Origin of the sequence: Deinococcus aerius (genome assembly GCF_002897375.1) — a bacterium.
In the GTDB taxonomy this organism is placed as follows: domain Bacteria; phylum Deinococcota; class Deinococci; order Deinococcales; family Deinococcaceae; genus Deinococcus; species Deinococcus aerius.
In genome coordinates, this window is record NZ_BFAG01000001.1 from 336,898 (window position 1) to 392,954 (window position 56,057).

A 56,057-nucleotide genomic window follows, 5' to 3' on the forward strand; every position below is an offset into this window, starting at 1 on the left:
GTCCAGCAGCGTGAAGAGATGGCTCAAGGTGCACCTCGGTGGTCCTTTCCGGTCCCGCTTCACACGTCACCCCCGGGGGTGCGGGCCGAACACGCGGCGCTCAGGTCCACTCCCCAGGCCCGGGCGGGCGGAAACGTGTCTGCCTACCCTAGCCCCCCCGCCTCCCCGAACCGTCGCAACGCTTACGGGTCGGCCCTTCCCCGGGACAGTGATAAGCTCTCCCGCTGTGGACGTAGCGTTTCTCACCGACGCGCCGCGCGTGGCGGGCAGCGAGGTCTGGTTGCTGGAGGTGCTGCCGCTGCTGGCGGGGCACGGCGTCCGGCCCACCGTGTTCCTCCCGCAGCGGGACACCCTGGGTGAACTCGCCCGGCGCCTCGGGGAGGCGGGCGTGGCCGCGCAGGGGTACACTGCCCCCTCCGAGCTGCCGGAGCGCACCCGGGCCTTTGACCTGCGCGTGCTCCAGGCCTGGGACCCGGCCACCTACCGGGACGTGCTGCCGCACTTGACCGCGCCGCGCCTCGTCATCACGCACGATCAGCTCGACTACCACTACCCGCCCCCCCTGCGGGGGCTGTACCGCGAGATCTACCGCCGCACCAAGGCGCGCCCCATGGCGGCGGCGGAAGGCCTGGTCACCGTCTCGGCCTGGGGCGGGGCCTTCCTGCGGGAGCAGATGGGCCTGCGGGACGTGGGCGTGGTGACGAACGGGGTCGATCCGCTGCGCTTCCGCCCGGCGCGGGGGGCCGAGCGGGCGGAGCTGCGCGCGGGCTTCGGGTTCGGGCGCTTCACCGTCCTCGTGCCGGGCCGTTTCGCCCCCGAGAAGAACCAGCTCGCCGCCCTGCGCGCCGCCCGCCACGCGCCGGAGTTGGACTTCGTGTTCGTGGGGGACCAGGATTCCGGGCTGGGGGCGGCCACCCGCGCGCTGCGCCGCCTGTTGGGGCTGGGCAACGTCCGCTTCCTGGCGCGGCGCTGGGACATGCCCGAGCTGTACCGCGCCTCGGACGCCCTGCTGCAACCCACACTCGCGGAGAACCAGTCGCTGGTGACCCTGGAGGCGATGGCGTCCGGCCTGCCTGTCGTCTCGACCCCCATCCCCGCCCAGCGGGAGCTGATCGCCGACGGGGTGACGGGCCTGCTCGTCCCGCCGCAGGGCCCGCTGCTCGCCGCCGCCCTCCGGGCCCTGGCGACGCACCCAGAGCGGGCCCGCGGGATCGGCCTGGCCGCCCGCGAACACGTCCTGGGGCACCACACCCTGAATCACACCGCCGCTGCGGTGGCGGGGGTACTGCGCGGGGCGGTCGCCGGGGGTGCGTCCGCCGGGTTCGGACGGCCCGGCCAGTGGGGTAACAGAACCGCCGCCGGGACCTAAACTAGACCTGAGCCCGGACGGCCCGGTTCTCACCGGCACCCGGCAGAGTTGGAAGCGAAAGGGCGCCCCGCGAGCCCGAGCGTGGCCGTGAGCCGCCCGCCCCTGGAGACCTTTTGAAGAACTTCCTCGTGTCGCTCGACGTGGTGGGGCTGGTCCTCTTCGCGCTGTTCGCCATTCAGCAGACCGCCGCCGCCCTGATGCCCCGCCTGAGGCTGCCGACCGCCGACTCCGGCATGGACCTCATCTTCCTGATCCCGGCCCTCAACGAGGTGCAGGTCATTGAGGCGACCCTGCGCAACCTGCGCGAGACGGTGCCGGAGGCCCGCCTGGTCGTGATCGACGACGCGAGCGATGACGGGACGGACGCGGTCGTGAGGCGGCTGGCCCGGCAGGACCCGGCGATCCGGCTGCTGCGGCGCGAGTTCCCGGAGGCGCGGCAGAACAAGGGCCGGGCGATGAACTGGGCGGTGGCCCGCCTGCTCGCGGACGGTACGGTGCGCGGCGACCTGCGGCGAACGGTCTTTATCGGCCTGGACGCCGACGGGCGTATCGGCCGGGACTTCGTGCGGCAGGTGTACGGCGCCTTCCAGGACGAGCGGGTGGCGGCGGCGCAGGGCTGGATGCGCTACCGCCAGGAGGTGCCCGGGGTGCGCGGCTGGCGCGGCGGGCTGGCCCGGGCCTTGCTGCTGGGTCAGGACGTGGAGAACTTCATCCTGGGGCACACCCAGCGGTTCCGGCACCGGGCGGGCACCGCGTCGCTGACGGGCAACGGCCAGTGCATGCGCGCGAGCTACGTGGCGGCGCAGCTCGCCCGGGGGGTAGACCCCTGGCCCGACGTGCTGCTGGAGGACTTCGGGAGCGCGGTCGAGATCCGGCTCGACAGCCCCGAGCACCGCATCGCGTTCCTGGACGCCCACGTGCGGCAGCAGGGCATGATCGAGGTCCGGCCCCTGCTGCGGCAGCGCGCCCGCTGGAACCAGGGCACCCTGGAGTGCCTGCGCTACCTCCCGGCCCTGTGGCGCTCGCGGGCCCACCCGGTCACCCTGCTCGACTTCACCTACCTGATCTGCGGCCCGTACCTCGCGTCGTTCCTGCTCCTGAGCATCCTGACCCAGCCCCTGCGGAGGGTGCTCCACGGGGAGGGGCTCACGCTGCCGGGGTGGACCGGCCTCCTGCTGAGCGTGCTGCCGCTCGCCTTCCAGGTGAACTGGGCCCTGCGCTATTGCCGCGAGCGGCGCCTGCCGTGGTGGATGGTGCCCTGCACGGTCGCGCTGCTGCCGCTCTTCGGCTTCCTGACCTTCTGGGCGCTGCCGCTGGCGTTTTACAATCACCTCTCGGGCCGCAAGGGCTGGTACAAGAGCGTGCGCCACGACGAGGGACCGGGGCGCGATCCCGGAAACGGCCCGGAGAAGACCCCGACCCTGCGCGTCTCCGGGGACTGAGCGCCCCCGGGCGACCTAAGCCGGGCGCCCGGCCCGCAGGAAGTCCGTCACCCACCCCGGCAGCCCCCCCGGGTCGATCAGGAAGGCGTCGTGCCCGTGGACGCTCTCCAGCTCCCGGTAATGGCCGCGGGGCAGCAGCCCCACCCCGGCGCGGACCTCGGCGGGGGGATACAGCACGTCGCTGGAGATGCCGACCGCGAGCACCGGCACCCCGATACCCCGCAGCTCCGCGTCCGTGGGCTGGAAGCGGTCCATCGCCGCCGTCAGCGCGAGGTAGGTGCGCTCGCAGAAGCGGGCGGCCAGCTTCTCCCCCTGGTATTCCAGGTAGGTCGTGATGTCGGGCGTGCCGGGGCGGCACCGGCCCCACCCCGCCTGGGTGCGGGCGAAGCTCTCGGGGCTGCGGTAACTCAGCATGGCGATCTGCCGGGCGACCTTCAGCCCCTCGCCACCCGGTGCGGCGCGGATGGCATTCCGGGCGGCGGTGTTCAGCCCGATGGCCCAGGGGGAGTGGCGGGCGGGCGCCCCGATGATCACCGCCCGGTCCACGAGGTCGGGGCACTCCAGCAGCCAGGCGTAGGCCAGCATCCCGCCCATGCTCGCGCCGATCACCGAGACGCGGCGCACGCCCAGGTGCTCCAGCAGCGCCCGCCCCACCCGTGCCATGTCGCGCAGGGTCAGGGGCGCGTCCCCGCCGTTCACCTGTGGGAGGTCGGCGGGGCCGCTCGTGCCCGCACAGCCGCCCAGCACGTTCGCGCAGACGATGTACTCCCGGGTGGGGTCCAGGGGCCGACCCTCTCCCAGAAAATCCGGCCACCATTCATGCACCGCGCTCGTGCCCGTCAGGGCGTGCAGCACGAGGACCGCGTGTTCCGACGGCGTGCCGTAGGTGTGGTAAGTCACCCGCACGTCCGAGGCGGCCTGCCCGCAGTCGAGCAGCAGCGGCGCGTCCCGGAAGAGGAGAGCCGTCCGCGGCCCCGAACATCGCTCGGGAGGGGGGGGCGGCCCGGGCTCCCGGGGGAGGGTCACGGCGGTCATACCCCCTCCGCGTCCACCAGGGCCGTCGCCAGCGCCTGCGCGAAGTCCTCCTGGATGTCGCCGATATGCTCGATGCCCACCGACACCCGGATCAGGCCCGGCGTGACCCCGGCGGCCTCCTGCGTCACCTCGTCGAGCTGCGAATGGGTCGTGCTCGCGGGGTGGATGACGAGCGTGCGGGTGTCGCCCACGTTGGCGACGTGCTGGGCCAGTTGCACCGAGCGGATAAAGGCCTCGCCCGCCGCCCGGCCTCCCTTCAGCTCGAAGGTCAGGACCGCCCCGGCCCCGCGCGGCAGGTACGTCTGCGCCCGGTCGAAGTGGGGGTGGTTGCTCAGGCCCGGATAGGTCACCCGCGACACGTCGGGGTGCGCGCTGAGCCACGAGGCGAGGGCGAGGGCATTCTGCGCGTGCCGCTCGCCGCGCAGCGAGAGCGTCTCCAGTCCCTGCAGGAACTGCCACGCCTGCTGCGGCGCGAGCGTGGCGCCGATGTCGCGCAGCCCTTCCGTCCGCGCCCGGGTGATGAAGGCGACGTTGGGCAGCCCCAGCGCGTTCCCCGTCCCGAACGCCTCCCAGAAGCTCAGGCCGTGGTAGCTCGGGCTGGGGTCGGTGATCAGCGGATACCGCCCGTTCCCCCAGTCGAACGAGCCGCCGTCCACGATGATCCCGCCGATCCCGTTGCCGTGCCCGCCGATCCACTTGCTCGCCGAGTGCAGCACCACGTCCGCCCCGTGCCGCAGCGGCTGGCAGTAGTACCCCCCCGCCCCGAAGGTGTTGTCCACGAACACGGCGACACCCTTCGCGTGGGCGACGGCGGCGATCGCCTCGAAGTCGGGGATGTTCAGCGCCGGGTTGCCGATGGTCTCCAGGTACACGGCGCGGGTGCGGTCGTCGATGAGGGCGGCGAACTCCTCGGGGCGCTCCTCCTTGCTGGTGAAGCGCACCTCGATGCCCAGCCGCCGCAGGGTCACCCGGAACTGGTTCACCGTGCCGCCGTACAGGTTGGGCGTGCTCACGATGTTGTCCCCGGCCTGCGCCACGTTCGTGATCGCCACAAACTGCGCCGCGTGCCCGCTCGCCACCGCCAGGGCGCCCACGCCGCCCTCCAGCGCCGCCACGCGCTCCTCCAGCACGGCGTTCGTGGGGTTCATGATGCGGCTGTAGATGTTCCCGAAGGCCCGCAGCCCGAAGAGGTTCGCCGCGTGCTCGGGCGACTCGAACACGTAGGAGTTGGTCGCGTAGATGGGCACGGCCTGCGCGCCCGTCGCCGGGTCGGGGCGCTGCCCGGCGTGTACCTGAAGCGTGTCGAAATGCAGAGTCTTATCGGCCATGTCGCGGCCCTCCTCACAGAAAAAAGGCGTCTGACTGTGGGGGAGCCGCCGGGGAAAAGCGGGTGCCCCCTCTCGGGCGTCGAGAAGGGGCGGGGATTATCGTCCGCGTGACCTTCCCTGATCGGTCCCGCGCGCGGCCATCGTCGGCCGTCAGGCGGGCTGGCCTTGGCACCGTGACGTGATGAGGTCCGGTTGCCGCGCCGTCAACGAGCCAGGTCTCTCGGGCGCTCTGGATAGGGTCGCTCCACGCGGGAGCTAGGGAGAAGGGTAGCAGGGCGGGCGCGGGGGGGTCAACCGGGGGTCAGGGGGTGAGAGGTCGGGCGTGCTGCGCCTCATCAGGGGTTGGGGGACAAAGCCCAGGAGGAGGGCCAGGACACTCTGGCCGGCCTTGGGCATCAGCCCCGCTCGCCCCCACCCAGACTCCCCTGGGACATGCCTGAGGTGCAATACGGAAAGCACCGTGTGGGATGAGGAACTTTTCAAGCGTCCTGGCGGCAATTCTTCTCCTTGGACGATGGCCTGGCCGCTCAGGAGAAGGGCGTTTTCTGGAGTCTTCCAGCCTCCCGGAGGATTCCCGCAACTGGGGGCACGCCGCGCCTTTCCTTCAGTCCCGCGCTCCCGCGCACGCCGGGCATTGCCCGTACAGGGTGACCTCGTGCGCCTCCACGATGAAGCCGCCGGGGTAGACCGTGCCGTGCGGCAGGGCGACCGGGCAGGCGTGCAGGGTGAAGACCCGCCCGCAGCGGGTGCAGGAGAAGTGGTGGTGGTGGCCCCGCCCGGCGGGCTCGTAGCGCGTCTCGCCGTCCAGCGTGACGGGGTGGATGCGGCCCTGCTCGGTCAGCAACTTGAGGGTGCGGTACACCGTCGCCACCCCCAGTCCCGGCAGGTCGGCCTGCGCGCGGGCCAGCACGTCCCCCACGGCCAGGGGTCCCTCCGCGCCGTCGAGAACGCGGGCGATCACGTCGCGCTGGCGGGTGCTGCGGGTCGCCGTCATGGGGGCAGGCTAGCAGACGTGATACCGGCGTATCAGAAAAGGCCACACAAAACCCGGCCTTCCTGCCTGGGAAAGCCGGGGAGGGACTGGGGACTCAGCGGATGTTGGGGTTCATCTTCTCCTGCGGGTCGATGGGGCTGCCCTGCGCCCCCGCGACCACCGTGCTCGTCGGGGTGGGGACGCTGCTGCCCGTGCCCGGCGTGCTCAGGCCCCCCGGCACTCCCGTGCGCGCCGCGTCGTCGGCCTCGCCCCCCTGGTCGCGTTTCAGGAAGCTGGCCGTCCCGCCCGTGCTGGGGGAAGCCGCCGGGCTCCGGCTGGGGAGGCGGGAGGCACTGGCCGCGCTCGCCGCCCCACCGGACTTCTGGCCCCCCTTCGGCCCCGGCTCCTGCCCGGCGCGCTCCAGCAGGTTGTTCGCCATCTCCTCCAGCCGCGGCGCGATCACCCGGTCGTTGAGGACCTTGAAGGCCAGGGTCGTCGCCGTGGCGATCAGGGCGCTCCCCACTCCGCCCTTGCCCTGCTGCTTCTGCTGGGCCTTGATCAGCTCCTTCTGGTGCTTGATCGGGCTGTCCACGTCCACGTAGATCTTCTTCGTGCGCTTGAATTGCCGCCCGATCACGACGCCGAGCAGCGCCCCCACCGCCGAGGCCCCGCCCAGCATCTTGAGGGGCTCTTTCTGCATCTGGACCTGGAGGTTGGTGCGTTCGGCCAGGGCGTCCACGCTGGCCTTCAGGCGGGCGCGGGCCTCCTCGCGCTCGTCGCGGTATCCCGTCATCAGTACCCCTCCTTTTTCATGTCTTCCTGGAAGGTGGGCGCCGTGCTGACCTCGATGCCGGGAGCGTCCTTGAGCACCACGGGACGCTGAATGTTGGGGTCGGGCTTGTCGTGGCCGCCGTGCCCCCCGGCCCCCGCGTCGTGCGTCTCCGAGCCGTCGAGCTTCTTGTTCAGGCCGCTGCCGTACACCTGCGGCTCGCCGTCCTCGGTCGCCTCGTACACGGGGAGGCGCACCTCGCCCGCGTCGGTGCCCCGGAGGGCGGTGCCCTGCGACTCGCCGAACCGTTCGGTGAGCGGCGTCTTGATCCCCGCCCCCCGGTCGCTGGCATTCACGCCGGGATCGCCCGAGGTGAAGCCGGAGGAGTCGAGCCCCGGGCGCACCACCCCGCGCTGACGGTCCTGCTCCATCTGCGCGGCGGTGGCGTTCGCGGCGGTGCCGGTGTGTTGCAGGCCGTCGCTCCTCACATTGCGGCGCTGGTCCGGGGTATCAGTGGCGACCCCGCCGCCCTGTCCCATGCTGCCCTGCACGCCGCCCGGCTCGCTGCTGGGGTGCCGGGTTTCCCCACCCACCGACCCCGTGCTGGAGGTCAGCGTGCCGGACGAACGGGACCCGGACCCCAGAGGTCTCGTTTCCCCGGTGCTCAGGTTCACGACCGTCCGGGGCTGGGTGCCCGACTGGTGGGGGGTGAACTGGGTGGACACCGCCCCCGCAGCGTCCGAAGAGGCTCCCTGGCGCTTCGCCGCCTGCTCGGCCTGGTACTGGGCCTCGAGCTGCTCGTCCTCGGTCAGGGGGCGGTTGGGGCGCCGTTCCTCCTCGTCGCGCGGGACCTCGGTGCCCAGGCGGCGCAGGCCGACCAGGATCAGGGCGCCGGTCAGGCCGAAGGCCACCAGGGCGATGAGCAGGGCGGCCAGCCAGGGCCCCAGCCCCAGCCGAATCAGGCCGTAGAACACCGCCAGGATCAGGAAGATCAGGCCCAGCACCAGCGGGCCGACCGACGCGAGCAGCAGCACCACACCGATCCCCTTGGCCTTGGCGACGTTGCCCACCTGGCGCAGCAGCGCGCGGATCTCCGTCTTGACGAGCGTGAGCGCCGCGTCGAACACGTCGACGAGCGCCCCCCCCATGCTCTTGCGTTCTTCTTGCATACATCCTCCAGCAAATCCCGCCGAGGGGCGAGACAGTCCTGCCCAGCATAATGAACCCCGTGGGTAATCCGCGCCAGAGCCAAGAAAACCTGAACCCCGAGTTGCCCCTCACCCCGGCGCAGCGCAGCAACCTCTGGCCGCTGACCGCCCGGGGCTACCCGGCGTGGCGGGCACAGTCCCTGACGTGGCTCTCCGGGCAGCCTTTCCCGCTCGAACGGGAGGCGCGGCTGTTCCTCGGGCTGTGCCGTCCCCAGCCCGGGCAAGACTGGCTGGACGCGGGCACGAGCGCGGGCTTCTATGCGGGCCTGCTCGCGCGGACGGGCTGCCGGGTCCTCGCCGCCGACCTCAGCGCCCCCATGCTGGCCGAGGCGCGGCGGCGGGAGGATCACCCGAACATCGACTGGCTCCTCACGAACCTGGAGGCGAGCGGGCTGCCGGACGCGAGCTTCGACGGCGTCACGGTGGGCGCGACCCTCAACGAGACGCACGACCCGGCCCGCCTTCTGGCCGAACTCTCGCGCCTCACCCGTCCGGGCGGCGGGCTCTGGCTGATGTACCTGGGGCGGACGGGCGGGCCCCTCCAGCGCCTCCTCTCGCTTCCGGCCACGGGCGGCCTGACCTTTCCTGACCCCGCCTGGGTGGCACGGCAGCTCCCCGGCTGGACGCGGACGGACGGGCTGCGGGTGGGGGCTGTGGTGTTCGAGCGATACGTGAAAGGGGTGGCCTGAGCGCCCGGGCCAGCCCCCCGTCTGTAAGAAAGCGTGACTTTTCCCCCCCGCCGCCCCCGTACACTCGCATCAGAGGTCCCCGACTGTGCCCCAAGCCGCCTTCCCGTCCCCCGCGCCCCCACCCCCGCCGGAGGGGGCCGTGACCCACTGCCGGGAGGTGACGCGGCGGCACAGCCAGACCTTCTACCTGGGCTCGCGCTTCTTCCCTGCCCGGCAGCGTGCAGCGGTGTGGGCCGTCTACGCCGCCTGCCGCGCCGGTGACGACATCGTGGACGAGGGGGAGGGCACGGGTGCCGAGCGCGAACTCGCCGAGTGGTGGGAGCGGGTGCAGGCGGCCTTCGCGGGGGAACCGGGCCCCCACCCGATGGACACGGCGCTCGCCTGGGCCGCCGCCCACTGGCCGGTCCCCCTGTCCGCCTTCGAGGAACTGCACGAGGGGCTGAGGATGGACCTGCGCGGCCACGCCTACCGCACCCGGGACGACCTCGACCTGTACTGCCGCCGGGTGGCGGGCGTGGTGGGCTTCATGATCGCGCCCATCTGCGGCTACTCGGGCGGCGAGCGCACCCTGCACCACGCGCTGCGGCTGGGCCAGGCGATGCAGCTCACGAACATCCTGCGCGACGTGGGCGAGGACCTGGAACGTGGCCGGGTGTACCTCCCCCACGCGCTGCTCGGCGAGTACGGCGTCACGCGCGCCATGCTGGAGGGCGGCCGGGTCACGCCCGAGTACCGCGCCCTGATGCGTCACCTCTCCGACCTCGCCCGCGAGTGGTACGCGGAGGGCCGCCAGGGCATCCCCTGCCTGCACGGCAGCGCCCGCCTCGCCGTGCAGGCCGCCGCCCGCTCCTACGAGGGGATTCTCGACGACCTCGCCCGGGGCGACTTCGACAACTTCCGCCGCCGCGCCCACGTGAGCGGCACCCGCAAGCTGCTCATGCTCCCGCAGGCATGGTGGGAGTTGCGCGGGGCCGTGGCCCGGGCGTGAGGGGGGAAGGTGGCCCCTGAAGCCCCTCCCCCTTGACTTGCAAAGCTGCGCAGCAGAGGGGGGAGGCCGGGAGGGGGTGAGCGGGCCCGGTGTCCAAGAGCCAACCGGACTGTCCAGGCCCGCTTGCGGACGCTCAAGCTGGTCACGCGCCCCCTCACCCCGGCCCTCTCTCCTTCGGAGCTGTACCAGTCCCACGAGGGGAGAGGGAGAAAAAGTAAAGACGCTGTAGTCGCCCCCATCCGGCGCAAGGAACTCCTATGCCCCACACCAGACGCAAAACCGCCCTCATCATCGGCTCGGGCTTCGGTGGCCTGAGCCTCGGCATCCGGCTGCAAAGCCTGGGTTTCGACACGACCATTCTGGAAAAACTCGACGGACCGGGCGGGCGGGCCTACCAGAAGCGCACGCCGGACGGGTACGTGTTCGACATGGGGCCGACCGTCATCACGGTGCCGCACTTCATCGAGGAACTCTTCGCGCTGGAGCGGGATAGGGGGATGCTCGCCGAGCCCGACTATCCCGCCCACGTGCTGACGGGCGAGCGCGTCCGGGAAGGGGAGAGCGGCGGCCCCCGCACCCGCGACTATGTACGGCTCGTCCCCATCCTGCCCTTCTACCGCATCTATTTCGACGACGGCACGTATTTCGACTACGACGGCGACCCCGACTCGACGCGGCGGCAGATTCAAGCCCTCGCGCCCGCTGACCTCGCGGGGTACGAACGCTTCCACAGGGACGCGAAGGCCATCTTCGAGCGCGGTTTCCTCGAACTGGGCTACACGCATTTCGGGGACCCGGCGACCATGCTGCGCGTTGTGCCGGACCTGCTGAAACTTGACGCCGTCCGCACCCTCTTTTCCTTCACGAGCAAGTATTTCCAGTCGCCCAAGATGCGGCAGGTCTTCTCCTTCGAGACGCTGCTCGTGGGCGGCAACCCCCTCTCCGTGCCCGCGATCTACGCGATGATCCACTTCGTCGAGAAGACCTGGGGCATCCACTACGCGGTGGGCGGCACCGGGGCCCTGGTGCGCGCCTTCGTCCAGAAGTTCGAGGAACTCGGCGGGCGCATCGAGTACGGGGCGGAGGTCGAGGACATCCTCGTGACGGACGACCGGGGGCGGCCCGTGCGGGCGCCAGTGGGAAAGCGGGTCGCCCGGGGCGTGCGGCTGAAAGACGGGCGGGAGCGCCGCGCCGATATCGTCGTGAGCAACGGGGACTGGGCGAACACGTATCTCAGACTCGTGCCGCCGCAGGCCCGCCTCATCAATACCGACCTGCGCGTGAAGGCCGCCCGCCAGAGCATGAGCCTCCTCGTAATCTACTTCGGCTTCCGCGAGGGCGGCAGGCCGCTCGACCTGCGCCACCACAACATCATCCTGGGGCCGCGCTACGAGGAACTCCTGCGGGAAATCTTCGGGGAGAAGGTGCTGGGCGCGGACTTCAGCCAGTACCTCCACGTGCCCACCCTCACCGACCCGGCGCTCGCGCCCCCCGGCCACCACGCCGCCTACACGCTGGTGCCCGTCCCCCACAACGGCAGCGGCCTCGACTGGGAGGTGGAGGGTCCGAAGCTCGTGGACAAGGTGCTCGCCTTCCTGGAGGAGCGCGGCTATATCCCGGGGCTGCGGGGGCGCCTGACCCACCTCGAATACATCACGCCGGACTACTTCGAGGGCACGCTGGATTCCTACCTCGGCAACGCCTTCGGCCCCGAGCCCATCCTGGCCCAGAGCGCCTACTTCCGCCCCCACAACCGCTCGGAGGATGTGCGCAACCTCTACCTGGTCGGCGCGGGCGCCCAGCCCGGCGCGGGCACCCCCAGCGTGATGATGAGCGCCAAGATGACGGCCCGGCTGATCGCGCGGGACTTCGGGATTCACCCGGAGGTGCGGGACGGGGTGCCGGAGGGGAAAGCAGAACGGCCGGATCAGGCCAGTGAGGACAGGGAACCGGCGGGGGTCAACCCGTAGTCCCCGGGACTCAGCCCCCCACCCTCTCCCGCAGCCAACCCAGCAGGACGCCCAGCACCTCCTCGCGTCCCTCGTCGTTCAGGAGTTCGTGGTAGCCGCCCTCCACCAGATGCAATGTCTTGTCGGTGGCGGGAATGGCCTCCACGAAGCGCCGCGAGCCGTTCGGGTCGGTGATGCGGTCGGCGGTGCCGTGGATGACCAGCGTGGGCAGCGTCCAGCGCCCGTAGTGCGCCCACAGTTCCCGGCTCAGGCGCAGCATGGAGGCGGCGGTCAGAACGGCCACCTTGCCCTGATGGATGTTCGTGTCCGCCCGGTACGCGCTGACCTCGTCCGCCAGGCGCGAGAGCCCGTCCGTCCCCAGATCCGCGACGCGTGCCGTGGGCGCGACCCTCGCCAGCAGGGGAGCCAGAACCTTCATCCAGGCGGGCTGGTCCTCGCCGATCAGCAGGGCAGGGCTGGAGAGGATGACCCCGCTGAGCCCCCGGGGATCGCGCGCCACGCTCGCCGCCGTGACCAGCCCTCCCAGCGAGTGCCCGAAGGCGTAGACGGGGAGCGGCTGACCCCGCAGTGTCTGCCGAGCGAGCAGGTGATCCTCCACGAGCCGCGACACGTCCACCACCGCCCGCCGCCCCTCCGACTGGCCGTGACCGCGCAGGTCGCAGGCGTACACGTCGAAGCCCGCCTCCACGAGGTTCGGGATCAGGCGGCTGTAGCGGTCCACGTACCGGCCCGCGTACTCGCCCAGCCCGTGCGTGAGCAGGAGGGCGGCGCGGGGCTGCCCCGCTTTCCAAACGTAGCCCCGGACGGGCGCGCCCGTTTCCCAGACAGACGGCTCCCAGTTTGTCGCGGTCATGGCACCAGTCTAACTTTCGCTCGACGTTAAGTGAGGCTCAATGCGGTGGGGGGCCGCCGGGCGCAGACTTCCCTCTATGGCAGACATTGCACGCAAGGCCAGCGCCCACTGGACGGGCGACCTCCGCAGCGGTCAGGGCACCGTCAGCACCGGAAGCGGCGTTCTCCAGGACGCGCCGTATTCCTTCAAGACCCGCTTCGAGCAGGGCGCGGGCACCAACCCGGAGGAACTGCTCGCCGCCGCGCACGCGGGCTGCTTCACCATGCAGCTTTCCGCGCTCCTGGCGGGGCACGGCCACGACCCACAGGACCTGCGGACCGAGGCGACCTGCGAGATGGTGCGCGAGGGTGCGGGCTTCAAGATCAGCACCATGCGCCTCGTCATTCGCGGCAGGGTCAGCAACATCGACCAGGCCGAGTTCGAGCGGCACGTGGAACAGGCGGCCCAGATGTGCCCCCTCAGCCGCGTGATGCAGGGCAACGTGGAGATCGTCCACGAGGCGATGCTGGAGCAGCCGGTAGGATCGTAATCCCAGGCATCCTCAAGCCCCTGCTCCGACGGGGGCTTTGTCATTTGGCCCATGCCTGTACTTCCGCCCTCGCTTACCCTGGCGGGCATGGCCTTCCTGTACCTCCTCGTAGGTCCCCCGGGCAGTGGCAAGCGCACGGTAGGGCGGCACCTCTCCGCCCTGACCGGGGCGCCGCTGCTCGATAACCACATCACCAACGACCCCATCTTTCAGGCGTTCGGGTTGGACGGCGTCCGGCCGGTGCCGCCGGAGGCGTGGCCCTTCGCCTCACGGATGCGGGCCGTGCTGCGCGAGGCGGTGCGGGCATCCCCACCTGACCTGTCGCACATCTTCACGGTCTACCTGTCGAACCAGCCCGGCGAGGCCGATTCGCTGGAACGCTTTCGTGCCCTTGCGGAGGCGCGTGGGGCCACCTTCGTCCCAGTCTGGCTGACCTGCCCGCTGGACGAACTCGCCCGCCGCGTTACCTTGCCGGAGCGGAGCACGGGTCGGCTCAAATTGCGGGACCCCGAACAACTTCGTGCGTTGCTGCGGGATGCCGGAATCCTCCCAGCCCCGCCTGGCGCCCTCCGCATCGACACCACTGAACTCGCCCCGGCGGACGCCGCGCTGCTCATCGCGTCTCACGCCGGGGCGTTGTTCTGAAGGATCAGTCGAGCTTGAAGCGAACTGGACCCGTCTCCTCGGCCACCGTGCGCTCGTCGGGTGAAAGGCCGTGCCCGCCGAACATGCCCCCGGCTACGAGGCTGGCGCCCAGAACGTCGCCGTCTCGCGGGTCGCGCTCGGCGGGCCGGATGAAGAACGAGAGCACGATCAACGCGACCGGCAGCACGACGAAGATCAGGAAGGCGATCACGCCGGGACGGCCGGGGTGGCGTGCTCCTCGCCCAGGTGCTCGCGGGCCCAGGTGTCGATGGCGTTGATCACGCCCTGGAGTTCCCGCCCGGCGGGGGTGAGGCTGTAGACACTGCGGGCGAGCTTGCCCTGGGTGTCCTCGGTGCGCTTGGCGATGAGCGAGAGGCTCTCTAAGTGTTCCAGGCGTTGTGTCAGGGTGGCGCTGTTGCAGCCGCCCACGGCCCGGGCGAGTTCGTTGAAGCCCTTCTCGCCGTCCAGCAGCGCGCGGACGATGTGCAGCACCCATTTCTCCTGCAACACGCCGATGGCCCGGTACACCGGGCAAAAGGCAGGGGGTGCGGAAGTCATGGCCCCATCGTACACCTTCGGGGCCGGTAAAGTGGGGGGTAAATCACACCACTTGACATTTCAAAGTACAGGGGATAACCTTCCGGCATGACTGCGACTGCCACCACTACCCGTCCCCTGACGGTCACCGAAGCCATCGAGACCCGCCGCAGCATCCGCCAGTTTGTGCAGGAGCCCATGAACCAGGACGACCTGCGCGAAATTCTGCGTCTGGCGAGCCTCGCCCCCAGCGCGAACAACGTGCAGACTTGGCGCTTTGCCGTCGTGCAGAACAAGGAGCTTCAGGCCAAGCTCCAGGAGGCCGCCTTCGGGCAGGCCCAGGTGTCCAACGCCCCGGCCGTGATCGTGGTGTACAGCGACATGGAGGACACCCTGGCGAACGCCGAGGAGACCATCCACCCCGGCATGGGCGAGGAGCAGATCAAGACCCGCGCCGCCCGGCTCCGCCAGCAGTTCGAGGCCCAGGACTCCGTGCAGCGCGGCCAGTGGGCGCTGACCCAGGCCAACCTCGCTTTCGCCTTCCTGATGCTCGCCGCCCGCGGCCTGGGCTACGACACGGTGCCCATGCTGGGCTTCGACCCCCAGAAGGTCAAGGAACTCCTCGGGCTGCCCGAGCACGTCCAGTTCGCCGGGATGCTCCCCATCGGCAAGCGTGCCGAGGAAGGCTTCCCGCACCACCGCCACAGCATCGACCGCATCACGACGTTCTACTGATCCCGAGTGGGTCATGGCCGCCCCTTCCCCGGGGCGGTTTTTGCGGCCCCGCTGCTACTCTGGCCCCATGCCCAGCCGCGTCATGAGCCACCGCGAGATGTGCGGGCGCGAGGGGGTCAACCTGCGGCGCGGCATGAACTTCCGTGTCGGGGGCGGCCACAGCGTCCTCCTCATGTCGGTTCGGCCGGACGCCCCCTACCGCGACGAACTCAGCGGGGACGGCACGGTGTTGCGCTACGAGGGGCACGACGCGCCGCCCCAGATGACGGGCGGCCTCGACCCCAAAACCGTGGACCAGCCGCTGCACACACCGCGGGGCACACCGACACAAAATGGCCTCTTCTTCCAGGCGGCCCTCGCCGCCCGCGCGGGGGAGGCCCCGCCCGAACGGGTGCGCGTCTACGAGAAGCTGAGAGAAGGCGTCTGGACCTACAACGGCGTCTTCCACCTGACCGACGTGACCCAGGAGCACGACGGCACCCGGCACGTCTTCGTCTTCCGCCTGGAGGCGGTGGAAGGGGAGGAGGACGACGCGCCTGGACCGGAGCAGCCCGAACGGCGCCCGGTCATTCCCGGCCCGGTCAAGCTCGCGGTCTGGAACCGGGAAGGCGGGAGGTGCGCGGAGTGCGGTGAGGCGGAGGACCTCCAGTTCGAGCCCGTTCGCCCCGGGGTGACGCTCACCCCCGAGAATGTCCGGCTTCTCTGTGCCCGTCACGCGCGGCCAGCGGCTGAGCCCACGGCTCCTGCATCTCCGTGACTCCGCCCCCCGCGACGTGCCACACCCGCGTCGCCACCCGGCCCACGAGGGCGCGGTCATGGCTGGCGAGGAGCACCGTGCCGGGAAAGGTGAGCAGCAGCGCCTCCAGGGCCTCAATCGCCCGGATGTCGAGGTGGTTGGTGGGCTCGTCGAGCACGAGGACCTGCGCCCGCGTCACGCCCAGCCGGGCGAGGCTGAGCCGGGTGCGCTGGCCTCCCGACAGGCCGGAGAGCGGGAAGTCGGGGCCGCCGGGAAGGCCGACCTGTGCCCCGACCTCGTAGAGCTGGTGGGGGGTCAGGGCGGGGTTGGCATCCAGCAACGCCTCGCCCACCGTGCCCAGGCCCGCCAGTTCCTCGCCGTGCTGGCCCGCCGCGTAGAGGGTGAGACCGGGGCCCCAGCGGACCTCGCCCGTGTGCGGGAGCCTGCCGAGCAGCGCCGAGAGCAGCGTGCTTTTCCCGCCCCCATTCGGTCCGGTCAGGGCGATGCGGTCGCCCCGGCGCACGTCGAGCCGGACGCCGGAAAGGACGGGTTGACCCTCCCGTTCCACCCCCAGGTCACGGACGGTCAGGACCTCGGCGGGGCCGGGAGGCGCGGGGGGCAGGTCCAGGCGCAGGGTCCGGCGGTCCTGGAAGGGTTTCTCGGTCGCCCCCTCGTCCAATCGGTCGATCTGCTTCTGCATCGCCCGCGCCCGGGCCGAGTGGATCTGCTGCGCCCGCCCCGCCTTGTGGCTCGACAGGAACTTGTCGTTGTCCCGCGCCCGGCGGCGGTTTTCCTCCACCCCGCCGATGCTGGCCTGCCGCCGCCGCTCCTCGTCCAGCGCGGCGCGCTTGCGGCGGTACGCCTCGTATTCCCGGGTCTGTGCCTCCCGCAGCGTCGCCTTGATCTCCATCGCCCCCGAGTAGCCGCCGGGGTAGACGGTCAGCCGCCCCCGTTCCAGCTCCGCCGTGTCCCCCGCCACCGCGTCCAGAAAGGCCCGGTCATGGCTGACGAGGACGAAGGCGGCGTCCGAGGCGCGGATCCATTCCTCCAGCCAGGCCGCCCCCTCCGCATCGAGGTGGTTCGTCGGCTCGTCGAGCAGGTACAGGTCGGCGGGGGAGAGCAGCAGCCGCGCCAGCAGCACGCGCCGCATCTGCCCACCCGAGAGCCGCGCCGCGCCCGCCCGCCCCTCCAGCCCCAGGCCGTCCAGCACCGCCGCCGCCCGCACCTCGAAGTCGTAGCCGCCCGCGTTCCGGTAGGCTTCCTCGGCGTCCGCGAAGGCCATCAGGACTTCCTCGGTGCCCTCGCCCAGTCGGGTCGAGGCCGTTTCCAGCGCCGCCTGCGCCCGGCGCAAGTCCTCCGGGGTCACGGCCTCCAGGACCGTCCCCGCCCCCAGCTCCGCGTGCTGCGCGAGGAGGGCCACCCGGCCCCGCCGCGTCACCGTTCCCGCGTCGGGCACGTCCAGGCCCGCCATCACCCGCAGCAGCGTCGTTTTTCCGCTGCCGTTTTCGCCGACCAGCGCCAGCCGCTCGCCCGCGCCGATTTCCAGGTCCACCCCGGAAAACACCGTCCGGTCGCCGAACCCCCGCGCGACCCCACTGAGTTGCAACACCACACGTTCCCCCTGTCGGCGAGCCGTCCCGGCCAGAGGAGGCGGGACGAGACTTCGGTTCGCTGTTACAGGGGGAGGAGACGCAAGGGGAAACTCCGTGGAATGGACGAAAGCCGGACGCCGGGGAACCCGGGCCGTCCCGGTCAGCCTACCGGGCCGGGGGCATAGACCGAATACGCCGAATGGCGCATCACTCCCGCCGCCTGAACACTAACGTCAGCAGAAAAATCGCCGTGTTCACGAGCACGATGGTCGCGCCCGGCGCCGTCCCGAGGTAATAGCTGAGATACAGCCCGACCACGCCGCCCACCGTACCCAGCCCGGCGGCGAGCAGGATCATCCGCTGGAGGCTGCGGGCGAGCAACCGGGCGGCGGCGCTGGAGGTGATGAGCAGGCTCACGCTCAGGGTGGTGCCGACAAGCTGCACCGTCAGGACCACCACCAGCCCGATCAGGATGAGGAGCAGACTCTCCAGCCGCCGCACCGGGAGGCCGATGGCCCGCGCCTCGGTGGGGTCGAAGGAGGCGAGGAGGAGTTCCTTCTGCACGGCGGTCAGCAGCGCCCCGACGACGAGCGTGACCCCCAGCGCCCCCCACAGGTCGCCCGGCGAAACCCCCAGGGGATTGCCGATCAAAAAATTGCTGAGGTCGGTCGTGAAGGTCGGCGCCTTGGAGAGCATCACCACGCCGAGGGCGAACATCCCCACGAAGACGATCCCGATGGCGCTGTCCTGCTTGAGCCCGCTGCCCCGCCCCACCGCGCCGATGCCCAGGGCGGTCAGCACGGCGGCGGCCAGCGCCCCCACGAGCAGGTTCCCGCCCGCCAGGAACGCCCCCACGATGCCCGGAAAGACGGCGTGGCTCATCGCGTCCCCGATGTAGCTCAGGCCGCGCAGCACCACCCACGCGCCGACCAAGGCACACAGCACGCTGACGAGGACCACGGCGGCGAGCGCCCGCACGAAGAAGCCGAACTGGAGGGGATCGGTGAGCAGGTGCATCAGGGGCGGTCCCCGGGGGTGAGTGGGAAGTGGGGAGTGGGAAGTGGGGAGCGGGGGGTGTGGGTTGTCCCTCTCCCCCCGGCCTTCGGCTTTCTACCTTCCGCCATCCGCCTCAGGCCTCCGCGTGCGTGTGGCCGAGGTAGCTGGCGCTGAAGGTCGCCTCGATGTTGCGGGGCGTGTACACCTCGTCCGGCGTGCCGTCGGCGACGATGCGCCGGTTCACCAGGATGATGCGGTCGCACCAGCGCCGCGCCTGTTCGAGGTCGTGGGTGACCATCACCACGGCGCGGCCCTTGTCGGCCTGGGCGCGCAGCAGGGCCATGAGTTGCTCCTGGGTGGCGGCGTCCACCCCGGTCAGCGGTTCGTCCAGCAGCAGCAGGTGGCCGTCGCGCGCCAGCATCCGCGCGAGCAAGACCCGCTGCCGTTGCCCCCCGCTCAGCGCCCCGATGTGGCGGTGGCGCAGCTCGTACACGCCGGTTTCCCGCAGCGCCGCCGTCACCCGCTCGCGGTCCCCGCGGCTCGGCCAGCGCAGCCACCCCAGCCGCCCGGTGCGGCCCATCATCGCCACGTCCCAGACCGTCACCGGAAAGGCCCAGTCCAGCGTCTGCTGCTGCGGCACGTAGGACACGCAGTTCTGAGCGGTGTGTCCGGGGTCGAAGCGCACGCGGCCCGCTGGGTCGGGGAGCAGCCCCACCAGCGTCTTGAGCAGGGTACTCTTGCCCGCCCCGTTCGGCCCGATCACCGCGCTGAAGGTGCCCGCCTCGAAGCGCACCGTCGCGTCCTCCAACGCCACTTGGGTGCCGTACCGCACCGTCAGGTTCTCCACACCCAGCATCCGCAGAGGATAGCGCGAGTGCCGGTGATATTGCGAGCGCGGAATCAAGAAGGATGGAGGGATGGAGGATCGTTCCAACGGGGTCCCTGCCGGGCCGACGCCCCGTCTTCGCGAGGTATGCAGGCGGGCGAGGGTTGCGCTCACTTCAGCGCCCGCACCATCGTGTCCACGTTGTACCGGAAGGCCTTCAGGAAGGTCTCGCCCGCACTCCCCTTCGGCCCCAGGGCGTCGGTGTAGAGGGGCGGGGCGACCTTCGCGCCGGTCTCGCGGGCGAGGGTCTGCGCCAAGCGCGCGTTCACGGTGTTCTCGGTAAAGATGACGTGGACACCGCTGTTCCTCACCGCCCCGATCAGGTCGGCGAGTTCCCGCGCGCTGGGCTCGCGCTCGGTACTCCCGCCGGGAATGACGGCCCCGATCACCGTCAGCCCGTAGCGGTCGGCCAGGTAGTGCAGGCTGTCGTGGTTGGTCACGAGCCTGCGCCGGGCGGGGGGAAGGCTGGCGAACTGCTTTCTGGCGTAGGCGTCCAGCCCGGTCATCTGCCCGAGGAAGGCGCTCAGGTTGTCCGCGTAAGTCTTCTTGCCCGCCGGGTCGAGCGCCGTCAGGGTCTGGGCGACCTTCCGGGCGTATCCGGCGGCGAGGCCCAGGTCCCACCAGGCGTGCGGGTCCACCGCGCCGCGCTGACCGCCCTTCAGGGGGTGCAGCCTCAGCCCCGCCGTGAGTTCGGTCACCGGCACCCCCGGGGCCGCCGCCTTCAACCCCGGCAGCCAGGATTCCAGGCCCGCCCCGTTGGCGAAGAGGGCGCGGCTCCCGCTCAGCCCCCGGATTACCGTGGTCGTGGGCTGGAAGGTGTGCGCGTCGCCCCCGGCGGGCACGATCACGTTCACGCTCACCCGGTTCCCGCCGACGGCCCGCACGAAGTCGCCGATGATGGTGGTCGTCGCGCTTACCGGCAGCGGCGCGGCGAAGGCCACCGTGCCCAGCCCCAGGGCCAGCAGCGGCAGAAGGCGCCTCATGCCTGCCCTGCCCTGTTCACGTGTGCGCCCGTTTGAACGCTCAAGCTCGAATGTCCATCCATAATGATTTCTCTTTATCAATACATGCGCTGAGGCGGATGAGCGTCCGGGGCGGCGTGTCCCCGCCTCCCCCCTGGCACCGCTTCCGGCCACCGCTTTAGACTGCGCCGCATGACGCTGGCCGCCCCCCCCTCCGAGTGGTACAAGAGCGCCGTCTTCTACGAACTCTCCGTCCGCACGTTCGCCGATGGCAACGGCGACGGCAAGGGCGACTTTCCCGGCCTGACGGGCAGGCTGGACTACCTGAAGAACCTGGGCGTGGACTGCCTGTGGCTGCTCCCCTGGTATCCCAGCCCCCTGCGCGACGACGGCTACGACGTGGCCGACTACGTGGGCATCCACCCCGACCTGGGGACCTTGGACGACTTCAAGGTCTTCCTGCGCGAGGCCCACGCCCGCGGCCTGCGCGTGATCGGCGACCTGGTGACGAACCACACGTCCTCCGACCATCCCTGGTTCCAGGCGGCGCGGCGCGGCCCCACCCTGCCCGACGGCAGCCCCAACGAATATTTCGACTACTACGTCTGGAGCGACACGGGCACCGAGTACGCGGACGCCCGCATCATCTTCACCGACACCGAGATCAGCAACTGGACCCTCGACGAGCAGTGCGGCAAGTACTACTGGCACCGCTTCTTCTCCTCGCAGCCCGACCTGAACTACGACAACCCGAAGGTGCAGGAGGAGTTCTTCAGCGCCATGCGCTTCTGGCTCGACCTGGGGCTGGACGGCTTCCGGGTGGACGCGGTGCCCTACCTGATCGAGCGTGAGGGCACGAACTGTGAGAACCTGCCCGAGACGCACGCGATCCTCAAGGCGATGCGGAAGATGGTGGACGCCGAGTACCCGGGCCGCCTGCTCCTCGCCGAGGCGAACCAGTGGCCGGAGGACGTGGTGGAGTATTTCGGGACCGAGCAGGACCCCGAGTTCCACATGTGCTTCAACTTCCCGGTCATGCCCCGGCTGTACATGAGCCTGAGGCGCGAGGACACGACCTCCATCCGCGAGATCATGGACCGCCTGCCCGAGATTCCGAGCTTCGGCCAGTGGGCGACCTTCCTGCGCAACCACGACGAGTTGACGCTGGAGATGGTGACCGACGACGAGCGCGCCTTCATGTACATGGCCTACGCGCCCGACGCCCGCATGAAGATCAACGTGGGCATCCGCCGCCGCCTCGCGCCGCTGCTCGACAACGACCGCCGCCGCATCGAGCTGCTGCACACCGTTCTCCTCGCGCTGCCCGGCAGCCCCATCCTGTACTACGGCGACGAGATCGGCATGGGCGACAACCTGACGCTCTCCGACCGCAACGGGGTCCGCACGCCGATGCAGTGGAGCGCGGGCACCAGCGGGGGATTCTCCTCGGCGCCGCCCGAGCAGTGCTTCTTCCCGCCCATTCAGGACCCCGTGTACGGCTTCCAGCGCGTCAACGTGACCTCGCAGGAGCAGGACCCCTCCAGCCTGCTGAAGTGGGTCTCGCGCCAGCTTGAAATCCGCCGCGCCCACCCCGCCTTCGCGCACGGCGACCTCACCTTCGTCGAGACGGGCAATCCCGCCGTCCTCGCCTTCACCCGCCAGTACGGCGACGAGACGCTCCTGATCGTGAACAACTTCGCCGGAACCGCGCAGGCGGCCACGCTCGACCTGTCGGCGCACGTGGGGCGCAGGCCGATCACCCTGGCGGGGGGAGCCACTTCCCGGCTGTGGAGGAGGGGGGGCAGTACCCCATGATCCTGGGCAAGTACGACTACTACTGGCTCAAGCTCAGCGGGGTGAGGTAGGAGCGGTCAGCCAAAAGAAGAGGTGCCCCGGCCAAGGCTGGGGCACTCTCGCTGAAGGTTCCTCAGTCGCGGCTGCTGCCCGCGAAGCCGAACAGGCGCAGGATGAAGAGGAACATGTTGATGAAGTCGAGATACAGGGCGAGCGCGCCGTTGATCGCCGCCCGCTCGGCCATCTCACCGCTCACGCCGCTGAGCGCGAGGTTACGCAGCATCTGCGTGTCGTAGGCGGTCAGGCCCGCGAAGAGCAGCACGCCGATGACGCTGATTCCGAGCGTGAGGGCGCTGCTCACCACGAACAGGTTCACGATCATGGCGATGAGGAGGCCGATGACGGCGAACAGGAAGAAGCGGCCCATCGCGCTGAGGTCCCGCTTGATGACGAAGCCCGCCACGCTCATGGCCCCGAAGGTGCCCGCCGTGGTCAGGAAGGCGGCAGTCACGGCGGCCGGGCTGTAGACGAGGAGGAGCGAGCTGAAGGTCAGGCCGGTCAGCGCGGCGTAGGCGATGAACAGGATGCCGGCGACCGCGCTGCTCAGGCGTTGCGCGGCGAGGCTCAGCACGAAGACCAGCACGAGCTGCGCCAGGATGAGCGGCATCCGCAGGGCCATGACCTGCTCGGCCAGCCCCGCATTCTGCGCTGTCAGGTAGGCGACCCCGGCGGTGAGGGCCAGCCCCGCCGCCATCCACGAGTACGTCCGCGCCATGAAGGTGCGGACCAGATTTTCCGTCCGGGTAGCAGTCAGTTGCATACGTCTCAGGATACGGGGGAAGGGGGTGAAAAGTTCCCGGGGAGGAAGCGGTCAGCCAAAGAAGGGGACAGAGCAGCCCAGTCCTTGCCGACGGCTGACCCCTACCTTCTCACCAGCAGCGCCAGCGGGAAGTCCTCCAGCACCTTGGCGACCGGAACCTTCTCGCCGCGCACCCGGAAGCGTCGCCCCGTCAGCACGTTCTCATACGTCCCGGAGCGGGGGAGGGTGAGCTGGCGGTTGCCCCAGACCTCCCCGAGTGCCCACGGCGTCCCCTCGCGCGTCAGCGTGTACGTGAAGCGGGGCGCGACCGTCACCGCGACCTCGCCCTCACACTCCCGGGCGAAGGCGAGGAGGTACTTCCCGGCCTCCAGCGGGCGGTAGTTCCCCTCACGGAACAGGTCGGGGTGGGCAGCGCGGGCTTGCAGGGCCGCCCAGCTCACGAGCAGCTTCACGCCGCCGTCCTCGTAGCGCGAGAGGAGTTCCCCGGCCAGCCGCGAGCCTCCCTCCGGCCAGCGTTTCTCGATGCGCGCGAGCGTCCGGGTGCGCCAGGCGTAGTCCACCGGGCGGCGGTTGTCGGGGTCCACCAGGCTCTGGTTCCAGCCCTCCGAGCCCTGGTAGGTGTCGGGCACGCCGGGCGCGGTGAGGCGGACGAGGGTGGCGCTCAGGCCGTTCTGCGCCCCATACGGGCTGATGCGGGTGTGGAGTTCCCGCAGCCCCTGGGCGAACCGCTCGTTCGCCAGCAGGCTGCGCACCAGGCCGTCCAGCGCCTCCTCGTACTCCCCGTCGGGGGAGGTCCAGCTTGTGCGGAGCTTGGCCTCGCGGGCGGCCTTGAGCATGTACGCGCTCAGGCGATCCGCGAAGCCGTCCAGCCGCCCGCCCAGCGGGTAGGCCCCGAGCGCGGTCTGAAGGAGGATGTAGGTGTCCAGCGAGGTCGGCGCGGGTCCCAGGTCGAGCGGGCGCTCCAGCGAGCGGATGATCGGCGACCACGCGCTGAGGTACGCCATCCACGTCTGCGGCATCTCCGAGAGAACGCTGATCCGCGCCCGGGTGTCCTCGCCGCGCTTGGTGTCGTGGGTGCTGGAGGCGAGCATGGCGTGGGGCCACCGCTCCGCCCGCCCCCGCGCCTCGGCGTGAAAGGCCCGGCGGGAGGTGCCGAAGAGCCCGGGGTCGCCGCCCACCTCGTTCAGCGAGAGCAGCCGCGCGTAGCGGTAAAAGGCGGTGTCCTCCGCCCCCTTGGCCGTGACGGGGCCGGTGAGCTGCTGGAACTTGAGGGCGAAGTCGGCATACTGCGCCCGCGTGGCCTCGTCCGGCGCGTCGAGCCCCAGGACCGCCTCCAGGAAGTCGAAGAGGCTGGGGTCGAGGGTGCGGCCCTCGCGGCGGCTGTGCTCGCGGGCGCCCCGGATCGCCTGCTCAATCCGGGCATTGTCCCCCGGCTCGCGCGAGCCGTCCGCCCGCACGTAGGTGCGGTACACCGGGAAGGCGGCGATGACCTCGCGGATGCCCTCGCGCAGCGCCGTCAGGGTGAAGTCCCGCGAGCGCAGGTCCGCCTCGGCGATGCGCTCCAGATGCTCGGCCAGGACGTTGACCTCGCCCGGCAGCGCGACCCGCTGGATCAGGTATTTGCCCCGGTAGAGGTGCTCGTGGTAGCTGTCACGGTCCCCCGTCTGGCGGCGGTAGATCGCGGTGATCTCCTCCTCGTTGCTGCTGTCCACGAAGGTGGCGTTCAGTTGCCCCAGGAAGTCGTAGCCGGTCGTGCCGTGCACCGCCCAGTCCTCGGGCAGCCGCTCGCCGGGCTCCAGAATCTTCTCGGCGACCACGTAGAGGGGGAGGGGGTCACCCTCCGTCCACTCCTGCCCCAGCGCCCGCGCCGCCCCCCGTTGCAGGTCCCGGAAGTACCCGGCCGGGTCGTACAGGCCGTCGGTGTGGTCGAGGCGCACACCGTTCACCACGCCGCCCTTGATCAGTTCGAACAGTTTGGCGTGCGCCCAGGCGAACACCCGCGCATCCTCCATCCGCAGCGCCGCGAGGTCGTTGATGTCGAAGAAACGCCGGTAGTTGATCTGCTCGGCCGCCACCCGCCACGACGCGAGGCGGTAGTTCTGCTCCTGAATCAGGGCGTCCAGCCGCGCGGGGTCGGCGTTCACCGCCTCCACCATCCGGTCGAGGGCCTGCCGGACCCGGGGCGACGCTTCCAGCAAAGCCCCCAGCCGCCGGGTGATGACCTCCGACTCCTGCGCCCGCGCGAGGCGGTCCTCGTCGGTGAGGTCGGCGCTCGTGGAGCGGGGCAGGTTGGCTGCCGCCCGCGCGATGCTGGCGAGTTCGGCGTGGTCGTCGGCGGGAGCGGCCCCCTTCAACTCGGACGCCAGGGCCGTCAGCAACCCCGCCAGGCTGCGCGGCGAGATCGGCAAACGCCTCTCCCAGTACGTCAGGAAGAAGTGCCCGCCCCCCCGCGTCAGGTGCAGTTCGCCCCGTTCCAGGATGCGCCCGTACTGGTCGCCCAGCGTCGGCAGCAACACCTTGTTCTCCAGCGCCCGCTTGAGCGGCTGCCACGAGATGTCGAAGAAGTGCGCGTAGCGGCTCGCCTGCCCGTGGGTCAGCACGTCCTCCCAGTAGGGGTTGTGGCCGCCCTGGATGCCCATGTGGTTGGGCACAAAGTCCACGATCAGGCCCAGGCCGAGTTCCCGCGCCCGCGCCGAGAGCCGCCGCAGCCCCGCCTCGCCGCCGAGTTCGGGATTGACCTGGGCGTGGTCGGTCACGTCGTAGCCGTGGGTCGAGCCCGGCGTGCTCGTCCAGATGGGGGAGAGGTACACGTCGGTGATGCCCAGCCGCTTCAGGTACGGCAACACCCGCCGCGCCGACGCGAAGTCGAAGCCCGCGTGCAGTTGCAGCCGGTAGGTGGAGGAGGGGATGTGGGCCCGTGGGGAGGAGGGGAGAGATTCAGTCATGCCCGCGCCCCCAGCAGGACGGCTTCACCGGAGTTCAGCATCCTGTCCTCGCGGCCCTCGGAGTGGAGCAGGACGCCCGCCGGAAGGGGGAAGGGAAGGGTCAGCGTTTCGGCGGCTACGGCCTCCTGCCCGACATTCCACAGTAAGACCCTCTCGCCATCCGCCGTCTGGTGCCGCACCCAGAGCACATCTCCCTCGTTCCCGGCCCGGAGGTTGCGGCGGCTGCGGTTCCGCAGCACGGGGTCCTCCCGGCGCAGCCCCAGCACCTCGCGGTACAGCGCCAGCGTGCGGCCGTGTTCGCCCCTCTCCCGCTCAGCCCAGTCGAGCTTGGCGAGGTTGAACGTCTCCTCCGCCTGTGGGTCGAGCACTTCCTGGGTGGCGAAGGACTTGAAGTAGCCGAACTCCTTCTTGCGCCCCTCGGTCACCGCCCGGCCCAGGTCGCCCGCGTGGTCGCTGAAGAAGGGGAAGAGGGCCGACGCCGCCCACTCCTGCCCCTGGAACAGCAGCGGCGTCATCGGCAGCGTGAGGAGCAGCGTGGAGGCGCCGCGGAAGGTGGCGGGACTGACGCCACCCGGGTGGTGCAGCCGGTCCCCGCGCGGGCGGTTGCCGATCTGGTCGTGGTTCTGAATGCAGTACACGAATGAGGGAGCTTCCAAGGCATCGGCGGATTTGCCGCGCGGGTGGTCCCCGAAGGGCGTGACCTGCCCCTCGTACACCCAGCCCCGGTTGATGACATTCGCCAGGGCCGCCGCCCCCCCCTTGAGGGGCGAGTAGTACCCCTCGTTCTCCCCGGTCAGCGTGACCCGGACCTCATGGTGAAAGTCGTCCGCCCACAGGCCGTCCAGACGATCCTCGGTGACCAGTTCCGGCAGGTTGCGGTGATCCTCCGCAATGAGGAGGTGGGTGCCGCCGAGCGCGTGAACCTCGCCCGCCAGCTCGCGCAGGATGTGGACCGGGCTGTCGTCCCGAATCTCGTTCGTGGCGTCCAGCCGCAGGCCGTCGAAGCGGTAGTCGCGCAGCCACATCCGGGCGTTCCCGGTGATCAGGCGGCGCATGTGGGGCTCGGCGTAGTCCAGGCCCTTGCCCCAGGGTGTGTGGAAACGGCCAGTGAAATACTCCGGGCTGTACACCCCCAGATAGTTCCCGTCCGGCCCGAAGTGGTTGTACACCACGTCCAGAAAGACGCCCAGGCCCAGCCCGTGCGCCGCGTCCACGAACGCCATCAGGTCCTCGGGCCGCCCGTACCCGGCGTAGGGGGCGTACAGGGCCACCCCGTCATAGCCCCAGCCCCGCGCCCCGGGAAACGAGGCGAGCGGCATCAGCTCAACGGCGGTGACGCCCAGTTCCACGAGGTCGGGCAGCTTCGCCATCGCCGCGCGGTAGGTGCCCTCCGGCGTGAAGGTGCCCACGTGCAGTTCGTAGAACACGCATTCGGAGAGGGGGAGGCCGCGCCACCCGGTGTTCTTCCATTCGTAGGCGTCCAGGTCCACGACCTCCGCCTCGCCGTGCACGCCGCCCGGCAGGAAGCGGGCGTAGGGGTCGGGCCAGGCCTGGCCGTCCAGCACGAACTTGTACCGGGTGCCGACGCCCACGGGAAGAACAGTTTCAAAGATGCCGTTGCCCAGGTCGAACATGGGGGTGTCCTGGCCGTTGACCCGCACGCCCACCTCGGTCGCCGTGGTGGTCCAGACGCGAAAACGGGTGCCGCTGCGGTCCGGCAGGAGATGGGCACCCAGGCGGGTGGAAAGGGCATCGGGGGCGCCGTCCGGGGTCAAGACGTAGTGGGGAGAGGTCGTCATGCAGAACTCCTTGGAACTGCCCCCCGCGTGGGAAGGGCAGAGAACGGGTCAGCGTAGGGGGAGCGGGTCGGGCGAGGGTGAGGACGAGTTCAAGGAACCTGGGCGTCCGTTCCCGGCCTCACGAGAAGAGGGTGAAGGAAGACGTAACTCCCTTCACCCCTGCCGCCGTGCGTGGCCGTCCCAGCAAGCCTCAGTTGTGCGCGGGCTCGTGTCCAGCGTGGCGGGCGCAGCGGTACAGCTTCACGCTGCGGCCCCGCAGGGTCGTCTCCTCCCCGGCCCGCACGATCTCCCGCGCCCCGTCGTCGGCGGTGTCCACCAGCAGTTCCCAGGTGTCGCAGCCGTCCAGGTCGGGCAGCCGGAAGGGCAGGTCGATGTGCGAGGCCGAGAGCAGCAGCAGCAGGTCGTCGTCGCGCAGCGGGCGGCCCTCGGTGTCCACGTCGTCGAGCCCGTCGCCGTCGAGGAACATGCCCAGGCTCTGGGTCTGGGGGTTGTTCCAGTCCTCGTCGCTCATCTCCTGGCCGTCGAACCGCAGCCACACGATGTCGCGCACGTCCTCGCCGCGGATCGTGCGGCCCGAGAAGAACTTGCGGCGGTGCAGCGCGGGGTGGGCCTTGCGCAGCCGGATCAGCCGCCGGGTAAAGGCCAGCAGGTCGGCGTCGATGTTCGCCCAGTCGTACCAACTGATCTCGTTGTCCTGGCAGTAGGCGTTGTTGTTGCCCTTCTGGGTGCGCCCGATCTCGTCGCCGCCCAGGATCATCGGCGTGCCCTGCCCCAGCAGCAGCGTCGCCAGGAAGTTGCGCTGCTGCCGGGCGCGCAGGGCGTTGATCTCGGGGTCGTCCGTCTCGCCCTCCACCCCGCAGTTCCAGGTCAGGTTGTGGTTGTGGCCGTCCTGGTTGCCCTCGCCGTTCGCCTCGTTGTGCTTCTGCTCATACGTGACCGAGTCGCGCAGGGTGAAGCCGTCGTGGGCGGTCACGAAGTTGATGGAAGCGTACGGCTTGCGCCCGTCGTTCTGGTACAGGTCGGAGGAGCCTGTCAGCCGGTAGCCGATCTCGGACGCCAGCCCGCCCTTGCCCATCCAGAAGGCGCGCATGTCGTCCCGGTAGATGCCGTTCCACTCGGCCCAGTTCACCGGGAAGTTCCCGACCTGATAGCCGCCCTCGCCCACGTCCCACGGCTCCGCGATCAGCTTGACGCGGGAGATGACCGGGTCCTGGTGGATGATCGTGAAGAAGCCCGAGAGCTGATCCACCTCGTGCAGGCCGCGCGCCAGCGTCGAGGCGAGGTCGAAGCGGAAGCCGTCCACGTGCATCTCGGTCACCCAGTAGCGCAGCGAGTCCATGATGAGTTGCAGCGTCTGGGGGTGGCGCACGTTCAGGCTGTTGCCCGTGCCCGTGTAGTCGAAGTAGAAGCGCGGGTTGTCGGCCACCAGCCGGTAATAGGTGGGGTTGTCGATCCCCTTGAAGCTCAGGGTGGGCCCCATATGGTTCCCCTCCGCCGTGTGGTTGTACACCACGTCGAGGATGACCTCGATCCCCGCGTCGTGCAGGGCCCGCACCATGTTCTTGAACTCGGGCACCGCGCCCGCCGGGTCGCCGCGCCGCGCCGCCGCCGAGTAGCGCACGTCGGGCGCGAAGTAGTTCAGCGTCGAGTAGCCCCAGTAGTTCGTGAGCCCCTTGGCGAGGAGGAAGGGGTCGTCCACATGCTGATGCACGGGCAGGAACTCGATGGCGGTGATGCCCAGTTGCTGCAAGTAGCGCAGGATGGGCTCGGTGGCGATGCCCGCGTAGGTGCCCCGCAGCGCCTCGGGCACGTCGGGGTGTGTCATCGTCAGGCCTTTGACGTGCGCCTCGTAAATCACCGACTGGTGAAAGGGGACGTTCGGCTTCTGGTCGCCCACCCAGTTGAACATGGGGTCGATCACGATGCCCAGGGGGGCGCCGCGCTGCTCCTTCGTCTGCATCACGGTGTCCTCGCCGCCGGGCACGTAGCCGAAGACGCCCGCCTCGAAGCGCTCGGTGCCGTCCAGTGCCTTGGCGTAGGGGTCGAGCAGCACCACGTTCGGGTTGAAGCGCAGGCCCTTTTCCGGGGCGTACTCGCCGTGGACGCGGTAGCCGTAGCGCTGCCCCGGCCCGATGTTGGGCAGGTAGCCGTGCCAGACGAAGGCGGTCTGCTCGGTGATGGGATAGCGGGTCTCGTGCCCGGCCTCGTCGAAGAGGCAGAGTTCCACGGCGGCCGCGTTCTCGGAATACAGGGCGAAGTTGGTCCCCTTGCCGTCCCAGGTCGCGCCCAGGGGGTAGGGGCGGCCCGGACGCACGAGGGGTTTGGGGGACGGCTGGGTCCTCGGGGTGGGGGGAGTGGATTCGGTGGTCGTCATGCGGTCTCCACGGGCTCACGGCCCGATCTTGGCGGTGAAATCAGAAAGCGCGGGAAGGCGGCGGCTCCCCGGGGTCAACCCGCGAAGTCGCCGCCCAACTCTGGAAACGTTACCAGAAAGCTCTCATGACCCGGGCGAGATGGGTTACAGATGCCCGCCGCTGGCGGCTCTCTCAAGAATGCCGCAAGGCCGAGGTGCCCCTTAAAAGCCCAGCCGCCCGCGCGGCCCACTGAGGTGGTGCAGCCGCTCGGGCGTCCACAGCTCGTAGGCGTACATCGGGTACTGCCGCTTGAAGCGCCCCACCCGGTCCCACACCTCGCGCGACTCGAAGGGCACGACCAGGATCAGCCGGATCACCGAGTCCTCGGCGTCGTAGATGTAAAAGTCGAAGTGAAAGGCCTGCTCGTTGCCCTTATCCGTGAAAAGCGGGAAGGAGAAGGGCCGGTAACGCCACGCCTTGTTCTTCCCGGTCAGGATGCGCGCCGCCACCCGCTTGAGGGCGGAGTCGGGGAAGGTGACGGTCTCCCCGTCGCGGTCCCGGAACGTCGCGTCGGGCGGGGGCGCGTCGAGCTGCACCCGCTTGAGTTCCGGCAGGGGCTTTTTCTTCGCTGGCTTGGGCGGGGCCTGCCGGGCGGGGCCGGGCTTGAAAGGGCGCTCCCCCCCGCGGTCGTCGCGCTCGCCGGGCTTGCGGCGGGCCGGGTTGGTGGCGCCCGCACGCACCCCCGTGCGGCCCTCCTCACGTTTTGGCCGCGACTCCGCTGGTCGCCCCTCCTCGCGGCTTGGCGTGCGCTCCCGCGCGGGCCGGGTGCTGTCCCGCGTGATGCCCCCGCGCCCCTGGGCCGTGTTGCGCTTGGGCGCGCGGCCTCTTGATCCTCTTTTCGGTCCGGTCATGGGGGCAGGATAGCGGTCAGCGGTCAGCCGTCAGCGGTCGGAAAGACAAAAGCCCCAGCGGGAAGCCGGGGCTGCTCGTGGCGGAGGGCGCCCTACTTCGCCAGGCCCCGCACCACGCTCAGGTTCACAAAGCGGCTTAAGTCCGGCACGTCCCGCGCGAAACCCGCCTCCTTGTTCAGCTCGGCGTACTCGGCCAGCGTCTTCAGGTTGATGTCCCAGGTGACCCTGGTGCGGGCGAGCGCCTTGAACAGTTCGCCCGTGTTTGGGCGCTTGCCCGTGAACGCCTGAATCTGGTCCGCGATGGCCTTTTGCGCGCCCGCGTTGCTCTTCCCGATGAAGTTGATGGCGGCGAGGTGCCCGCGCAGCAGGTCTTTGACGACCTCCGGATTCTGCGCGGCAAACTTCGTGTTCACGACGAGGACGGTGGTGGTGTAGTTGCCGCCCTCCCAGATCGCCTTTTCATTGGCGATCAGCCGCGCGCCCTGCGTCTCCATGACGGCGCCCCAGGGCTCCTGCACGAGCGCGGCGTCCACCTGCTTGCTCGCAAAGGCGGCAGGCATGTTCGCCGGGTCGATGGGCACGATGGTGACGGTGCCGCCCTCATCGGTGGCCTTCAGGCCGTTCTCGTGCAGCAGGTGCCGCAGGCTGATGTCCTGGGTCGAGCCGCGCGTGGGCACGGCGACCTTCTTGCCGCTGAGGCCCTTCACGTTGCGAATCCCGCTGTCCTTGCGGCCCACGAGGACCGCCCCCGCGTTCGCCGCGCCCGCGTAGACCTGGATGGGCACCCCGCGCATGAAGGCGTTCATCGCCGGGCCGGGGCCGACGTAGGCCGCGTCGATGGCGCCCGCTGCAAACGCCTCGTTGACCTGCGAGCCGTTGGCGAACTCCTTGACGACGAGCTTCACGTTGCCCAGTTCCTTCTGGAAGAGACCGCGCTGGATACCGACCAGGCCCGCCGCGTGCGTGACGTTGGGAAAGACACCGAGCCGGATTTCCCTGGCCTGCTGGGCACTGGCGCTGCCCGCCAGGAGGGCCAGGGTGGTGAGGGAGAGGAGAGTCCGCTTCATAAAACAAAGCGTAGCAGATCAATTGAGTAGATTTGTAAACTTCTCTCCCTGGGTGGGGGAGCTGCCCCCACGGCTCACTCTCCAGGCAGCGCACGGCCCAGCAACACCAGTTGCCCCACGTGGTAGGCGTTGTGGTCCGCGACGAGCAGGAACTCGCGCAGCCACGTCTGCCCGCCCGCCCCCGGTTTCGCGCCGTTGGGCACAGGAGCGAGGAGGTCTGTGCTGGGGTCGTCCAGGAGCGCCAGCAGCGTTCCCAGGTCTTCCCGGAAGGCGTGCGCCTCGGCGTGCCAGTCCTCGGGCGTTGCCTCCCTTGCCCTGCCGGGCCAGTAGCCCTCGGGCCATTCGGGTTCCGCGTACTCCTCATCCCGCACCAAGTTCAGGATGTCGCGCTGGGTGAAGCGCAGGTGCCAGAGCACTTCCCAGGCGGAGTACGGCACGCCCTCCACGGGGTCATTGATCCGCTCCACGGGAAAGCCCTCCAGCACGTCGTCCAGCATCAGGTGCGCCTGCCGCTCGGTGAGGAGCGCGCGAACGTGGGCACGCAGGGCCGCGTCCGCCGCCTCGGTCATTCCGGCTGTCATGCCCGACTGTACCGCGCCCCGTGCTGTCTTCAGAGGTAGTCGAAGTACCGCTCGAACCAGGTCATCGTGTTGTTAAACGTGCCCGCGCATCTGCCGTAGGGGCCGTCGTAGGGGAGAGCCAACTCTTCGGGAGGAATGGCGGCAAAGCCACCCTGCTCAACCAGGGGAAGAAGCAGCGGTTCCAGTGGGCTCTGGATGGGGAGGCGTGCCCCCTGAGCCCACCTGAAGATGACGGCCATCTGCCCAAAAGAAGAGAAGCGAATGATGGCCTCCCGGTCGTCGGGAGTCTTGACATACAGATCGGCGACACAGCTCGCATCCTGGTACTGGTCGTCGTATTCGACGGGTACACACAGGAGAGCTTCAATCCGCCCTGCAAGGGTCCGCACCTGGGTCAGAAGAGCTTCCCGCTCCCGCTCGCTGAATCCCTCTGGAGCTTCCCAGTCCTGGGGATTCGGAGAGTCATACGCCATAAGCAGGGCGCGGATGTCCTCGGTCATGCCCGACTGTACCCCGCTTCGTTCCTTCCCTCGCCCTCCCCATTCCCGGCCCCGCGTACAATCTTCCGGTGACGGTCGCCGCCCCCAACCTCTCCAAACTCCTGCCGACCGCGCCGGTCGGGAACGTGTTGCTGCTGCCGCAGGTGGCCCGCGCCGCGCTCTTCGCCGCCCACCCCGGCCCCGCCGTGCTGCTCACCACGCCTGACCGGGTGGGTGTCTATGCCTCCGCTGGCGCGCTGGGGGCGCCCATCTCCGTCAATCCCGGCCTGCGCGACTGGGACGCCCGGCACGAACACGTCGTCCTCGATGTCAACACCGCGCTCGACCTGTTCCCCGCCCACCCGGAGGATCACGCGCTAAGCCTGCGCGTCGGCGCGAGCTACCCCCGCGAGGAGTTGCTGAGCCGCCTGGAACGCCTCGGCTACGAGCGCGGCGAGGAACCCGGCTTCGAGCTGCGTGGTGACACGTTGGAACTGCGGCTGGAGCCGGGGGCGGGTGTTCCGCAGGACGGCGACCCCCTCTGGATTCGCGCGGAGTTCTTCGGGGACGAACTCGACACGCTGCGGATGCTCGCCCCCGGCGATCTGATCGGCGAGAAGATCAAGACCTTCACCCTGGAGCCCACCGCCGACTACCTGACGGAAGTGAAGTGGGACGCCACGCGCCTCGACCTGCTGCCGGGCCGGGTGTTCCTCGACGCGCCGGAGTTCTACGCCTCGGCGCTGGGGCCGCTGGTGGACACCCTCTGGCCCCGGCTGCGGGAACGGGAGGTCACGAGCTTCGGCCGCGCACCGCTCGACCTCCCCGATTTCGACCTCGACCTGAAGGTGCTGCCCTTCTACCGCGCCCGCCTCTCCGACCTGGAGCGCGACGTGGACGAGTGGCGCGGGGCGGGCTACCGGGTGCTCATCCTCGTCCGGCACGACCGCACCGCGACCTACCTGGCGGAGAAGCTGCTGGAGACGCGCGAGGTGCCGTGGCTGACCATTCCGCGTGTCGAGGAGGGCCACCTCGGTTTCCTGCGCGCGGGTGGCGAGGGCGGCTTCGCCATCCCCGAACACCGCACCGTCGTCCTGACGGAAGACCTGATCTACGGCTTTCAGGGGGGCTCGGCGCTGCGCGGCAAGCGGCTGGGCGGCAAGCCCGTCACGGACGCGCTGGGCCTTCATGTCGGCGACTATCTCATCCACCCCGAGCACGGCATCGGCCAGTTTCAGGGGTTGGAGACGCGCACCGTCCTCGGCGTCACCCGCGACTACCTCAACCTGGAATACCGGGGCGGTGCCCGCCTGAGCGTGCCCATCGAGCAACTGCCCGTGCTGCGCCGTCACCCGGGCACGACGGACGACCCACCGGTTCTGTCGAGTTTCGACAAGAAGGATTGGGCGAAGGCCAAGGAAAAGGCCCGCAAGAACGCCGAGGAAGTGGCGGGCAGGCTCCTCGTGCAGTACGCGGCGCGGCAGGTCACGCCCGGCAACGCCTTCCCGCCGCAGCCCGAGTGGGACGCGCAGGTGGAGGAGAACTTCAAGTTCGATCTCACCCCCGACCAGAAGACGGCGCTGAAAGAGACGATGGCCGACCTCGAAAAGCCCAACCCCGCCGACCGCCTGATCTCCGGCGACGTGGGCTTCGGCAAGACGGAGGTGGCCCTGCGCGCCGCCCACCGGGTCATCGGGCACGGGAAGCAGGTCGCCATGCTCGTCCCCACGACCCTGCTCGCCGAGCAGCACACCTCCACCTTCGTCGAGCGGTTCAAGAACCTGCCCGTGCGGGTGGAGGGCCTGAGCCGCTTCACCGGGGACAAGCAGGCGAGGGCGATCCTGGCCGACCTCGCGGCGGGCAAGGTGGACATGATCATCGGCACGCACCGCCTCCTCTCCAGTGACATCCAGTTCAAGGACCTCGGCCTGATCATCGTGGACGAGGAGCACCGCTTCGGGGTGGGGCAGAAGGAGAAGCTGCGGGCGCTGCGCGGCCTCCCCGACGTGCCCAGGGACGGCAAGATCGAGATCCCCGAGGGCGTGAAGGCGGTGGACACCCTGGCCCTCTCCGCCACGCCGATCCCGCGCACCCTCTACATGAGCATGGTCGGCCTGCGCGACATGAGCTCCATCCAGACGCCACCCAAGGGCCGCAAGCCCATCCAGACGGTCCTGGCCCCCTTCGACCCCGTCACCGTGCGCGACGCGGTCCTCTCCGAGATCGAGCGCGGCGGCAAAGTCTTTTACATCCACGACCGCATCGCCTCCATCGGGGCGCGCAGCCTGTACCTCCGCAACCTCATCCCCGAGGCGCGCATCGGCGTGGCGCATGGCCGCATGAACGAGGAGGAGCTGGAGGAGATCATGCTGGGCTTCGCGGAGGGCGCCTTCGACGTGCTGCTCTCGACCACCATCGTGGAAACCGGGCTGGATATTCCCGAGGCGAACACCATCCTGATCGAGCGGGCCGACCGGCTGGGCCTGGCGCAGCTCTACCAGCTTCGCGGGCGGGTCGGGCGGCGGCAGCAGACCGCCTACGCCTACCTCTTCTACCCGCCGCGCATGACCGAGAACGCGCAGCGCCGGTTGTGGGCGATCGCCGACCTGCAAGACCTCGGCTCCGGCCACCTCCTCGCCGAAAAGGACATGGAGATTCGTGGCGTCGGGAACATCCTGGGCGAGGAGCAACACGGGCACGTGCAGGCCGTCTCCATCGATGTGTACACCGAGATGCTCGCGCAGGCCGTCGCCAAGCTGAAAGGCGAGAAGATGGAAACGCCCGCCAGCGTCTCCATCGACCTCCCCATCAACGCGCGCCTCACACCCGAATACTTCGACGGCAACGAGGAGGAGCGCATCGCCACCTACGGGCGGCTCTCGGACGCGCGCACCCTCCAGGCCGTCAGCCGCGTGGAGCGCGACCTCCGCAAGAAATACGGCCCGCCCACGCCCGAGGTCCAGAACTTCATCGACCTCGCCAAGCTGCGTCTCACCGCCGTCGCCAAGCGCGTCCTGAGCATCGGCGAGACGATGACGCACCTGCAAGTCACCTTCGCCTACAAGGCGCTCGACTACGACGCGCCCGGCCTGAAACGCTTCCCCCACAAGACCGAGGTGACGACCTTCCCCCCCGCCGTGAAGCTCGAAAAGCGCGGGCTGAGGCCGGACGACTACGCGCGGACGCTGATCGATCTGCTGGGGTATTTCGGGTGAGGGGAGGCTTTGGCGGGGTTACCCCTCAGTCGGCTGCGCCGACAGCTCCCCTGAAAAGGGAGCCTTGAAGCGCACGAAATGGGGGGGACGATGCCCACGGGAAGCCTCCCTTGTCAGGGGAGGTGGCCCGAAGGGCCGGACTCGCAGAGCTGCGCAGCAGAGGGGTCCCCTCGCATAAGCTGACGCCATGCGTGGCGCCTACACCCGCCGCCTGGTCCCCCGCGCCCGCGAACTCCGCAACAACCAGACCCCTGCCGAACGCAAACTCTGGTTCGAGTTCCTCCGCACGCATCCGGTCAAGTTCCGGCGCCAGGTGCTACTTCAGGGATACATCCTGGACTTCTACGCACCTTCTTTAAAGCTGTGCATCGAACTGGATGGCCGCAGCCACGACAGTCAAGCGGCAGCGGAGTACGACGCCGAGCGAACGCGGCAGCTCACGGCGGTGGGCGTGCAGGTCGTGCGCTTCGGCAATGCGGAAGTGTTCGGGCAGTTTGAGGGCGTATGCACAGTCATCAATAGGGTTTGCCAGGGGGAAGCTCCATTGTGAGCGAAGAGCTGCCCACCACGCGGGCAGGCGGCCTCTTCGCTGCCGATCAGGTTCTCGCCGCGGTGCGATAATCCCTCCATGACCCAACTCACCGTGGACGTGCAACTGGACGAGCGCGGGCGGCCCGTCTTCCGGCTGACCGAGGCACAGGCGGCGGCGCTGGGGTTGCAGCCGGGTGCGGCGAGAGAGGCCCGGTGGGAAGTGCAGTTGGAGCAGACCCAACATGGTCAGAGTTCGCTGAGCAAGTACATCGGCATCGCGCCCAGGCTGGAAGAGGGCAGTCTGGACTACTACCGCCGGGCCAAGGGCCACACCGAGTGACGCTGGCGTTGGACAGCAACATTCTGAGCGCCGTGTTTCGCGGCGAGGACACCGCGCTCAGGGTGGTGCAAATTCTGGAAGAGCGCCGGGGCGGGGGATCGCTGCTCCACGTCGCCGCTTTCGCCGAGGTGCTGTCCGGGCCAGGGATTCGGCGTGTGGATGTCGAGGCGTTCTTGTCAGACGCGGGCATCTCGCTGGTCTGGGAGACGGAGGCCGCGGTGTGGGAAAGGGCGATCTCTGCCTTCACGCTTTATGCCGAGCGCCGACGGAAAAGTGGTGGCGGGCAGCCACGCCGGATTCTGGCGGACTTCCTGATCGGGGCACATGCAGCAGTTTCAGCGGGCGAACTGCTCACGCTTGACCCCCAACATTACCGGCAGAGCTTCCCCGAACTGGTTGTGCTGAGCCCAGTGGAGGAGTGAATATGCTCAAGCTGGGAGGTGGGGGAGAGGTTAACCCTCCCCCAATTCCTCCACGCACATGCCCCACGCGCTAGAACTGTCCTACCCATGAGCGAAGACCAGGAGAAGCAGGCGGCGGAGCCGGGCGCCGAGGTGAAGGTCAAGGTCCGAATGGGCGAGAAGGACCGCCCCGAGGACGAGAAACCCCAGGACGAGGTTCGTGTCACCCGTCACCGCGTCACCGTGAATGGCCGTGAACTCCACTACACCGTCACGGCAGGCACGGTGATCCTCTCCGAGGAGAAGCACGCCAAGGAGGGCGAATCCGAGGGCCTGAAGCCCCGCGCCCGGGTATTCTTCGTGGCCTACGCGCTCGACGGCCAGCCGGACCCGCGCACCCGGCCCGTCACCTTCAGCTTCAACGGCGGGCCGGGCAGCAGTTCAGTGTGGCTGCACCTGGGGCTGCTCGGCCCGCGCCGGGTGGTGATGGGCGACGCCGGGGCACTGACCGGGCCGCCCTACGACCTCGTAGGCAACGAGTTCACCCTGCTGACCCACTCGGACCTGGTGTTCATCGACCCGGTCAGCACCGGGTATTCCCGCGTGACGGAAGGGGAGAAGCCGGGCGACTTCCACGGTTTTCAGAAGGACATCGAGTCGGTGGGCGACTTCATCCGCCTGTGGACCAGCCGGGCCGGGCGCTGGCTCAGCCCCAAGTTCCTGATCGGGGAGAGTTACGGCACGACCCGCGCGGCAGGGCTGAGTGGTTACCTTCAGGAACGCCACGGCCTGTTCCTGAACGGCATCATGCTCGTCAGCTCCATCCTCGACTTCTCGACGGTGGACTTCACGCCGGGCCACGACCTGCCGTATGTCGTCCACCTGCCGACCGCGGCGGCGACCGCCTGGTATCACGGCAGGCTCGGGGGGGAGCGGAGCCTGGCGGAGGTGCTGCGTGAGGCGGAGGACTTCGCGGACGGTGACTACGCCCGCGCCCTCCACGCCGGGTCCCGTCTGAGTGCCAATGAACAGCAGCGGGTGGCCGGGCGGTACGCCGAGCTGACCGGCCTGAGCGTGGACTTCGTGCGGCGAAACGACCTGCGCGTGACCCTCGACCGCTTTCGCAAAGAGCTGCTCCGCGATCAAGCCCGCACCGTGGGCCGCCTGGACAGCCGCTTTACCGGCATCGACCGGGACGCGGGCGGCGAGGGGACCGAGTACGACCCCAGCCTGAGCGCCATCCTCGGGCCGTACACCGCCGCCATGAACCACTACGTCCGCGCGGAACTCGGTTTCGAGTCCGACCTGCCGTATGAAATCCTGACGGGCCGGGTCCGCCCCTGGAGCTACAAGGAGTTCGAGAACAAGCATGTCCGGGTCTCGGACACCCTGCGCAAGGCGATGCACCAGAACCCCCACCTGAAGGTGTTCGTGGCCTCCGGCTACTTCGACTTCGCCACCCCGTACCACGCGACCCGGCACACGCTCGACCATCTGGGACTCGACCCCAGCCTGCGCGGCAATATCCGCGAGGCGTTCTACGAGGCGGGGCACATGATGTACGTCCACCGGCCCAGCCTGGAGCGGCAGTCGGCGGACTTGGCCTCGTTTGTCGAGTGGGCAAGTAGTGGTAACTCAGGAGCTGGGCTGTAGGGCAGGCGTCACCGGAGGGTGGGGCTGGGCAGCGGCCCCTTCGTCCACTCGAAGAGGGCCTGGAACCTCCCACAACGGTCCTCACGGGGGACGAGGAGTTGTGGGCCGTTCAAGCTGAATTGCTGCACGTTGCAGGCAACGGGCATGGGCCGGAGTTCCCCGCACCTGGACGGTTCGGAGTGGGAAAGTTGCGGGTCAGGGTGCGGTCCTTGCGGGTGTCCGTCGCTTCCCCGGTCACCTGGGAAGGGCCACCCAGAAATGCGTTCGGGGGGTCGCTGAGGGGAACCTCGCCGTAACGGACCAGCAGGGCTTTCCCCTCGCGCACGTCCGGCACCCCGAACAGACCGGGCCTGAGCAGCCTGCCGTCTTTCAGCCGAAGGAGGAACGTCTCCGCCGTGTTGATGACTCCAGCGTAGATGGCCGTGAGGACGACGCCCCGTCCCCGTCCAGCCTCCTCGGGCACCAGAACACCCCTCGCATACGTTTTCCAGAACTCCGGCCCGTGCGCCTGCTGCGGGCGAGGGCGAAAGCGTTCAGGGCCTGTGCGCCGCCGCGCCAGGCCCTGATGGTCTGAACATTCCCGCCCGTGGAGAGCTTCGTCACGTTGGAACCCCCAGGCAGGGGCGGACCCACGAGGACGGGCGGCGGTGGCTGGGCCACAACAGGGCCGAGGCTCAGGCAGAGGAGGGCGAAGGGGCGGCGCACACCAGCAGCCTATGAACAGGTGTGAAGGCCCTCTGACCCGCATTCCTGCTTGGGCCCAAACGCCTACTGGTCATGGGGCGGTCATGGTTTCTCCCCCACACTGACAGCGGAAGGAGGAGCGCCATGAATATGATCGCTCTCGAGGTGTTTAGCCCGCGCGGCCGTGAGGGACAGTTTGGCTTTTACAGCGTGCCCCGGGTGGGCGAGGAGGTCGTCTTTCCCGGTGGGGGAAGAGCGACGGTGCGGCAGGTTGTTCACTTTGCCGACCAGGTCAAGGACGGCAGGCCGCCACCCCTGACCCAGATTTACGTGTCCTGAACAGCACGTGGACTCCAGCGGGACCTCCCCCGCGTCCCTCCCCTTGACCCACCCGATGTGAAGAACCCTACAATGGTCCATGAGATTGCGGACACTGGGGGGGCTATCCGTCGGGGAGGCCGTCTACCGGCGGGAGAAGCCACTCCTGCTGCTGGCCTACCTGTGCCTGGAGGGCGCGCAGCCCCGGCGGCGGCTCGCCTCGCTGTTCTGGCCGGAGGCGAGCAACCCCATGAACTCGCTTGCCCAGCACCTGATCCGGCTGCGGCCCCTGGGCGGCGTGGTCCTGGATGACGGGGCCCGGGTGGAGGCCCGCCTGGAGTGCGATGTGGACCTGTTCCGGGCGCATGGCCGCGCCGGGCGGCACGCGGAGGCGCTGGGGGTGTACGGCGGCCCCTTTCTCGACGGGCTGGGCGTGGCGCTCGGGCCTGACCTGGAGGAATGGCTCTTCGAGACCCGGGAGGCCCTGGGGCGCGAGGCCCGCTCGGCGCACCTGACCCTGGCCGAGCGCCGCCTGGCCCTGGGGGACTTGACTGAAGCGGCAGCGGGCGCCGAGCGTGCCTACGTCGTCCCAGGGGCACCGCCCCCCGATCCCGCTGACCTCCCGCGCCTGCACCGGCTGCTCCAGCCCGCCGGTCATCCCCTCGCGGAGACCGTGCGCCGCGAGGCCGACGAACTGGAGGTGCCGCTGACCGCCGCCCCTTCCCCGGTGACGGCGCCGCCCCTGCTCGGGCGAATGGCTGAGCGGGCGGCGCTGGAGGCTCTGGGGCCCGGGCAGGTGGCCTGGGTGAGCGGACCGGCGGGGACCGGCAAGAGCGCGCTGCTCGCCGCCCTGACCGCGCAGGGGGGTTGGCGGGTCCTGCCGGGACGCCCGGGCCTGCCGCTCGCCACCCTGGAACCGCTCGCCCCACGCCTTGCGGGCACCGCCGACGCCCTCGCGGCCCTCTCGGATAGCCGCCTGCGGGTCGCCCTCGACGGCTGGGAGGATGCCGACGAGGCCACCCGCGCGGCCCTGACGCTCGCCGCCCGGCAGCGGCCCGGCGCGGCGCTGGTGATCGCGGCCCGTGATCCCCCGGCCCTGCCCATCGACCTGCACCTCACGCTCGGCCCGCTCACGCCCGCCGAGCTTGCGGCCCACCCGGGGGCCTTCGAGGCCACGGCGGGACACCCCTCGCTGCTGGCGGCCTTCCTGCGCGGCGCCCCTCCCGACCAGACCCTCGACGCCCACCTGAACGCCCTGCCCCCGCCTGCCCGCGAGGTTTACCTCACGCTGGCGCTCCAGGCCGCGCCGAATCTGGCTGCCACCCGCGCGGCGCTGCGGCTTCCGGCGGCTGACTTTGCCCGGACGCTTGATCTCTTGGCCCGTGAGGGGCTGTGTACCCCCGGGGGAGAGGTGAGAACGCCGGGCACGGTGCGGGAACTGCTGAATGTTCAACCCGCTCACGCAGCGCTTCGCCACCTGCACCTCGCCCGCGCGCACCCGGAGGGCCGGGGATGGCCGCACTGGCAGGCAGCTCGCGCCCTCTGGGAGGAGGAAGACCACCCTGCCGCAGCCCGGGCCGCCCATGCCTATGCCAGCGAGGAGATGAAGCGGGGGTACCCAGGGCAGGCTGCCGCGACGCTGGAGGGGGCGCCGCAGACGGGGGAGGTGCGGCTGTTGCGGGCGTGGGCGCTCTTGCAGCTTGGCGAGGCCTTGCGGGCAGGAGAGGTCGTTGCGGACCTGCCGACTCTTGCCGGGGTCACGGCGTGCCGCGCGGTGGCGGCCTACCAGTTGGGCCGGTACGACCAGGCCCTGGCCCTCGCCGAACAGTTGCCCGGTGACGGCAGCTTGGACGCGGCCCATGGGGCGATGGTGCGGGGCCATGTGGCGCTGCGGGAGAATCGGCAGAGGGAGGCGCAGGGACAGTACCGCCGCGCGGCAGCCCTCTACAGGCTGAACGGGACCACCCCACTGGCGCTGACCGCTGAGAACCTGCTGGCCAGCATGGCGGTACAACAGGGCGCGGAGCCCTGGGCGACCTTCGCCCCCCTGCTGGAAGCCAGCCAGCCTTATCCCCCGCAGCGCGCGGTGATCCTGAGCAACTTGGCGGACTGTCTTTCGCCTGCTGAAACGACGGACCCCGTCCTTTTCCACCAAGCGGAACAGCTCTATCAGGAAGCGGCCGCGCTCTATGAACTGCTCGGCAATCGGAGCGGGCAGGCGCGAGTCCTCAACGCCCGTGGGGTCAACTTCCACGTCCATGGTGACCACCAGCGGGCGCGTGAGCTGTACGAACAAGCATTGAGGCTCCTCTCTGGCGGCGGCAATCTCCGGCTCATGGGCCTGGTCCTGAGTAACCTCAGTGAGGTTGAAGGCAACCTGACTCAGTTTGACGACGCGCTCAACCTTCTGGAACGGGCGGGCCACCTGGGGCTGGTGCAGACCATTCGGAGTAACGCGAGGCTCACCCAGGTCTCGGAACCCATCCTGGTTCTGCCACCTGCAATGGAGGGCAAAGGCCACCATGGGTAATTCAAAGCAACGCTGGAAGAGGCTGACGATTGTTGTCGCTGGCTTTTGTGCCCCCCTTTCTGGTTCCTCTGCTGGGACGACTCCACCACCTTCCCCATTCGCATCGGGACCCGTTCAACAGGAGATGGTGTTCAGGGACGGCTACGTGCGGCTCTTCTACGCACCCCAGACAGAAGGCCTGGCGTGGAAGGTTGGCAGTCAGAGGGAGGCCTGTGAGAAACCGCCCGGCACATCCTTCTCCCCTGTGTACAGATGCAAGGTCCCATCAGAGGCGGCGCTGGGGGAACAAGACGTCTTCCTGATAGACGGCGGGCAGCAGTCCGGGGTTGTGGACACGGTCACTGTATTGCCCGAGGTGCCGGAGTACACCGCAAAGGTACAGCCGGGTCTTGGAACGAAGAGTTTCCCGACACGGGATATACAGTTTCTCAAGCCCTCCTCCGCGCCCGGGGTGCGGAACCCGGACGTGGACCGGATCAATAGGATCATTCGGTCGTCGGGCCGCGCCTCTCCCTCCTTTGACCTCCGGGCACGGCAACTGGCGGACGGCCGGGTGGTGGTAACGCCCGCGGAGGCTGACCTCATGGGAAGAATCGCGGGGGTGAGGGGCTCGGTCCTGCCCGCCATCACCGGGTTGCCCCCCCGGCGCATAGCCCCCCTGGCAGGCTGGAAGCAACCCCTCAATGAGGCCGTCACCCTGACCCCGCGCCCGACGCTTCTGCGCGGTGTGCCCATGGGCGCCATCCTGCCCGACACGCTGCGGCAAAACCAGCGGGAGCTGCTGAAGGGCGTCAACGGGGAGGCCATCCGGCGGGCCCTGTCCAGTCTCCGGGGGGGAGTCAACAGCCGCGTCTACGCCCCCAACGGCCGGGTCGAGGCCTATTTCAGGGGGCTGGGAGTGTCGGGGGACGGCATGGACCTCTGCGCGACCTCCTACTCGCTTCCAATCCTCTCGGCGGATGAGGCTCGAGTGCTTGGGGCCATCTACGCCGAGCCGGACAACCTTCCTGCGGACATCGCCCCGACGAAGGAACTGGGCACGGAGACCACGGCACCCCCCAACCCCGCCGCCCAGCGTAAGAGCGAGCAGGCCGGGCACGAGGAGAACGTCGGGACCCTGGAGGCGGTCAGGCCGTCCCCTCGCCCAGGGAAGTACCGGCCAATCATTTACGTCATCGACACCATGACCGAGGACGAGGCGGGTCGGCAAAGGGATGACTATGTCAGCCGTGATGGGGCCGGAACGCCGCATTACGGCCATGGAAGACATATTGCTGCCATTATCAAGCAGCTCTTTGAGGCTCCCCCCGAAGACCTGGTGAGCCTGGCGGCCTGCGACTCGAGTGGACGTTGCGCGACCCCCAAGGTCATTCACGCTATCTGTCAGGCGATCATGGCGCGGCGCACAACAGGACGGCCCGTACTCGTCAACCTGAGCCTGAGTACGCCAGTTCCCGGGAAGTATCTCCGGCAGGTCATTGACCTGGCCGTTCGGGAAGGCGTCATGTTCGTGGCCGCCCACGGCAGTGGCACGCCGCTGCGGCCAGGCAGCTACGAGTGCCGCGAACTGCAGGACGAGGACCAGTGCCACTACTTTCCTGCCGATTGGAGTGCAGTGGCGGGGCCACTGGGCCAGCACGTCATCAGTGTGGCGGCATTGGAGCGCGCGGACGGTTCCAGCCAGTGGTCTGACTATCCATACGGGCGGGTCGTGCTGGCGGGCGGCAGGAACATTCCGCCGGACGTCCGGGCTCCAGGTGTCTTCTACTTCCCATCGCCTGAAACCCCGAACTCGGCAGGCGAGCGTTTCCGCTTTCCAGGAACCTCATTTGCGGCGCCCGTGGTCACCGGGCTGCTGGCTCAGCTCATGAGTACCGGCACCCGGCAAAAGCCGAGCGAATGGACGGGTGGACTTGACCTGACGAAGGGGCCATAAGGAGGGCGCCCGGCTGTCTACATGCCGGGCGCCCTCGGTCGAGCTTCTTTTACACGCTAATCTCCGCAAACCGCGCGTTCTCCTGGATAAACCTCTTGCGCGGCGCCACTTCGTTGCCCATCAGGTTCTCGAAGACCTCGTTGGCGATGATCAGGTCCTCGACCCGCACCTGCTTCAAGGCCCGCGTCTCGGGGTTCATCGTCGTGTCCCAGAGCTGGTCAGCGTTCATCTCGCCGAGCCCCTTGAAGCGCTGAATCTCGTACTTCTTGCCTTCCTTGTTCGCGCGGGCCACGTGTGCCTTGAGTTCCTCCTCGGTGTAGAGGTAGGTGCCCTTCTTCTCGCGGCCCACCATGATGCGGTACAGCGGCGGCTGCGCGATGTAGAGGTAGCCCGCCTCGACGACCGGGCGCATGTAGCGGTAGAAGAACGTGAGCAGCAGCGTGGCGATGTGCCCGCCGTCCATGTCCGCGTCCGTCATGATGATGATCTTGTGGTAGCGGAGGTTGGAGAGGTCGAAGTGCATCCGGTCCCCGGTGCCCTCCACGCCCGCGCCGATCGCCCCGATGAGCGCCCGAATCTCGGCGTTCTTCAGGATCTTGTTCAGCTCGGCCTTCTCGACGTTCAGGATCTTGCCGCGCAGGGGGAGGATCGCCTGGAAGCGGCGCTCACGCCCACCCTTGGCCGAGCCTCCGGCCGAGATGCCCTCCACGATGAAGAGTTCGCTCTCGCTGGGGTCCTGGCTGGAGCAGTCGGCGAGCTTGCCCGGCAGGTCATCGTTCTCCAGCGGGTTGGAGCGCCGGACGATATCGCGGGCCTTGCGGGCGGCCTCGCGGGCGCGGGCGGCCTCGGCGGCCTTCTCCACGATGGTGCGGCCGATCTTGGGGTTCTCTTCGAGAAACTCCGCGAACTTCTCGCCGACAATCGCGTTCACGGCGGTCTGCGCCTCACTGTTCAGCAGCTTGACCTTCGCCTGCGACTCGAACTGCGGGTCGCCCAGCTTGACCGACACGACGCAGTAGATGCCCTCCAGCAGGTCGTCGCCGCTGGGAACCGGGTTGCCGGACTTGATGAGGTTCTTGTCCTTGGCATACTTGTTCAGGATGCGCGTGTAGGCGGTCTTGAAACCGGTCAGCGGCGTGCCCCCGTCGCGGGTGCGGATCATGTTCGCGTACGTCAGGATGTTGTCGCTGGAGTACGTGTTCGCGTGGATGAAGGCGACTTCCACCTCCACATCCGCGTGGGTGCCGCGCATCACGATGGGCTGGTCGTACAGCAGCTTGCCGTCGTCGAGCACGAGCGCGCGGGCGAAGTTGGCGATGCCGCCCTTCTCGTGAAAGACCTCTTCCCGAATCTCCCCGGCGTGCAGCTCGGTGCGCTCGTCGCGGACAACAATCTTCAGGCCGGTCAGGTAGGCCAGCTCGCGCAGGCGGCCCCGAATGCGGTCGTAGTTGAACTTGTTCTCGAACTCGCTGAAGACGGCGGGGTCGGGGTGGAAGGTGACCTTGGTGGCCCACTTCACGTCCTTGGGGGTGGGGCCGGCCACCTCCAGCGGCGTGGTCACGGCGCCCCGCTCGAAGCGGATGTGGTGCAGCTTGCCGCCCTTGTTGACCGTCACGTCGAGGTAGGTGGACAGCGCGTTCACCACGCTGGAACCCACCCCGTGCAGGCCGCCGGACACTTTGTAGGCGCCGCCGCCGAACTTGCCGCCCGCATGCAGCTCGGTGAAGATGACCTCGATGGCGGGGCGGTTCTCGGACTTCATCACGTCCACGGGGATGCCGCGCCCGTTGTCGGTGACGGTGGCCGAGCCGTCGGCGTGCATGATGACGTGGACCTCGGTGGCGAAGCCCCCCAGGCCCTCGTCGATGGCGTTGTCGATAATCTCGGTGAGGAGCTGGTGGTAGCCGTCCACGCCCGTGCCGCCCTGCACGTACATGCCGGGCCGCTTGCGAACCGCTTCCAGCCCCTTGAGAATCGAGATGGAGCTGGCGTCGTATTCGTGAGTCTGCGTCATGGTCCTCCTGCGTGGCCCCGGACTGGGGCCGATGAGACGTGAATTCGGAAGCTGTGTTCCCGAAAAAAGGGCGCTGCGTGCGCCTCCGAAGTCCCTCAAGTATATACCCATAGTCGAAATGGGTCAAATGGATTACGTATTAGACATAATAGAGGTGACCGACTTCTCCTCTCCGGCCCTGGCCGAAAAGCCGTCTGGCACGCCTTCGCCGCCCGCGGGTGGCAGGAACGTATTGCCAGGCCCGGCCCGGACAACGGCGCGCCCTTCACGCCGGGACGCCGCGCGGGCAGAATGGGAGCCGCATGCGCCGCGCCGTCCTTCTCCTCACCGCCCTGCTCGCCAGCGGTTCGTTCACCCGAGCCCAGACTGGGGAAACGCCGTCAGAGGGGGCCCCGAGCGTCACCCTGAGGCGGTTGCCGAGTACGTCCCAGGCCTGCGGGCTGCCCGCCGGGCCGCTGCCCACCGCGACGCGGGCCGTGTTCATCCTGGACACCAGCGGCTCCATGCGCGGCCTCGGGGACGGGCGGGCGAACATCTTCGGGCGCGTCAAGACTGCCGTGAACGCCTACGTCCGCGCCCGCAACCCCGACCGGGTGGATCTGGTGACCTTCGACAGCGGGCCGCGCTTCAGCCGGAGCTACGCCCTGCCGGGCGACCGGGGCCGCTGGAACACCGACCTCGCCGCGCTGCGGGCGAACGGGCAGAACACCTACCTGTACCGCAGCGTGGCGCGGGCGCTCGCGCCGTTGAGTAGGGACCGGCGCTACGCCACGACCGTGTTCATCCTGACCGACGGCATCGACAACGACCCTGACCCCGCCTACACGGCCCGGCGGGCACTGGCCGCCTTCCGCGCCCCCGGCCCCCTCGACGCGCTGTACTACGTGGCGCTGGGCACCGAGATCCCCGCCGACGCCCGCGCCGCCCTGCGGGAGAATGCCGCCACGCAGGGACTCACCGTGCCCGCCGGCCAGGTGCCGACACTGGGGGCGTTCGGAAACAGCCTCGCCAGCGTCACCGACCCCGAACGGGTGAGTGTTCCCTTTCCCGACGGCACGCGGCTGACCCTGGCCCCGGGGGACGCGGCGGGGCAGGTCCGCCTGGTGGACGGGGTGGTGCGGGACGGGGCCGCGCGGCTGGGGGTGAGTGGGCGTCTGCCGTCCGGCACGCCCGCCCTGCTGTGCGCGCCGCCCGTCAGGCCGGGGGGACACCCGCGCCGGGTGCTCCTGCGGCTCAACGTCGCCCCCGCCCCGCGCCTGACCTGGCTGAACCCCGGGGCCGACCGCACCCTCCGGGTCGGCGAAACGGTCACCCTCCGCTACCGCCTGGGGACAGACACGCCGCCGGGAGGGCTGACCCTGCGACTTCCGGCGGGTCTGACCGGAAGCCTGCTGCGGCTCCCCGGCGAGCGCGAGGTCGGGGTGCATCTGGAGAACGCGGGGCTGACGGCGGGCCGCACGGTCCAGCCGGTCCTGACGCTGGCGGATGGCCGCCGCCTGGCGCTGCCGGGCATCACGGGGAGCCCCGCGGTCGGAGCTGTCCCGCTGGGCGCCGGGGAGGCCCGCTTCCGTCCCGACCCTCGCCTGCTGGCGGGGCTGGGCGGGCTGCTCCTACTCGGCCTGCTCGGCGTGGCGCTGCGGGCCTGGCGGCGTCGGCGGCCCCGCCCGGTTCGCCGCGTCGTCCAACCGGCCCCCGTCCCCACCGTCGAGGGCATTCGCTACAGCGAGGACCGGACCCTGGCGCTGGTGGGGCAGGACGGGCGGGTGACGGCGGTGCCCATGCCGCTCGGCGGACCCTTCGACCTGGGGCAGGTCGGGCGGGTGCCGCACCTCAGCGGGCTGCGGCTGGAACAGGACCGCGAGGGCCTGCGCGTGCGCCGCCTGCCCCCCGACCTGGAGGTGAGCCAGGGCGCCCGGCTGGTGCGCGAGGAGGACGTGGTGCGCCCCGGCACCCTGCTCGGCGTGGCGGTCGCCCGCCCCGCCCGCTCGCCCCACCCGCCGCTGGGCACCCTGGTCGGGCTGGGGCTGCCGCTGCGCCTGCGCGCCGAGGGGGTGACCCTCCACGTCACCGGCCCCTACGGTGACCACGCGCTGACCCTGAGCCCGGGCGTCACCGACCTGGGGGAAGCCTTCCGCGCGCGCGCCCTGCACGGGCTGAAGGTCGCCCCCAGCGGACCGCATGTCCTCCTCGCCGCCCTGCCCGAGGAGATCACCGTTCGCCGCGCCGCCGACGGGGCTGAACTCCGGCCCGGGACGTACCTGCCGCCCGAGGCGCACCTCGGGTTGCCGGGGGCGGACTGAGGACGCGGGCCCCCACCCCGGCACGTTACGCTGACGCGCATGGACGTCCTGCGGCTCATCCACGGGTATCAGTTCGGCACCGCGCTCGCGCTGCTGTTTCCCACCCCCTACGCGCTCGCCACGCTGGTCCTGTTCCTGTGGAGCCTGGGCCCGGCCATCAAACGGCAGGTTCGCACGGGCTTCCTCGTCTGGCTGCGCCTGACCTGGGGGCTCACGCTGATCCCCGTCGTGACGGGCGTGATTCTGGCGGTGGGCGGCGGGAAGGTGCCCAGCGCCGTCAACGTCGGCGGCGGCCTGACCCGGTACGGCCTGCCCTACGACCCCAGCCGCGACTGGGAACACTGGATGTACTCGGCCCTGTGCCTCATCAGCCTGTACGTGATCGAGGTGCTGGTGAAGGGCCGCCTGATCCGGCACCAGACCGGCCTGCGTTACCTGCCCGTCGCCACGCTGTTTCTGTACGGCTGCGCCTATATGGTCGGGCGCGTGGCCGTCTTTCCCGGCAGCACGCCGGGGACGTGAGGGGACAGGCTGGGGGTTCCGTGCTGTGACCTCCGTAACCGCCCGGACTCGCCCGGAGGTGCGCTGACCGCCCCGCCCGGCCTCCTGACCGTGAGGAGGCTCCGGCGCGTCTCTCAACCTTTTCCCAAGCTCAGCCGCGCTTCGCTTACGGTCCCCCTGCGGGGTGGGGGGTAGCGTCCCGGGCATGCGTATCGCCGCGCCGTCCTCCCCAGCAGGCAAGCTCCAGACCTTCGCCGCCCTCCAGAATCCGCAGTTCCGCTGGCTGTGGATCGCCCTGCTCGTGTCGGCGGTGGGGACCTGGATGCAGATCGTGGCGCAGAGCCTCCTCGTCCTGCGGGTCACGAACAATTCCAGCGTGGCCCTCGGCACGGTGTCGCTGGCGCAGGCGGCGGCCTTCGTGCTGTTCTCCTTCGTCGGGGGCGGGGTGGCCGACCGCTTCGACAAGCGCAAACTGCTCCTGGTCACCCAGTCGCTGCTGGCGCTGTGTGCTGGCCTGCTCGGCATCCTGACTCTCACCCGGCATATCACGCTGCCGGGCATCCTGCTGATCTCGTTTGTCGCCAGCGCGGTGCTGAGCTTCGACCAGCCGACCCGGGGCGCCCTCGTGCCCCTGCTGGTGCCCCGGGAATTGCTGACGAACGCCGTCGCCCTGCAATCGGTGGCCTTCAGCGCGGCGGCGGCGGTGGGTCCGGCGCTGGCGGGCTTTCTGTCGGGGCCGCTGGGGCCGGGCGGCATTTTCCTGCTGAACGCGGTGAGTTTCGTCCTGATCCTCATCGTGCTGTGGCGCCTCCGGCTCTCGGGCCGGGCGACGGCGCGCGACGCGAGGGGAAGTTTTCTCCAGTCCCTCAAGGAGGCGCTGGGGGCCATTCGTCATGACCGGGCGCTGCCCTGGCTCATCAGCGGCTACGGGGCCGTGCTGTTCTTCGGGCCGAGCGTGTCGCTGATCCTGCCGATCTTCGCTCAGCGGGTGCTGCACCTGGACAACGTGGGGCTGGGCTGGCTGTTCACCGCCGTGGGCCTGGGCAACATCCTGGGCGGCCTGACGGTGGCCTCGTTCAGGAGACTGGAGCATCAGGGGCGGGTGTTCCTGGGCGCGGTGGTCGGCTGGGTGGCCGCGCTCGTGGCGCTGGGCCTCTCGCACAGCCTGTGGGGGGCGATGGCCGCGCTGTTCGTGTTCGGGATCGCCCTGAACGTGGTGCAGTCGGTCGCCATCGCCATGATGCAGGGCCGGGTCGAGGATCGGCTGCGGGGCCGCCTCATGAGCGTCAACACCCTGCTGATGATGGGCCTGCGCCCGCTGGGTGACTTCCCCGCCGGAGCCCTGGCGACCGTCATCGGCCCGGGCGGCGTGGTGCTTGTCGGCGCGGGGGTGGTCGCCCTGTTCACGGGTTTTTTCTGGACCCGGAAGGGGTTGAGGGAGGCTTGAGGCGGGCTGTTCGGGACGGTGCCCGTGAATCTCCCGTCCTCCTCACTCAAGCTTCAGACCCTATCCTCTTCCCCATGATCGACATCTCGCGGCCCCTCACGCCGGGGCATCCCAACTGGCCGGGCGACCTGCCCTTCCGGGTCGAGCCGGGTATGCGGATCGCCCGGGGCGACAGCGTGAACACCGGGGAACTCCACACCAGCACCCACACGGGCACCCACGTGGACGCCCCCTGGCACTACGACGACGCGGGCGAGCGGCTGGACGAGGTCGGGCTGGAACCGTACCTGGGCCGCTGCCGGGTCGTGACGGTGCGGGCGGAGGGGGGGCTGGTCCGGCCCGGTGCGCTCGCGGACCTGCCGGAGGCCCTTCCGCCCCGGCTGCTGCTGCACACCGGGCAGCCCGCCCGCTGGGCCGAGTTCCCGGCCGACTTCGCCGCCCTCGACCCCGAGCTGGTGCGGGAGGTGGCCCGCCGGGGCGTCCGGCTGATCGGCACGGACAGCCCCAGCGTGGACCCGCTGACGAGCAAGACATTGGACGCGCACCACGCCTGCCGGGAGACGGGCGTGCTGATCCTGGAGGGCCTGAATCTTTCCGGGGTGCCCGACGGCGAGTACGACCTGGTGTGTCTGCCGCTGCCGCTGGCGGAGGTGGACGGTGCCCCGGCCCGCGCCATCCTCCTGCCCGCCGGAACCCTGCCCGGGGGTGGGGCATGAGGCGCGACCTCTTCGCCATGCCCCCCGGCATCTACCTCGACGGCAACAGCCTGGGGTTGATGCCGCACGCCGCCCGGGAAGCCGTCCTGCGCCGCCTGACCGAGTGGGAGACCCTGGCCGTCGGCGGCTGGGATTCGTGGTTCGGCCTCGCCGAGTCGCTCTCGCCCTCAGTCGCGCGGTTGGTCGGGGCGCTCCCGCACGAGGTCATCGCCACGGGGAGCATCACCGCCAACCTGCACGCCCTGCTCGCCACGCTGTACCGGCCACAGGGGGCACGTCGTCACCTCGTCGCCACCTCGCTCGACTTTCCCTCGGACGTGTACGCCCTGCAAAGCTGGGCCCAGCGGCACGGGGCAGAGGTGCGTCTCATCCCCAGCCGTGACGGGAATACGCTGGAAGAGGAGGACATCCTCGCCGCGCTCACGGACGACGTGGCCGTGGCGCTGCTGCCCACCGTGCTGTACCGCTCCGGGCAACTCCTCGACGTGGAGGGGCTGACCCGGCAGGCGCGGGAACGGGGTGTCCTGATCGGCTGGGACGCGGCACACAGTGTTGGGAGCGTGCCGCATGACTTGCACGTCGCGGGGGCTGATTTCGCCGTCTGGTGCCACTACAAGTACGTGAATGCAGGCCCCGGCGCACCCGGTGGCCTCTTCCTGCACGAACGGCATCACGGCCTCCTGCCCGGCCTGCGCGGCTGGTGGGGCCACGACAAGGGCACCCAGTTCGAGATGGCGCACACCTTCCGCCCCGCAACCGGCGCGGGAGCCCATCAACTCGGCACGCCGCCCATCCTCGCCCTCGCCGCGCTGGAGGGGGCGCTGACCGTCTTCGACACGGTGAGCATGGAGGAGGTGCGGGCACGCAGCCTGGCGCTCACCAACCACCTGATGACCCTGGTGGATGCCCACCTGCCCGAGATGCGGGTCGTCACCCCGCGGGAGCCCGAGCGGCGCGGCGGTCACGTCGCCCTCGCGCACCCGGAGGCGCACGCCCTCAGCCTGGCCCTGCGCGCCCGCGGGATCGTTCCCGATTTTCGCCAGCCGGACATCCTGCGCCTGGCGCCCGTCGCCCTCTACAACACGGAGGCCGAGGTGGGGGAGACGGTGAGGGTGCTGCGTGAACTGCTGGACACCGGGGCGCACCGGGCGGTGGAGGCAGCGGGGCTGGTCACCTAGGCCTGTCCCCGCTCCTCCCGCTGCCGCCGCACAAACGCCAGGAAGTCCTCCTGTCCCAGCGTGTTGACGACCCGGTCCGGTGTCAGTCCGGCCTTGCGGGCGGTAGCGACGCCGTAACGGGTGTCACTCAGCCCGTTCAGAACGTGGGCGTCGGTGTTGATGGCGAAGGTCAGGCGGTCGCGCCAGCGCAGGGCGTCGCGCCAGTCGAGGTCGAGGCGGTAGGCGTTGGCGTTGATCTCCACGACGGTGCCGTTTTCCTCGCAGGCGGCGAGCACCGCGTCGAGGTCGAGCGTGTAACTCGGGCGGCGCAGCAGCAGACGGCCCGTGGGGTGGCCCAGGATGGTGGTCAGCGGGTGCGAGACGGCCCGCACCAGCCGCTCCGTCTGCCGCTCGCGGTCGAGGGTGAACAGGCTGTGGACACTTGCCACGACGTAGTCGAGGTTCAGCAACTCCTCGTCGGGGTAGTCGAGCGAGCCGTCCTCCAGGATGTCCACCTCCGCGCCCGCCAGGATGGGGAGGCCCGCACGCTGGAGTTCGCGGATCTCGCGGATGTAGGCCCGCAGGCGCTCGATGCTCAGGCCGTTGGCGTAGTGGGCGGCGCGCGAGTGGTCGCCCGTGCCCAGGTAAGCGTGCCCCAGCCGCAGCGTTTCCTCCACCATCTCGGGGAGGGTGGCCGCCCCGTCCGACCAGACGGAGTGGGTGTGCAGCATCCCCTTCAGGTCGGCCACGGTGACGAGTTCCCCGGGGGCGGGTAGCGTCTCCCACACGCCGTCGTGCTCCGGCTCGCGGTACTCGGCGGGGCGCAGGGGGAGGTTCAGGGCGCGGGTCACGTCCTCCTCGGTGGGGGTGGGGAGAAGTGTTCCGTTCCGTTTCAACCCCCGCCCGCCGAGGTCGAAATCCTGCGCTCTCGCTTCCGCCCGCAGCGCCTCGCGGTAAGCGGCGCTCCCACCCATCATCAGGTCGAGGGCGCCGCGGGCCTCGGCGGGGGCGTAGGCGATCTCGACGGGCACGCCGTCCACCCGGCCCGAGAGCAGCGGCTTGGGGTCCACCGGGGTCAGGTCTTCCACCCGTCCCGCCAGCCGCGCGGTCACGTCCTCCGCCGTTCCCGTGACGGTCACCCGGGCGGCCCTCACGGTTTCCAGGCCGCGCCGGGCGTCCCCGGCCACGCGCGGTTCCAGCCCGTCCAGCCACGCGGCCAGCGCCTCCGACACGTCCAGCCCGGTCGAGAGGAACTGGCGTTCCTGGGCGCTCAGGGCGAACTCGACGGCCTCCAGGATGGTCCCCGCGCTCTTGGGGCCGAAGCCCTTGAGGGCCGCCACGCGTCCGTCCCTCGCGCCCTCCCGCAGCGTCTCCAGCGAGTCGATCCCGGCGTCCCACAGGGCGCGAATCTTCTTCGGCCCCAGCCCGCGCACGCGAAATAGGCCCAGCACGCCGGGCGGAATCTGGCTGGCCGCGTCCTCCAGCGGCTCGAAGGTGCCGGTGCGGGCATAGACGGCGAGTTCGGCGGCGATGCTCCGCCCGACCTTGGGGATGCCCGCGAAGCCGGACTCGACGAGTGCGCCCACGTCCGTATCGAGCGCCTCCAGGCTGCGCGCCGCGCCCCGGTAGGCGTTCGCGCGGAAGGCCTCCTGCCCCAGCAGGTCGAGGAGGTCGGCGGTGGTCTTCAGGACGCCGCTGAGGGCCTTGCGCGTGAGTTCAGGCGAAGCCCCTCCGCTACGGCCCGGCCCGGTGGGGCGCTGGGCCGGGCCTCCGCTGCGCGGCTCCGCCTGCGTTTCCTGCTCGCTCTGCTCGGAGGCTGACGCCCCGGAATGTTGTTCAGCCATGCCGAATCCTCCCCGCGTAGGTGACCACCCGCGCGCCGAGGTCGTGCAGCTCCTTCAGCGCGTCCGTGAACCGGTACCCGACCTCCTCCGGGCGGTGCGCGTCGCTGCCCAGCACGAACCCGATGCCCCGCTCGGCGGCCGCCCGGGTGAGGTTCGGGGCGGGGTAGGCCTCGGCCACGGGTTTGCGCCAGCCCGCCGTGTTGAAGTCGAGGCTCAGCCCCTGTTCGGCCACCACGTCGAGGGCGTGCAGCGCCGCGTAGCCCTCCGTGTCCCGGTGGCCGAACTTCTTGGGCAGGTCGAGGTGGCCCACGGCGTCGAAGAGGCCCGTTCTCGCCGCCCCCTCCACCAGCGCGTAGTAGTCGCGGTACAGTCCGCCCAGGTCGCGCTCGTCGTACTCGGCGGAATATTCGGGGTTGTCGAAGCCCCAGGCGCCGAGGTAGTGGACGCTCCCGATCACGTAATCCCATTCGTGGCTGCCCAGCACCCGCTCCACGAACCGCTCGGTGCCGGGGTGGAAGTCGGCCTCCAACCCCAGCCGCACGGTGAGGCGCCCGGCATACTCGGCCTGCACCTCCCGCACGGTGTCCACGTACTCCGCCAGTTGGTCCTGCCGCATCCGCCAGGGCGCGTCGTACCACGCGGGCATGGGCATGTGGTCGGTAAAGCAGATGCCGGAGAGGCCCGCGTCCAGCGCCGCCCGCGCGTACTCGCGGGGATGCCCGGTCGCGTGCCCGCACAGCGGCGTGTGCAGGTGGGAGTCGAACAGCGGTGGGGTCATGAGGGACAGGGTACGCGAGGACTCCCGGCGACCCCCATACTGGCCCCATGTCCCGCCCTCCTCCGAGGCCATGCGTCCGGGTCTCCTGACCGTTCCCCTGGGGCTCCTCGCCCTGCATTTCGTCCTGATGCTGGGGCTGGAACGCCGCGTGCCGTGGGGGGAGCGCCTGGCGAGCTACCCGGCGGCGCTCTCCGGCCTGTTCAACCCCGAGGTTCTGGGGCAGACACTCCCCCTGGCGGGGCTGACCGCGGCGTACCTGGCGGGTGGGCTGGCGCTGGCCTGGATTCTCGCCGCGCTGCTCTCCCGGGCGCCGCGCCCGCTGCTGTGGCTGCTCGAAAGCCTGCCGCCCTACCTGCTCCTCGTGGGCGGGGTGGGGGCCGCGCTGGCGCTCACGCTGGCGCGGGGCTGGAACTTCCCGCTGGAGGCGTGGTCGCCCGTCATGCTCGCCCTGATCGCCGCCTCCCTGGCCTTGCCCCTGGCGGCCCGCTCCGCGCTGCTCACCCGGCAGGTGCGGGAGGAGGCGCTGGCCGCCGAGCATACCCGCGTGGCCCGCGCGATGGGGCTCGCCGAGCGCACCGTGCAGAGACGGGCCGCGCGGCTGGCCCTCCCCGAGCGCGCCGCCGGGCTGGCGGGGGACGCCCTGGGCCTGACCCTCTCGCTGGCGATCATCGAGGGGCTGCTCCAGTTCCCGGGCGTGGGC

48 protein-coding genes, 1 pseudogene and 1 riboswitch (2 of these 50 only partly in view) are annotated in these 56,057 nt (G+C 69.9%); of the genes and pseudogenes, 24 read left to right on the top strand and 25 right to left on the bottom strand.

What is annotated here, in order from left to right; all coding sequences use genetic code 11:
- Positions 1 to 27, bottom strand: partial view of a glycosyltransferase gene (locus tag DAERI_RS01545; protein WP_103127712.1) — the 5' portion only. The gene continues 1,290 nt to the left of window position 1, outside the view; 27 of the gene's 1,317 nt are visible here — the first part of the coding sequence; the start codon lies at positions 25 to 27; the stop codon falls past the left edge of the window.
- Positions 28 to 226: 199 nt separating this feature from the next.
- On the opposite strand from DAERI_RS01545, the gene DAERI_RS01550 reads away from it, so the two are divergent.
- Both DAERI_RS01550 and DAERI_RS01555 read left to right on the top strand, forming a co-directional pair.
- The gene (locus DAERI_RS01550) at positions 227 to 1,369 is read left to right on the top strand and encodes a glycosyltransferase family 4 protein (protein ID WP_103127713.1); all 1,143 of its coding nucleotides are present in this window, start codon (positions 227 to 229) and stop codon (positions 1,367 to 1,369) included.
- Between the two features lie 113 nt (positions 1,370 to 1,482).
- On the top strand, positions 1,483 to 2,811 hold the full coding sequence (locus tag DAERI_RS01555) for a glycosyltransferase family 2 protein (RefSeq protein WP_235610168.1): 1,329 nt from the start codon (positions 1,483 to 1,485) through the stop codon (positions 2,809 to 2,811).
- A 15-nt stretch (positions 2,812 to 2,826) separates the two neighbouring features.
- Here DAERI_RS01555 and DAERI_RS01560 read toward each other — a convergent pair whose 3' ends face one another.
- The 5 genes from DAERI_RS01560 to DAERI_RS23015 form a co-directional block, all read right to left on the bottom strand.
- The gene (locus DAERI_RS01560) at positions 2,827 to 3,846 is read right to left on the bottom strand and encodes a homoserine O-acetyltransferase family protein (protein WP_103127714.1); all 1,020 of its coding nucleotides are present in this window, start codon (positions 3,844 to 3,846) and stop codon (positions 2,827 to 2,829) included.
- Positions 3,843 to 5,174, bottom strand: coding sequence for an O-acetylhomoserine aminocarboxypropyltransferase/cysteine synthase family protein (locus DAERI_RS01565; RefSeq protein ID WP_201262696.1), 1,332 nt, complete (start codon positions 5,172 to 5,174; stop codon positions 3,843 to 3,845). Before DAERI_RS01565 ends, DAERI_RS01560 begins: the two co-directional genes overlap by 4 nt.
- 115 nt (positions 5,175 to 5,289) lie before the next feature.
- A riboswitch (SAM riboswitch) is annotated at positions 5,290 to 5,413 on the bottom strand.
- 365 nt (positions 5,414 to 5,778) lie between these two features.
- A complete protein-coding gene (locus DAERI_RS01570) occupies positions 5,779 to 6,168 on the bottom strand; it encodes a Fur family transcriptional regulator (RefSeq protein WP_103127715.1) in 390 nt (129 codons plus the stop codon).
- Positions 6,169 to 6,262: 94 nt separating this feature from the next.
- Positions 6,263 to 6,940 (bottom strand): hypothetical protein, encoded by a 678-nt coding sequence (locus DAERI_RS01575; protein WP_103127716.1) that lies wholly within the window; start codon positions 6,938 to 6,940, stop codon positions 6,263 to 6,265.
- The gene (locus tag DAERI_RS23015) at positions 6,940 to 8,085 is read right to left on the bottom strand and encodes a phage holin family protein (RefSeq protein ID WP_268805837.1); all 1,146 of its coding nucleotides are present in this window, start codon (positions 8,083 to 8,085) and stop codon (positions 6,940 to 6,942) included. The genes DAERI_RS01575 and DAERI_RS23015 overlap by 1 nt, the downstream gene beginning before the upstream one ends.
- A 50-nt stretch (positions 8,086 to 8,135) precedes the next feature.
- On the opposite strand from DAERI_RS23015, the gene DAERI_RS01590 reads away from it, so the two are divergent.
- The 3 genes from DAERI_RS01590 (at position 8,136) to crtI (ending at position 11,771) form a co-directional block, all read left to right on the top strand.
- A complete protein-coding gene (locus DAERI_RS01590; protein WP_103127717.1) occupies positions 8,136 to 8,813 on the top strand; it encodes a class I SAM-dependent methyltransferase in 678 nt (225 codons plus the stop codon).
- Between the two features lie 139 nt (positions 8,814 to 8,952).
- A complete protein-coding gene (locus tag DAERI_RS01595; RefSeq protein ID WP_235610169.1) occupies positions 8,953 to 9,801 on the top strand; it encodes a phytoene/squalene synthase family protein in 849 nt (282 codons plus the stop codon).
- A gap of 257 nt (positions 9,802 to 10,058) precedes the next feature.
- On the top strand, positions 10,059 to 11,771 hold the full coding sequence (crtI, locus tag DAERI_RS01600; protein ID WP_103127718.1) for a phytoene desaturase family protein: 1,713 nt from the start codon (positions 10,059 to 10,061) through the stop codon (positions 11,769 to 11,771).
- 10 nt (positions 11,772 to 11,781) lie between these two features.
- Here the strand turns inward: crtI and DAERI_RS01605 are convergent, their stop codons facing one another.
- Entirely contained in the window at positions 11,782 to 12,624 is an 843-nt protein-coding gene (locus DAERI_RS01605) for an alpha/beta hydrolase (protein WP_103127719.1), read from the bottom strand.
- A gap of 76 nt (positions 12,625 to 12,700) precedes the next feature.
- Between DAERI_RS01605 and DAERI_RS01610 the strand changes: the two genes are divergently transcribed.
- Together DAERI_RS01610 and DAERI_RS01615 are read left to right on the top strand one after the other, a co-directional pair.
- A complete protein-coding gene (locus DAERI_RS01610) occupies positions 12,701 to 13,153 on the top strand; it encodes an OsmC family protein (protein WP_103127720.1) in 453 nt (150 codons plus the stop codon).
- A gap of 51 nt (positions 13,154 to 13,204) precedes the next feature.
- Complete coding sequence (locus DAERI_RS01615) at positions 13,205 to 13,798, top strand: P-loop nucleotide/nucleoside kinase family protein (protein ID WP_235610171.1); 594 nt, start codon at positions 13,205 to 13,207, stop codon at positions 13,796 to 13,798.
- Between the two features lie 4 nt (positions 13,799 to 13,802).
- On the opposite strand, the gene DAERI_RS01620 is transcribed toward DAERI_RS01615, so the two are convergent.
- Positions 13,803 to 14,009, bottom strand: coding sequence for a hypothetical protein (locus tag DAERI_RS01620; RefSeq protein WP_103127722.1), 207 nt, complete (start codon positions 14,007 to 14,009; stop codon positions 13,803 to 13,805).
- Positions 14,006 to 14,356, bottom strand: coding sequence for a winged helix-turn-helix transcriptional regulator (locus DAERI_RS01625; RefSeq protein WP_103127723.1), 351 nt, complete (start codon positions 14,354 to 14,356; stop codon positions 14,006 to 14,008). Before DAERI_RS01625 ends, DAERI_RS01620 begins: the two co-directional genes overlap by 4 nt.
- A gap of 87 nt (positions 14,357 to 14,443) precedes the next feature.
- Between DAERI_RS01625 and DAERI_RS01630 the strand changes: the two genes are divergently transcribed.
- Entirely contained in the window at positions 14,444 to 15,070 is a 627-nt protein-coding gene (locus DAERI_RS01630) for a nitroreductase family protein (RefSeq protein WP_103127724.1), read from the top strand.
- A 67-nt stretch (positions 15,071 to 15,137) separates the two neighbouring features.
- The gene (locus tag DAERI_RS01635; RefSeq protein ID WP_201262697.1) at positions 15,138 to 15,827 is read left to right on the top strand and encodes an HNH endonuclease; all 690 of its coding nucleotides are present in this window, start codon (positions 15,138 to 15,140) and stop codon (positions 15,825 to 15,827) included.
- On the opposite strand, the gene DAERI_RS01640 is transcribed toward DAERI_RS01635, so the two are convergent.
- The 4 genes from DAERI_RS01640 to mntC all read right to left on the bottom strand — a co-directional run bounded on the left by DAERI_RS01640 (position 15,748) and on the right by mntC (position 20,263).
- On the bottom strand, positions 15,748 to 17,415 hold the full coding sequence (locus DAERI_RS01640) for an ABC-F family ATP-binding cassette domain-containing protein (protein ID WP_103127961.1): 1,668 nt from the start codon (positions 17,413 to 17,415) through the stop codon (positions 15,748 to 15,750). The genes DAERI_RS01635 and DAERI_RS01640 overlap by 80 nt on opposite strands.
- A 190-nt stretch (positions 17,416 to 17,605) precedes the next feature.
- On the bottom strand, positions 17,606 to 18,415 hold the full coding sequence (mntB, locus tag DAERI_RS01645; protein WP_103127725.1) for a manganese ABC transporter permease MntB: 810 nt from the start codon (positions 18,413 to 18,415) through the stop codon (positions 17,606 to 17,608).
- Positions 18,416 to 18,527: 112 nt separating this feature from the next.
- A complete protein-coding gene (mntA, locus tag DAERI_RS01650; protein ID WP_103127726.1) occupies positions 18,528 to 19,250 on the bottom strand; it encodes a manganese ABC transporter ATP-binding protein MntA in 723 nt (240 codons plus the stop codon).
- A gap of 140 nt (positions 19,251 to 19,390) precedes the next feature.
- The gene (gene mntC, locus DAERI_RS01655; protein WP_103127727.1) at positions 19,391 to 20,263 is read right to left on the bottom strand and encodes a manganese ABC transporter substrate-binding protein MntC; all 873 of its coding nucleotides are present in this window, start codon (positions 20,261 to 20,263) and stop codon (positions 19,391 to 19,393) included.
- Positions 20,264 to 20,434: 171 nt separating this feature from the next.
- Here mntC and treS point away from each other — a divergent pair.
- Positions 20,435 to 22,107: pseudogene (gene treS, locus DAERI_RS01660) on the top strand (maltose alpha-D-glucosyltransferase).
- Between the two features lie 62 nt (positions 22,108 to 22,169).
- Here the strand turns inward: treS and DAERI_RS01665 are convergent.
- From DAERI_RS01665 to DAERI_RS01700, 8 genes are all read right to left on the bottom strand, one after another.
- On the bottom strand, positions 22,170 to 22,856 hold the full coding sequence (locus tag DAERI_RS01665; protein WP_103127729.1) for a Bax inhibitor-1/YccA family protein: 687 nt from the start codon (positions 22,854 to 22,856) through the stop codon (positions 22,170 to 22,172).
- A 101-nt stretch (positions 22,857 to 22,957) separates the two neighbouring features.
- The gene (gene treY / locus DAERI_RS01670; protein WP_103127730.1) at positions 22,958 to 25,801 is read right to left on the bottom strand and encodes a malto-oligosyltrehalose synthase; all 2,844 of its coding nucleotides are present in this window, start codon (positions 25,799 to 25,801) and stop codon (positions 22,958 to 22,960) included.
- Positions 25,798 to 27,600, bottom strand: coding sequence for a malto-oligosyltrehalose trehalohydrolase (gene treZ / locus DAERI_RS01675; RefSeq protein ID WP_103127731.1), 1,803 nt, complete (start codon positions 27,598 to 27,600; stop codon positions 25,798 to 25,800). The genes treY and treZ overlap by 4 nt, the downstream gene beginning before the upstream one ends.
- A 190-nt stretch (positions 27,601 to 27,790) precedes the next feature.
- On the bottom strand, positions 27,791 to 29,974 hold the full coding sequence (gene glgX / locus DAERI_RS01680; RefSeq protein ID WP_103127732.1) for a glycogen debranching protein GlgX: 2,184 nt from the start codon (positions 29,972 to 29,974) through the stop codon (positions 27,791 to 27,793).
- A 201-nt stretch (positions 29,975 to 30,175) separates the two neighbouring features.
- Complete coding sequence (locus DAERI_RS01685; protein WP_103127733.1) at positions 30,176 to 30,865, bottom strand: hypothetical protein; 690 nt, start codon at positions 30,863 to 30,865, stop codon at positions 30,176 to 30,178.
- A 92-nt stretch (positions 30,866 to 30,957) separates the two neighbouring features.
- Positions 30,958 to 31,932 carry an ABC transporter substrate-binding protein gene (locus DAERI_RS01690; RefSeq protein WP_103127734.1) on the bottom strand — a complete coding sequence of 325 codons (975 nt, stop codon included), beginning with the start codon at positions 31,930 to 31,932 and terminating at the stop codon, positions 30,958 to 30,960.
- Between the two features lie 74 nt (positions 31,933 to 32,006).
- Positions 32,007 to 32,513: a DinB family protein gene (locus DAERI_RS01695; protein ID WP_103127735.1), complete on the bottom strand. Its 507-nt coding sequence runs from the start codon at positions 32,511 to 32,513 to the stop codon at positions 32,007 to 32,009.
- 29 nt (positions 32,514 to 32,542) lie between these two features.
- The gene (locus DAERI_RS01700; protein ID WP_103127736.1) at positions 32,543 to 33,013 is read right to left on the bottom strand and encodes a hypothetical protein; all 471 of its coding nucleotides are present in this window, start codon (positions 33,011 to 33,013) and stop codon (positions 32,543 to 32,545) included.
- A 68-nt stretch (positions 33,014 to 33,081) separates the two neighbouring features.
- On the opposite strand from DAERI_RS01700, the gene DAERI_RS01705 reads away from it, so the two are divergent.
- The 5 genes from DAERI_RS01705 to DAERI_RS01725 all read left to right on the top strand — a co-directional run bounded on the left by DAERI_RS01705 (position 33,082) and on the right by DAERI_RS01725 (position 39,132).
- Positions 33,082 to 36,207 carry a DEAD/DEAH box helicase gene (locus DAERI_RS01705; protein WP_103127737.1) on the top strand — a complete coding sequence of 1,042 codons (3,126 nt, stop codon included), beginning with the start codon at positions 33,082 to 33,084 and terminating at the stop codon, positions 36,205 to 36,207.
- A gap of 187 nt (positions 36,208 to 36,394) precedes the next feature.
- Positions 36,395 to 36,757, top strand: coding sequence for an endonuclease domain-containing protein (locus DAERI_RS01710; protein WP_103127738.1), 363 nt, complete (start codon positions 36,395 to 36,397; stop codon positions 36,755 to 36,757).
- A 78-nt stretch (positions 36,758 to 36,835) separates the two neighbouring features.
- Positions 36,836 to 37,078, top strand: a complete 243-nt coding sequence (locus tag DAERI_RS01715) for a hypothetical protein (protein WP_103127739.1) — start codon at positions 36,836 to 36,838, stop codon at positions 37,076 to 37,078.
- Positions 37,075 to 37,500, top strand: a complete 426-nt coding sequence (locus tag DAERI_RS01720) for a type II toxin-antitoxin system VapC family toxin (protein ID WP_103127740.1) — start codon at positions 37,075 to 37,077, stop codon at positions 37,498 to 37,500. Before DAERI_RS01715 ends, DAERI_RS01720 begins: the two co-directional genes overlap by 4 nt.
- Before the next feature lie 87 nt (positions 37,501 to 37,587).
- A complete protein-coding gene (locus DAERI_RS01725; RefSeq protein WP_201262698.1) occupies positions 37,588 to 39,132 on the top strand; it encodes a S10 family peptidase in 1,545 nt (514 codons plus the stop codon).
- Between the two features lie 109 nt (positions 39,133 to 39,241).
- On the opposite strand, the gene DAERI_RS21875 is transcribed toward DAERI_RS01725, so the two are convergent.
- Complete coding sequence (locus DAERI_RS21875; protein WP_133161940.1) at positions 39,242 to 39,595, bottom strand: hypothetical protein; 354 nt, start codon at positions 39,593 to 39,595, stop codon at positions 39,242 to 39,244.
- Positions 39,596 to 39,960: 365 nt separating this feature from the next.
- Here DAERI_RS21875 and DAERI_RS01730 point away from each other — a divergent pair, with 365 nt between their 5' ends.
- From DAERI_RS01730 to DAERI_RS01745, 3 genes are all read left to right on the top strand, one after another.
- Positions 39,961 to 40,155, top strand: a complete 195-nt coding sequence (locus DAERI_RS01730) for a hypothetical protein (RefSeq protein ID WP_103127741.1) — start codon at positions 39,961 to 39,963, stop codon at positions 40,153 to 40,155.
- Positions 40,156 to 40,234: 79 nt separating this feature from the next.
- Positions 40,235 to 42,664: a tetratricopeptide repeat protein gene (locus DAERI_RS01740; protein WP_165794030.1), complete on the top strand. Its 2,430-nt coding sequence runs from the start codon at positions 40,235 to 40,237 to the stop codon at positions 42,662 to 42,664.
- Between the two features lie 583 nt (positions 42,665 to 43,247).
- Positions 43,248 to 44,600 carry a S8/S53 family peptidase gene (locus tag DAERI_RS01745; RefSeq protein ID WP_165794031.1) on the top strand — a complete coding sequence of 451 codons (1,353 nt, stop codon included), beginning with the start codon at positions 43,248 to 43,250 and terminating at the stop codon, positions 44,598 to 44,600.
- A gap of 49 nt (positions 44,601 to 44,649) precedes the next feature.
- Here the strand turns inward: DAERI_RS01745 and DAERI_RS01750 are convergent, their stop codons facing one another.
- Complete coding sequence (locus DAERI_RS01750) at positions 44,650 to 46,614, bottom strand: DNA topoisomerase subunit B (RefSeq protein WP_103127745.1); 1,965 nt, start codon at positions 46,612 to 46,614, stop codon at positions 44,650 to 44,652.
- Positions 46,615 to 46,916: 302 nt separating this feature from the next.
- On the opposite strand from DAERI_RS01750, the gene DAERI_RS01755 reads away from it, so the two are divergent.
- The 5 genes from DAERI_RS01755 to kynU all read left to right on the top strand — a co-directional run bounded on the left by DAERI_RS01755 (position 46,917) and on the right by kynU (position 52,756).
- Positions 46,917 to 48,914, top strand: a complete 1,998-nt coding sequence (locus DAERI_RS01755; protein WP_103127746.1) for a vWA domain-containing protein — start codon at positions 46,917 to 46,919, stop codon at positions 48,912 to 48,914.
- 39 nt (positions 48,915 to 48,953) lie between these two features.
- Complete coding sequence (locus DAERI_RS01760; RefSeq protein ID WP_103127747.1) at positions 48,954 to 49,436, top strand: hypothetical protein; 483 nt, start codon at positions 48,954 to 48,956, stop codon at positions 49,434 to 49,436.
- Between the two features lie 184 nt (positions 49,437 to 49,620).
- Positions 49,621 to 50,862, top strand: a complete 1,242-nt coding sequence (locus tag DAERI_RS01765) for an MFS transporter (protein WP_103127748.1) — start codon at positions 49,621 to 49,623, stop codon at positions 50,860 to 50,862.
- A gap of 74 nt (positions 50,863 to 50,936) precedes the next feature.
- Complete coding sequence (locus DAERI_RS01770; protein WP_103127749.1) at positions 50,937 to 51,578, top strand: cyclase family protein; 642 nt, start codon at positions 50,937 to 50,939, stop codon at positions 51,576 to 51,578.
- On the top strand, positions 51,575 to 52,756 hold the full coding sequence (gene kynU / locus DAERI_RS01775; protein ID WP_103127750.1) for a kynureninase: 1,182 nt from the start codon (positions 51,575 to 51,577) through the stop codon (positions 52,754 to 52,756). Before DAERI_RS01770 ends, kynU begins: the two co-directional genes overlap by 4 nt.
- Here kynU and DAERI_RS01780 read toward each other — a convergent pair.
- Positions 52,753 to 54,579: a DNA polymerase/3'-5' exonuclease PolX gene (locus tag DAERI_RS01780; RefSeq protein WP_235610173.1), complete on the bottom strand. Its 1,827-nt coding sequence runs from the start codon at positions 54,577 to 54,579 to the stop codon at positions 52,753 to 52,755. The genes kynU and DAERI_RS01780 overlap by 4 nt on opposite strands.
- Positions 54,572 to 55,357, bottom strand: coding sequence for a histidinol-phosphatase (locus DAERI_RS01785; RefSeq protein ID WP_103127964.1), 786 nt, complete (start codon positions 55,355 to 55,357; stop codon positions 54,572 to 54,574). The genes DAERI_RS01780 and DAERI_RS01785 overlap by 8 nt, the downstream gene beginning before the upstream one ends.
- A 70-nt stretch (positions 55,358 to 55,427) precedes the next feature.
- On the opposite strand from DAERI_RS01785, the gene DAERI_RS01790 reads away from it, so the two are divergent.
- Positions 55,428 to 56,057 carry the 5' portion of a hypothetical protein gene (locus DAERI_RS01790; RefSeq protein ID WP_103127751.1) on the top strand. The gene runs 210 nt beyond the window's last position, so only the first 630 of its 840 coding nucleotides appear in the window; its start codon is at positions 55,428 to 55,430; its stop codon lies beyond the right edge, outside the window.

What these genes read in the sequence shown, in the direction of transcription:
- DAERI_RS01560 (WP_103127714.1), bottom strand. Translation starts at nt 3,846, where the DNA reads ATGACCGCCGTGACCCTCCCCCGGGAGCCCGGGCCGCCCCCCCCTCCC.
- DAERI_RS01565 (WP_201262696.1), bottom strand. Translation starts at nt 5,174, where the DNA reads ATGGCCGATAAGACTCTGCATTTCGACACGCTTCAGGTACACGCCGGG.
- DAERI_RS01570 (WP_103127715.1), bottom strand. Translation starts at nt 6,168, where the DNA reads ATGACGGCGACCCGCAGCACCCGCCAGCGCGACGTGATCGCCCGCGTT.
- DAERI_RS01575 (WP_103127716.1), bottom strand. Translation starts at nt 6,940, where the DNA reads ATGACGGGATACCGCGACGAGCGCGAGGAGGCCCGCGCCCGCCTGAAG.
- DAERI_RS23015 (WP_268805837.1), bottom strand. Translation starts at nt 8,085, where the DNA reads ATGCAAGAAGAACGCAAGAGCATGGGGGGGGCGCTCGTCGACGTGTTC.
- DAERI_RS01590 (WP_103127717.1), top strand. Translation starts at nt 8,136, where the DNA reads ATGAACCCCGTGGGTAATCCGCGCCAGAGCCAAGAAAACCTGAACCCC.
- crtI (WP_103127718.1), top strand. Translation starts at nt 10,059, where the DNA reads ATGCCCCACACCAGACGCAAAACCGCCCTCATCATCGGCTCGGGCTTC.
- DAERI_RS01605 (WP_103127719.1), bottom strand. Translation starts at nt 12,624, where the DNA reads ATGACCGCGACAAACTGGGAGCCGTCTGTCTGGGAAACGGGCGCGCCC.
- DAERI_RS01610 (WP_103127720.1), top strand. Translation starts at nt 12,701, where the DNA reads ATGGCAGACATTGCACGCAAGGCCAGCGCCCACTGGACGGGCGACCTC.
- DAERI_RS01615 (WP_235610171.1), top strand. Translation starts at nt 13,205, where the DNA reads ATGCCTGTACTTCCGCCCTCGCTTACCCTGGCGGGCATGGCCTTCCTG.
- DAERI_RS01625 (WP_103127723.1), bottom strand. Translation starts at nt 14,356, where the DNA reads ATGACTTCCGCACCCCCTGCCTTTTGCCCGGTGTACCGGGCCATCGGC.
- DAERI_RS01630 (WP_103127724.1), top strand. Translation starts at nt 14,444, where the DNA reads ATGACTGCGACTGCCACCACTACCCGTCCCCTGACGGTCACCGAAGCC.
- DAERI_RS01635 (WP_201262697.1), top strand. Translation starts at nt 15,138, where the DNA reads ATGCCCAGCCGCGTCATGAGCCACCGCGAGATGTGCGGGCGCGAGGGG.
- mntB (WP_103127725.1), bottom strand. Translation starts at nt 18,415, where the DNA reads ATGCACCTGCTCACCGATCCCCTCCAGTTCGGCTTCTTCGTGCGGGCG.
- mntA (WP_103127726.1), bottom strand. Translation starts at nt 19,250, where the DNA reads ATGCTGGGTGTGGAGAACCTGACGGTGCGGTACGGCACCCAAGTGGCG.
- mntC (WP_103127727.1), bottom strand. Translation starts at nt 20,263, where the DNA reads ATGAGGCGCCTTCTGCCGCTGCTGGCCCTGGGGCTGGGCACGGTGGCC.
- DAERI_RS01665 (WP_103127729.1), bottom strand. Translation starts at nt 22,856, where the DNA reads ATGCAACTGACTGCTACCCGGACGGAAAATCTGGTCCGCACCTTCATG.
- treY (WP_103127730.1), bottom strand. Translation starts at nt 25,801, where the DNA reads ATGACTGAATCTCTCCCCTCCTCCCCACGGGCCCACATCCCCTCCTCC.
- treZ (WP_103127731.1), bottom strand. Translation starts at nt 27,600, where the DNA reads ATGACGACCTCTCCCCACTACGTCTTGACCCCGGACGGCGCCCCCGAT.
- glgX (WP_103127732.1), bottom strand. Translation starts at nt 29,974, where the DNA reads ATGACGACCACCGAATCCACTCCCCCCACCCCGAGGACCCAGCCGTCC.
- DAERI_RS01685 (WP_103127733.1), bottom strand. Translation starts at nt 30,865, where the DNA reads ATGACCGGACCGAAAAGAGGATCAAGAGGCCGCGCGCCCAAGCGCAAC.
- DAERI_RS01690 (WP_103127734.1), bottom strand. Translation starts at nt 31,932, where the DNA reads ATGAAGCGGACTCTCCTCTCCCTCACCACCCTGGCCCTCCTGGCGGGC.
- DAERI_RS01695 (WP_103127735.1), bottom strand. Translation starts at nt 32,513, where the DNA reads ATGACAGCCGGAATGACCGAGGCGGCGGACGCGGCCCTGCGTGCCCAC.
- DAERI_RS01700 (WP_103127736.1), bottom strand. Translation starts at nt 33,013, where the DNA reads ATGACCGAGGACATCCGCGCCCTGCTTATGGCGTATGACTCTCCGAAT.
- DAERI_RS01710 (WP_103127738.1), top strand. Translation starts at nt 36,395, where the DNA reads ATGCGTGGCGCCTACACCCGCCGCCTGGTCCCCCGCGCCCGCGAACTC.
- DAERI_RS01715 (WP_103127739.1), top strand. Translation starts at nt 36,836, where the DNA reads ATGACCCAACTCACCGTGGACGTGCAACTGGACGAGCGCGGGCGGCCC.
- DAERI_RS01725 (WP_201262698.1), top strand. Translation starts at nt 37,588, where the DNA reads ATGAGCGAAGACCAGGAGAAGCAGGCGGCGGAGCCGGGCGCCGAGGTG.
- DAERI_RS01730 (WP_103127741.1), top strand. Translation starts at nt 39,961, where the DNA reads ATGAATATGATCGCTCTCGAGGTGTTTAGCCCGCGCGGCCGTGAGGGA.
- DAERI_RS01740 (WP_165794030.1), top strand. Translation starts at nt 40,235, where the DNA reads ATGAGATTGCGGACACTGGGGGGGCTATCCGTCGGGGAGGCCGTCTAC.
- DAERI_RS01745 (WP_165794031.1), top strand. Translation starts at nt 43,248, where the DNA reads ATGGGAAGAATCGCGGGGGTGAGGGGCTCGGTCCTGCCCGCCATCACC.
- DAERI_RS01750 (WP_103127745.1), bottom strand. Translation starts at nt 46,614, where the DNA reads ATGACGCAGACTCACGAATACGACGCCAGCTCCATCTCGATTCTCAAG.
- DAERI_RS01755 (WP_103127746.1), top strand. Translation starts at nt 46,917, where the DNA reads ATGCGCCGCGCCGTCCTTCTCCTCACCGCCCTGCTCGCCAGCGGTTCG.
- DAERI_RS01760 (WP_103127747.1), top strand. Translation starts at nt 48,954, where the DNA reads ATGGACGTCCTGCGGCTCATCCACGGGTATCAGTTCGGCACCGCGCTC.
- DAERI_RS01765 (WP_103127748.1), top strand. Translation starts at nt 49,621, where the DNA reads ATGCGTATCGCCGCGCCGTCCTCCCCAGCAGGCAAGCTCCAGACCTTC.
- DAERI_RS01770 (WP_103127749.1), top strand. Translation starts at nt 50,937, where the DNA reads ATGATCGACATCTCGCGGCCCCTCACGCCGGGGCATCCCAACTGGCCG.
- kynU (WP_103127750.1), top strand. Translation starts at nt 51,575, where the DNA reads ATGAGGCGCGACCTCTTCGCCATGCCCCCCGGCATCTACCTCGACGGC.
- DAERI_RS01780 (WP_235610173.1), bottom strand. Translation starts at nt 54,579, where the DNA reads ATGGCTGAACAACATTCCGGGGCGTCAGCCTCCGAGCAGAGCGAGCAG.
- DAERI_RS01785 (WP_103127964.1), bottom strand. Translation starts at nt 55,357, where the DNA reads ATGACCCCACCGCTGTTCGACTCCCACCTGCACACGCCGCTGTGCGGG.